This window comes from Polaromonas sp. (assembly GCF_029945925.1).
GTDB lineage: Bacteria > Pseudomonadota > Gammaproteobacteria > Burkholderiales > Burkholderiaceae_C > Polaromonas.
This window is the reverse complement of record NZ_JAQSDN010000019.1, coordinates 1-55,622: the sequence shown is the minus strand read 5'-3', so window position 1 is coordinate 55,622 and position 55,622 is coordinate 1. Positions and strand designations below refer to the sequence as shown.

Sequence of the window (55,622 nt, the reverse complement as noted above, 5' to 3'; positions counted from 1 at the left end):
CACTTTGGCCGGGGCGGGCATTTTTGTGCATGGCCAGCGCGTGCAGCGGGATGTCGGGGCGGCTCCAGGCGTCGGGCGCGGGCGACAGGTCGTCGGTGTTGATCTCGCCGGCCACCTTGAACACGGTCAGCATGATGGACTCAGGCACTTCCGGGCGGCTGGTGAACCACTCGGCGTCGGCCCAGCTCTGCAACACGGCCTTGGCGTATTTGTTGCCCTTGTCGGCTTTTTCCTTGACATCGTGGAACTGGTCGAACATCAGCAAGGTGTTTTTCAGGCCGCTGGCGGCCTGGGTGGCGACACTTTCTTCAGCGTCGTCGAGCAAATCGATCATCGGGCTGATGTTGTAGCCGCCCAGCATGGTGCCCAGCAACTGCGTGGCTTTTTCACGCGAGATCAGGGAACATTTCTCGGTGCCATGCGCCACGGCGGCCAGGTAGCTGGCCTTGACTTTGGCCGCGTCATCGACACCGGCCGGCACGCGGTGCGTGATCAGTTCGACCAGGAAGGCCTCTTCGCCCTTGGGTGGGTTTTTCAGCAGCTCGATGACTTCGCCCGTCTGTTTGGCAGACAGGGGCAACGGCGGAATGCCGAGTGTGGCCCGCTCGGCCACGTGGTTGCGGTAGGTTGTTATGAACTCGGGCATCATGGTTTTCTTCTCCTGTACTCAAAAATTTGCAAAGTCAAAGTGGTGCGCGCCTGGCGGGGTACTCGCCTTGTGTTATTCGGCTTTGGCCGGCGCCTGTGCGGGTTGAGCAGAACCCGTGCCAGCCAGTGCGGTAGCCGGCTTGTCTGCGGGCAGGGGATCCAGAATGCTCACCGGAGGGTTTTTCTTCATCTCGTCGGCAAAAGCTGCCTGCAACGGGCTCATGCATTCATCGGCCAGACGCTGGCCCAGCTTCTGGCTCATCAGCATGGACTTGTTGCCCAACTGCAGCCACATCGCGCCGGCACGGCCATCTTCCAGGCGTATGGCGCCGGTGCGGCTTCCCACCGGGTGCATGTAAAACTTCGTGGTTTTTGTCTGGACCAGGAAAAAACCCGGGCGTTTCGTGCTTGGCGTGACGGTAACCGAGGCACCCAGTTCGCAAGGTATGGCACCCACATGCACCCGCTTGGCGAGCTCCAAGTCTTCGGGGGTCAGGGTAACGCTGGGGTCGTCATCGATGGGCGTCATTTCTTCCACCACCTTGGCGGCAGAGCGTTTGATGGGCGCGCGTTTGGCGGCCTGGACAGGCTGGGAGGACCCAGACAGCGCGGACTTCGGTGCAGCTTTGGCAGGTGCAGCCTTCGCAGGTGCGGTCTGGGCCAGCAGCATGGCAGGAGCGGCAAGTGCCATGGCGGTGAGAACAATGAGTTTCATGAGGGTTCCTGGGAAAACGGATGAGGATGAGCAAATCGGTCTAATGAAGCGCAGCGGAAAAATAGACCTGCGCCTCTTGCGCGAGCACACGGCCGGTCTGGTGCGCGCGTTCGAGCACCTGCCAGAAATAGCGGTAACTGGCGCGGTCGTGCAACTGACCTTCAAAACTGATGGGCGCCCAATCGGCACGGGCGGCCGCAGCTATTATTTTTGTAGCATTTTCAATCTCGCCTTCGCTGGGCGCGAAAGCCTCCAGGATGGGGCGGATCTGGCCCGGGTGGATGCTCCACATCCGGGTATAGCCGAACTCAAGGGCGGCTTTTTGCGCAGCCGCCTTCATGGCTGCAGTGTCACTGAATTCGGTGACAACACAGTGCGAGGGGACTTTGCCGTAGGCGTGGCAGGCTGAAGCGATCTCGAGCTTGGCACGCACCACCAGCGGATGCGTGAACTGGCCCTGGCTGCTCATGCCCCCGGCAGGAATGGCGCCACCGTGGCTGGAAACAAAGTCCATCAGGCCAAAGCTGAGCGACTGCACACGCGGATGGGCCGCAATGTCAAAAGCACGGTGCACCGCCGCGGGCGATTCCAGCAGCACATGGACCGGCAGCTCGAGCCGCGAGGCCGCGGCCAGGGCAGCCACCACACGTTCAACGTCAGCGACCGATTCGACCTTGGGCACCATGAGGTGGCAGAGCCTGCCGCCGACCTGGCCGGCAATCGTGGCAATGTCCGCCTCAAACGCCGGATGGTCCACCGCATGAACCCGCACCGCCACACGCGCCGCGTCACCGGCCTGCGCGACCAGCGCGCAAACCAGCGCCGCGTGGTCGGCCTCGCCGCCGACGGGCGCGCCGTCCTCGCAGTCCAGCGTCACGTCGAACACGCAGGTGCCGAACTCCTCGGTCATCTCCGCCTGCAGTTGCAGGCTTTTGCGCATCCGCGCCTCGACGCCGCTGTAATGGTCACAGACCGGCAGGAAAGCTGCCGCGGCCTGTGCCCCCAGAAGAACGTCGCGAGGATGTTGGCGCGCCCCCACGCTTGTCACTTCGTGTGCCTTCGGCGGTACGCTGCCCCTTTCCTCGCTGCCAGGGGCTGTGCTTGCTTGGGGCGGCCCTGCGCGGCGCACGACGCTCATCGAATCAGAGCAGGTGGGCGACGCCAGCCTGTTCACCCTGCAACTCTTCCAGGGTCTTGTTGATGCGTTCCTGGCTGAAAGCGTCGATCTCCAGGCCCTCGACCAGCTTGTATTCGCCGCCTTCGCAGGTGACGGGAAAGCCGAACATGGTGTCCTTGGGAATGCCGTACTGGCCGTCCGACGGAATGCCCATGGTGACCCATTTGCCCTTGGTGCCCAGCGCCCAGTCGCGCATGTGGTCGATGGCGGCGTTGGCAGCCGAAGCCGCCGACGACGAACCGCGCGCCTCGATGATGGCGGCGCCGCGCTTGCCGACGGTGGGCAGGAACACGTTGGCGTTCCACTCCTGGTCGTTGATCATCTTGGCGACGCTTTCGCCATTGATGGTGGCAAACCGGTAGTCAGCGTACATGGTGGGCGAGTGGTTGCCCCAGACGGTGAGTTTTTCGATGTCGGCCACGGCCTTGCCGGTTTTGGCAGCGAGCTGGCTGGCAGCGCGGTTGTGGTCCAGGCGCAGCATGGCGGTGAAGTTCTTGCGTGGCAGGTCAGGCGCGCTTTTCATCGCGATGTAGGCATTGGTGTTGGCCGGGTTGCCGACCACCAGCACCTTGACGTTGCGGCTGGCCACAGCGTTCAGTGCCTTGCCCTGGGCCGTGAAGATGGCGCCATTGACGGCCAGCAGTTCGGCACGCTCCATGCCCGGGCCGCGCGGACGCGAACCGACCAGCAGCGCGTAGTCGGCATCCTTGAAGGCCTTCATCGGATCGTCGTAGGCTTCCATGCCGACCAGCAGCGGGAAGGCGCAATCGTCGAGCTCCATCATCACGCCCTTGAGTGCCTTTTGCGGGCCTTCCACGGGCACTTCCAGCAGCTGCAGAATCACCGGCTGGTCCTTGCCCAGCATTTCACCGGAAGCGATGCGGAACAGCAGTGCGTAACCGATTTGACCAGCGGCCCCTGTAACGGCAACACGGACGGGTTTTTTGCTCATGATGGAGAACTCCAGGAAGGTTGTAAATCGGTTGAAGGGGTAACAATGAAGTGTTTTGCGCAGCCCGAGGTGCCCCGGACGCATGTGAAATACATCACACGGGGCAAAGCATTGCGATCGACTCAGCCAAAGATTTTACGCTGGAAAACCCGGGGGCGTCAATTTGTCTTATGTCTTATATAAGATATCATTGCAGGCATTCACCCCCCAAGCCATGGCCGCCATTCCCACCCCTTCTCCCGACGATTTTGCTGGTGCCACGCCGGCCTTCAGCCCGCTGTACCAGCAGATCAAGGGCCTGATCCTGCAAAGCCTGCAATCGGGCGAGTGGAAGCCGGGCGAAGCCATCCCCTCCGAGATGGACCTGGCCGCCCGCTACCGCGTGAGCCAGGGCACGGTGCGCAAGGCGATTGACGAACTGGCGGCCGACAACCTGGTGGTGCGGCGCCAAGGCAAGGGCACGTTTGTGGCCACGCATGCCGAACAGCATGTGCAGTTCCGTTTCCTCAAACTCGTGCCCGACAGCGGCACACCGGGCAGCGAAGGCCCGGCCCAGCGCGACATCATCGACTGCCGGCGCGTGCGCGCCAGCGCCGACATCGCCCGCGCGCTGGCGCTGCGCTCTGGTGACGCCGTGCTGCAGGCACGCCGCGTGCTGAGTTTTGCCGGGACACCGACGATTCTGGAAGACCTCTGGTTGCCGGCCGCCCCGTTCAAGGGCCTGACCACCGAGCGGCTGGCCGACTACCACGGCCCGATGTACGCGCTGTTCGAGACCGAGTTCAATGTGCGCATGGTTCGCGCGGAAGAAAAAATACGCGCCGAGGCCGCCACCGATGGGCGCGAGCTGCTCCTGAAAGTAGAACAGGGCACGCCGCTGCTGAGCGTGGAGCGCATCGCCTACACCTACAACGACGTGCCGATGGAATTGCGGCGCGGTTACTACCGCACCGACACCCACTACTACCGCAACAGCCTGAGCTGAAAGCAGCCATGGGTTTCAAGGGCAACAAGTCATCGCTGCCGTCCAAGACCTGCCTGGCCTGCGGCCGTGAAATGAGCTGGCGCAAAAGCTGGGCAAAAAACTGGGACGAGGTGAAATACTGCTCCCAGGCCTGCCGCGCGAACAAGCCAGTCACGGGCAAGCCGGCCGCAGTAGCCGACAAAACATAGACCGTATTGCACTGCGGGGCATTGATGCCCCCCGGTTTGGGGACAATCGCGGCAATGCGCCCTGCTTCCTGCCGCCATCTCATCCTGATCCTGGGCGACCAGCTCGACGAAGACTCTGCGGCCTTTGACGGTCTTGACCCGGCGCAGGACGTCGTGCTGATGATCGAAGCACGGGAAGAGTCCACCCATGTCTGGTCACACAAGGCGCGCACGGTACTGTTCCTGTCGGCCATGCGCCACTTTGCAAACACGCTCCGGCAGCGCGGATGGCGCGTGGCCTATCGCGCGCTGGATGCGCAAGGCGACACCACCCTGGCCGACGGGCTGATTGCAGCTTGCGCCGACCATCAACCTGAGCGCGTTGTTGGCGTGGAGCCGGGCGACATGCGGGTTCGCCAGTCCATCGAAAATGCTCTTGAATCCATAGCAAACTCTCAAGACAGCGCAAGGGAAAACCAGCAAAAACTCATCATTGAATGGCGGGCGGACCGTCATTTCCTTTGCACCCTGCCGCAGTTCCACCGCTGGGCCGGCCAGTCGGCCAGCCTGCGCATGGAGTTTTTCTACCGCATGATGCGCCAGCAGTACCAGGTGCTGATGGACGACGGAAAGCCGGCAGGCGGGCAATGGAACTACGACGCCGACAACCGCAAGGGGTTTGGCAGGACCGGCCCCCAGCATGTTCCCCGGCCCCTGGTCTTCGAACCGGACAGCATCACCCGGGGGGTGATCGCGCTGGTGGAGCAGCAGTTTGCTGCGCATCCGGGGGATCTGCAACGCTTCAACTGGCCGGTGACGCGCGAACAGGCGCTCGTGGCCCTGAACGATTTCATCAACCACCGCCTGCCTCACTTCGGCACCCACCAGGACGCGATGTGGACCGGGCTGGACTTTGGCTGGCACGCGCTGCTGTCGAGTTCGCTGAACCTCAAGCTGCTCAACCCGCTGGAAGTCGTTCACGCCGCGGAACAGGCTTACCGGTCGCGTGGCCTGGACCTGGCCAGCGTGGAAGGTTTCATCCGCCAGGTGCTGGGCTGGCGCGAATTCATCCGCGGCGTGTATTTCCTGGACATGCCTGGCCTCAAGACTGCCAACCACTTCGGCCACGACCGGCCCCTGCCCGCGTGGTACTGGACCGGCGAGACCCGAATGAACTGCATGCGCCAGTGCATCAGCCAGACGCTCGCCAACGGCTACTCGCACCATATCCAGCGCCTGATGGTCACCGGCATGTTTGGCGTGACGGCGCAGATCCATCCACAGCAGCTGTGCGACTGGTACCTGGCCGTCTATGTAGACGCGGTGGAATGGGTGGAACTGCCGAACACGGCAGGCATGGCGCTGTTTGCCAACGGCGGGCGTTTTACCTCCAAACCTTATGTGGCCAGCGGCGCCTATATCAAACGCATGAGTAACTACTGCAGCGGCTGCAGTTACGAGCCTGGAACACGATTCGGCCCCGGGGCCTGCCCGATGACCACGCTGTACTGGAACTTTCTTGACCAACACGAAGCTGCGTTTGCGGGCAACCCGCGTACGACGCTGATGGTCAAGCACCTGCAGCGCATGACACCAGACGACAGGCAAGGTGTGCGCTTGCAGGCACTGGAAATGCTGGACAACCTGGACAACCTGTAACTTTCGCGTCAGCTTGCAGCCGATGCAGGCCGATCAATGCGACTTGCAGGCATTTAATCCCCGGTTTGTCCGACAAAAAGCGGCAGCCATCGCCGCACCCGGTCAAATCGTTGCTGCGTTGCAATAGAATCCGGATGTTTTGAATTGTTATTTACCCTGACTTTTTGCCGGGGTAGTTACCAGGCAGTTACCAGTCCTCCCACGAAAGCCCAACAATGACAGAGCTGGCATCCAAACAGCGTGCGAAGCGGCCCGAGTTCCGCAACATCAACGCTTTTAAAGACCTGACGACCTACCGCATGACACCGGCGGCCTGGGTGTCCATCCTCCACCGCGCCAGCGGCGCCATCATGTTCATCCTGATGCCCTTCATCATCTGGATGTTCGACACCTCGATTTCTTCCGAAATCTCCTTCGAGAAGTTCAAGGCGGCCTTCAACATCGGCATGCTGGGTTTGCCCGGCTTCATCTGGAAGCTGGTGGCCCTGGCCCTGATCTGGGCCTACCTGCACCACTTCATCGCCGGCCTGCGCCACCTCTACATGGACGCCACCCACCGGCTCAGCAACGAATTCGGCAAAAGCACCGCACTGGTCACGCTGGCACTGAGCATCGCGCTGACGCTGGTGCTGGGCGCCAAGCTGTTCGGCCTCTACTGATCCAAGGAGCAACCCATGTCTGTGAACTACGGCTCCAAACGCCTCGTTGTCGGCGCGCATTACGGCACACGTGACTGGCTGGCCCAGCGCGTCACCGCGGCCCTGATGGCCCTTTTTACCGTCCTGCTGCTGGCCCAGGTGATCTTCACCAAGGGTCCGGTCGGTTATGACCGCTGGGCCGGCATTTTCGCGTCGCAGTGGATGAAGGTGCTGACCTTTGTCGTGATCCTCGCGCTGCTCTACCACGTGTGGGTCGGCATGCGCGACATCTGGATGGACTACGTCAAGCCGGTGTGGCTCAAGCTGTCCCTGGACGTGTTCACGATCGTGTGGCTGGTGGCCTGCGCCGGCTGGGGCATCCAGGTCCTGTGGCGCCTTTGAGCCCCGGAACCGAGCCTCCACTTTTGACGACCGACTTAAAAAAAAGCAATCATGACTGCATCCTCCAAGCTTCCCAAACGCAAATTTGACGTGGTGATCGTCGGGGCCGGCGGCTCCGGCATGCGCGCCTCGCTGCAGCTGGCGCGTGCCGGCCTGAACGTGGCCGTGCTCTCCAAGGTGTTCCCGACGCGCTCGCACACGGTGGCGGCCCAGGGCGGCATCGGTGCCTCGCTCGGCAACATGTCCGAAGACAACTGGCACTACCATTTCTACGACACCGTCAAGGGCTCCGACTGGCTCGGCGACCAGGATGCGATCGAGTACATGTGCCGCGAAGCGCCCAAGGTCGTGTATGACCTTGAGCACATGGGCATGCCGTTTGACCGCAACCCCGACGGCACGATTTACCAGCGCCCTTTCGGCGGCCACACCGCCAACTACGGTGAAAAGCCGGTGCAGCGCGCCTGCGCCGCGGCTGACCGCACCGGCCACGCCATGCTGCACACGCTGTACCAGCAGAACGTCAAGGAAAAAACCAGCTTCTTCGTCGAATGGCTGGCGATGGACCTGATCCGTGATGCCGCCGGCGATGTGGTGGGCGTGACGGCCATCGAGATGGAAACCGGCGACGTGCATATCTTCGAAGCCAAGACCACGCTGCTGGCCACCGGCGGCGCCGGCCGCATTTTTGCGGCATCGACCAATGCCTTCATCAACACCGGCGACGGCCTGGGCATGGCGGCGCGCGCCGGCATCCCGCTTGAAGACATGGAGTTCTGGCAGTTCCACCCGACCGGCGTGCATGGCGCCGGCGTGTTGCTGACCGAAGGCTGCCGCGGCGAAGGCGCCATTTTGCGCAACAGCAACGGCGAGCGCTTCATGGAGCGTTATGCACCGGCCTACAAGGACCTGGCACCACGCGACTACGTCTCGCGCTGCATGGACCAGGAAATCAAGGAAGGCCGCGGCTGCGGTCCGAACAAGGACTACATCAACCTCGACATGACCCACCTGGGCGCCGAGACCATCATGAAGCGCTTGCCCTCGGTTTTCGAGATCGGCCACAACTTTGCCAACGTGGACATCACCAAGGAACCGATTCCCGTGGTGCCCACCATCCACTACCAGATGGGCGGCATTCCGACCAACATCCACGGCCAGGTGGTCACGCAGGACGCCGGCAACAAGAGCCAGGTTGTCAACGGCCTGTACGCGGTCGGTGAATGCGCCTGCGTCAGCGTGCACGGCGCCAACCGCCTGGGCACCAACTCGCTGCTGGACCTGCTGGTGTTCGGCCGCGCCGCCGGCAACCACATCGTCGAGTTCAACAAGACCACCAGCCACAAGAGCCTGCCTGCCGATGCCGCCGACGCCACGCTGGCGCGCATCGCCCGCCTGGACAACGCGACGGACGGCGAATACGCCCAGGACGTGGCCAACGACATCCGCGCCGCCATGCAGCAACACGCCGGTGTGTTCCGCACCCAGGCCATCATGGACGCCGGTGTCGCCAAGATCGCCGAACTGCGCAAGCGCGTGAGCAACATCGGCCTGAAAGACAAATCGAAGATCTTCAACACCGCGCGCATCGAGGCGCTGGAAGTCGAGAACCTGATCGAGGCGGCCCAGGCCACCATCGTCTCGGCCGCCGCCCGCCACGAAAGCCGCGGCGCGCATTCGGTCGATGACTATGGCGACACGCCGGAACACCCGAACGGCCGCAACGACACCGACTGGCACAAGCACACCCTGTGGTACAGCGAAGGCAGCCGCCTGGCCTACAAACCGGTGCAGATGAAGCCGCTGACGGTCGACTCCGTGCCGCTCACCGTGCGCAGCTTCTAAGCCCAAGCCAACAAGATCAGCGAGAACCTCCATGTCCAAACGTACTTTCCAGATTTACCGTTACGACCCCGACACCGACGCCAAGCCCTACATGCAGACCATCGAGGTCGAGCTCGACGGCAGCGAACGCATGTTGCTGGACGCGCTGATGAAACTCAAGGCGCAGGACCCGACCATTTCCTTCCGCCGCTCCTGCCGCGAAGGCGTGTGCGGCTCGGACGCGATGAACATCAACGGCAAGAACGGCCTGGCGTGCCTGACCAACATGCGCACCTTGCCCGGCACCATCGTGCTCAAGCCCCTGCCCGGCCTGCCGGTGGTGCGCGACCTGATCGTCGACATGACGGACTTCTTCAAGCAGTACAACTCGATCAAGCCCTACCTGATCAACGACAACGTGCCGCCCGAAAAAGAGCGCCTGCAAAGCCCCGAGGAACGCGACGAACTCAACGGCCTGTACGAGTGCATCCTGTGCGCGAGCTGCTCGACGTCCTGCCCCAGCTTCTGGTGGAACCCGGACAAGTTTGTCGGCCCGGCCGGCCTGCTGCAGGCCTACCGCTTCATTGCCGACAGCCGCGATGAAGCCACCGCCGACCGCCTGGACAACCTCGAAGACCCCTACCGCCTGTTCCGCTGCCACACCATCATGAACTGCGTCGATGTCTGCCCCAAGGGTCTGAACCCCAGCAAGGCCATCGGCAAGATCAAGGAAATGATGGTCCTGCGTTCTATCTAGAACCCAGGACCACGGGACGGCTTTGAGATGAATGGGATGGATGAACGACTCGACGAGCGGGCCCTGAGCAAGCTCAAATGGCGTTGCCGCCGGGGTTTGCTGGAAAACGACCTGCTGATCGAAAAGTTCTTCAGGCGTCATGAAGCTACCTTGACCGTCAGCCAGGCTCAAGGCCTGAATGATTTAATGGATCTGTCTGACAACGATTTGCTGGACCTTCTGCTAAAACGTCGGGAGCCCAGCCAGCTTTCTGAAGCGGACGCGCAGGTAAGTGCATCTACTTACGAGGCCATGCAGGTCTTAAACTTGATTCGCGCCGCAGCCACAGGCCCCGTGACTGACCCCTTTTGATTTGACAAGAAAGACGCAAGAAATGAAGCTAGCTGACAACAAAGCCACCCTGTCCTTCAGCAATGGCAGCCCCAGTGTTGACTTGCCGGTGTACCACGGCAGCGTGGGCCCCGACGTCGTGGACATCCGCAAGCTGTACGCACAGACCGGCATGTTCACCTACGATCCGGGCTTCCTGTCCACCGCGTCCTGCCAGTCGGCCATCACCTACATCGACGGCGACAAGGGTGAGCTGCTGTACCGCGGCTACCCGATCGAGCAGCTGGCCACCAACTGCGACTACATGGAGACCTGCCATCTGCTGCTTTACGGCGAACTGCCCAAGGCCGACCAGAAAAAGGAATTTGTCAGCCGTGTGACCAACCACACCATGGTCAACGAGCAGATGCAGTTTTTCCTGCGCGGATTCCGCCGTGACGCGCATCCGATGGCCATCATGACCGGCCTGGTCGGCGCCCTGTCGGCCTTCTACCATGACAGCACCGACATCACCAACCCCGAGCACCGCGAGATTGCGGCGATCCGCCTGATCGCCAAGATGCCGACCCTGGTCGCCATGGCTTACAAGTACACCATGGGCCAACCCTACATGTACCCCAAGAACAACCTGAGCTACGCCGGCAACTTCCTGCACATGATGTTTGCCACGCCGTGTGAGGAGTACGAGGTCAACCCGGTGCTCGAACGCGCGCTGGACCGCATCTTCATCCTGCACGCCGACCACGAGCAGAACGCCTCCACTTCCACCGTGCGCCTGTGCGGCTCGTCCGGCACCAACCCGTTTGCAGCCATTGCAGCCGGCGTGGCCTGCCTCTGGGGCCCGGCCCACGGCGGCGCCAACGAAGCGGCCCTCAACATGCTGGGCGACATCCAGAAAAACGGCGGCATCGAGAACATCGGCGAGTTCATCAAGCAGGTCAAGGACAAGAACTCCGGCGTCAAGCTGATGGGTTTTGGCCACCGCGTGTACAAGAACTACGACCCGCGCGCCAAGCTGATGCAGGAAACCTGCAAGGAAGTGCTCAAGGAGATGGGCCTGGAAAACGACCCGCTGTTCAAGCTGGCCATGGCGCTGGAAAAAATTGCCCTCGAAGACGAATACTTCGTCTCGCGCAAGCTCTACCCCAACGTCGACTTCTACTCCGGCATCGTGCAGCGCGCCATCGGCATCCCCGTGCCGCTGTTCACCGCGATCTTCGCGCTGGCCCGCACGGTCGGCTGGATCGCCCAGCTCAACGAGATGATCGGCGACCCCGAGTACAAGATCGGCCGTCCGCGCCAGCTGTTCAACGGCTCTGTCCAGCGCGACGTCAAGCCGCTCAACGCACGCTGATTCCCCTGCACGCCTGAATCCGGCCCGCCCGTGGCAACATGGGCGGGCTTTTTTGCGGCCCTGGCCGCTTGAGGAGTTCACCCTTGACGTTCATCCAGACTGCCGCTGAACTGCGTTCGGCCATCGCCCGTCCCACCGCACCCCGCGCCTGCGATTGCGCGCTGGGCGCCTGCGCCGGCTGGGAGAGCCTAGCCGAGTACCGCTGGGAAGCCGGGCAGATGACCTTGGTCGCCACCTTGCGCGACCCCGCCGTGGACGAACCCACCCTGGAAGAAAAACATCCCCAGGGCACGCGTTACGACTCGCCCGATGCCCCGGTGGCTGTCGGCTTTTTTCCCTACAACCGCTGCGAGGTCTGGCACTGCGGCCGCTGCGAGCGGCCCCTGCTGCGTTACACCGAGTTCGGCGGCTACAACGTGGACCCCCGGGTGCGGGCGCTCGATCCCGGCAGGATCATCGACTGAACGCTATCAATTCAGTAGCTGCTTGCGCCCGTCCCGTCTGGGCTGGAGGCCAAAAACACCGCAAAATTCCCCCCATGGGGGGCTAGGCAGGCCCCAGCCAGCGGGCAAGCCAGCCATCGCATTCCGCGATGACCAGGTCCGGATAAAGCGGTCAAAATAGGCATACATCGTGAACCACGATGACTTTGACCCCTTTTTGATGAGCAGCTCAGAACGCAACTTCGCCCGCCGCATGGACCTCACGTCGCTGCAATTGTTTGTGGCCGTGTGTGAGCTTGGCAGCATCGGCAAGGCGGCGGAGCGGGAATTCATTGCCGCGTCGGCTGTCAGCAAACGCCTCTCCGACCTCGAAGCCGCGCTCGACACGCCGCTGCTGTACCGCCACACACGCGGCGTGGACCTGACGCCGGCCGGCCAGAGCCTGCTGCACCATGCCCGTTCGGTGCTGTTCAGCCTCGAGAAAATGCAGGGCGAGCTCAGCGAATACGCGGCCGGCGTGCGCGGCCATGTGCGTGTGCATGCCAGCATCTCGGCCATCGTGCAGTTCCTGCCGGAAGACCTCGGCACCTTCATCAGCCAGCATCCGGAGGTCAAGATCGATCTTGAGGAGCACCTGAGCACGGAAGTCGTGCGTGCGGTGCAGGAGGGCGCGGCCGACCTCGGCATCTGCAACACCGCCGACGGCATTGGCAAGCTGCAGACCCTGCCCTACCGCCAGGACCGCCTCGTGATGATCGTGCCGCGCGGCCATGTGCTGGGCACGCGAGACAGCATCGCTTTTGCGGACAGCCTCGATTTCGACCACGTCGGCCTGCATTCGAACAGCTCGATCTACCTGGCGATGCGTGACGCCGCCGCCTCAGCCGGGCGCACGATCAAGCTGCGCATCCATGTGACGGGGCTGGACGCGATGTGCCGCATGATCCACAACGGCCTGGGCGTCGGCGTGATGCCGCAACGGGCGTTCGAGCTGATGCACGGCGTCGGCGAACTTGAATCGGTCGCGCTGACCGATGCCTGGGCGTCCCGCCAGATCGCCCTGGTGGCGCGCGATTTTTCCAGCCTGCCCGTCACCGCCCGCCTGCTGGTCGACCACCTCACTGCGCGTGCGGTCACCCCGGACGGCACCTCCCTCCCCCCTTAAAATCGACAGACCACGAAGGAAAACACCATGGGACGCACCCTCTACGACAAGATCTGGGACGAACACGTCGTCCACACCGAGGAAGACGGCACCGCCATCCTCTACATCGACCGGCACCTGGTGCACGAAGTGACCAGCCCGCAGGCGTTTGAAGGCCTGCGCGAGGCCGGCCGCAAGGTCTGGCGCATCAGCTCCATCGTCGCCACCGCCGACCACAACACGCCGACCACCGGCTGGGAGCTCGGCTACGACGGCATCACCGACCTGGTCAGCAAGGAGCAGATCACCACGCTGGACAGCAACATCGCCGAGTTCGGTGCGGCCGCCTACTTTCCCTTCCTGTCCAAGCGCCAGGGCATCGTGCATGTGATGGGGCCTGAGACCGGCGCCACCCTGCCCGGCATGACCGTGGTCTGCGGCGACTCGCACACCTCGACCCACGGCGCGTTTGGCGCACTGGCGCACGGTATTGGCACGAGCGAAGTCGAACATGTGATGGCCACGCAGACCCTGCTTGCCAAAAAAGCAAAAAACATGCTGGTGCGGGTGGACGGCATGCTGGCCCCGGGCCTGACCGGCAAGGACATCGTGCTGGCGATCATTGGAAAAATCGGTACCGCGGGCGGCACCGGCTACACCATTGAATTTGGGGGCCCGGCGATACGCGCCCTGAGCATGGAAGGCCGCATGACGGTCTGCAACATGGCCATCGAAGCCGGTGCTCGCGCCGGCCTGGTCGCGGTGGATGCCAAGACGATCGCCTACGTCAAGGGCAAGCCGCTCGCACCCACCGGCGTGGAGTGGGACCAAGCGGCGCAGTACTGGAGCACGCTGCAGTCCGATGCCGACGCCGTTTTCGACACCGTGGTGCAGCTCGATGCGAGCCAGATCCGGCCACAGGTCACCTGGGGCACCTCGCCCGAGATGGTGCTGTCGATCGACGACCGTGTGCCCGACCCCGACAAGGAAAAAGACGCGAACAAGCGCGACGCCATCGAACGCGCGTTGACCTACATGGGCCTGCAGCCCGGTAAGGCCATCAACGACATCCTGGTCGACAAGGTCTTCATCGGCTCCTGCACCAACAGCCGCATCGAGGACATGCGCGAAGCGGCAGCCATCCTCCAGAAAATCGGCAAGAAGGTGGCAGGCAACGTCAAGCTCGCGCTGGTCGTGCCCGGCTCCGGCCTGGTCAAGGAACAGGCCGAGCGTGAAGGCCTGGACAAGATTTTTGTTGCTGCGGGTTTTGAGTGGCGCGAGCCCGGCTGCTCCATGTGCCTGGCGATGAACGCCGACCGGCTCGAGCCGGGCGAGCGTTGCGCCTCCACCAGCAACCGCAACTTCGAAGGCCGGCAGGGCGCGGGCGGCCGCACCCACCTGGTCAGCCCGGCCATGGCGGCGGCCGCCGCGGTACACGGCCACTTCGTCGATATTCGCAAATTCTCCTGAGAGTCACATCATGCAGAAATTCACCGTACACAAGGGCCTGGTCGCCCCCATGGACCGCGAGAACGTCGACACCGACGCCATCATCCCCAAGCAGTTTCTCAAGTCCATCCGCAAGACCGGCTTCGGCCCCAACCTGTTTGACGCCTGGCGTTACCTGGACCCCGGCTTTCCCGGCCAGGACCCGGCGACGCGCAGGCCGAACCCGGACTTCGTGCTGAACCAGCCGCGTTACCAGGGCGCCTCCATCCTGCTGGCGCGCAAGAACTTCGGCTGCGGCTCTTCGCGCGAGCACGCGCCCTGGGCGCTGGACCAGTACGGCTTTCGCGCCATCATCGCGCCGAGTTACGCCGACATCTTTTTCAACAACAGCTTCAAGAACGGCCTGCTGCCGATCGTGCTCAGCGATGCGCAAGTGAGCCAGCTGTTCGACGAGGCGCTGGCCTTCCCCGGCTACCAGCTCACCATCGACCTCGAGCGCCAGGTGGTGATCAAGCCGCAGGGTGAAGAGCTTCCCTTCGAGGTGCAGGCCTTCAAGAAATTCTGCCTGCTCGGCGGTTACGACGACATCGGCCTGACCCTGCGCCAGAGCGACAAGATCAAGGCCTTTGAGGCCGAACGTCTGGCGACCAAGCCCTGGCTGGCGCATACCCTGATCGCCTGATTCCCCTGTTTTTATATAAAAAGTGCCTCCAGCCCTTATGGGACGGGCGCTAACAGCTATCAATCAAAGAGCAACCATGAAAATCGCAATTCTTCCCGGTGACGGCATCGGCACCGAAATCGTCGCCGAGGCCGTCAAGGTGCTGGGCGCACTGGACCTGACATTTGAAACCGAGACCGCACTGGTGGGCGGCGCAGCCTACGAAGCCCACGGCCACCCGCTGCCCGAAGCCACACTCAAACTGGCACAGGCCTCCGACGCCGTGTTGTTCGGCGCCGTCGGCGACTGGAAGTACGACAAGCTGGATCGCCCGCTGCGCCCCGAGCAGGCCATCCTGGGCCTGCGCAAGAGCATGGCCCTGTTCGCCAACTTCCGTCCCGCCATCTGTTACCCGCAGCTGGTGGACGCCTCCAGCCTGAAACGCGAGCTGGTGTCCGGCCTGGACATCCTGATCATCCGCGAGCTGACCGGCGACATCTACTTCGGCCAGCCGCGCGGACGGCGTACCGCCGTGGACGGCCACTTCCCCGGCAGCGAGGAAGCGTTCGACACCATGCGTTATTCGCGCCCGGAGATTGAACGCATCGCCCATGTCGCCTTCCAGGCGGCACGCAAGCGCGGCAGCCGCGTGACCAGCGTGGACAAGGCCAATGTGCTGGAAACCTTCCAGTTCTGGAAAGACATCGTCACTGAAGTCGGTTTGCAATACCCCGACGTGGCGCTGGACCATATGTATGTGGACAACGCCGCCATGCAGCTGGTCAAGGCGCCGAAGAAGTTTGACGTGGTGGTCACCGGCAACATGTTCGGCGACATCCTCTCCGACGCCGCAGCCATGCTGACCGGCAGCATCGGCATGTTGCCTTCGGCCAGCCTGAACACCAAAAACCAGGGCCTGTACGAACCCAGCCATGGCAGCGCGCCCGACATCGCCGGCCAGGGTGTGGCCAATCCGCTGGCAACGATTTTGAGCGCGGCCATGATGCTGCGTTTCAGCCTGAACCAGCCGGAAGCCGCCGCGCGTATCGAAAAAGCCGTGGACGCGGTGCTGACGCAAGGCCTGCGCACACCCGACATCTTCAGCGAAGGCACGACCAAGGTCAGCACCGTGCAGATGGGTGATGCCGTCGTCAAGGCGCTGAGCCAGTCCTGAAAACGCCACCGACGCTTCGGCGTTGGCTGGCAGCCACAGGCCAACCCGGCAAATGGCGCCCGAAGCGCCGGTCCGGCCAGCCGTGATTACAATAGCCCCATGCGTAAAAACCCCGCACTCACCCGCTTTATCGCCGCTTCGCGCGCGATCGGCGCTGCGCCGGTTTTTGCCCAGACCACCAAAACGACCACCATTAAAGGCTAGCAAGCCTGGTTCGTCGTGCCCTGCCGGCTCGATGAGCCGGGCCGAAAAGCTTCATTTTTGACTTTTTGAAGGGCGCATCATGAAACTCAAGGGCAATCTCACAGGACTCGTCGGCTGGCGCGGCATGGTCGGCTCGGTGCTGATCGACCGCATGCAGGCCGAAGGCGACTTCGACCTGATCGAGCCGGTCTTCTTTTCGACCTCGAACGCCGGCGGCAAAGCCCCGGCGCAGGCGAAGAACGAAACCACGCTGAAAGACGCGTTCGACATCGATGCCCTGAAGAAGTGTGATGTGATCATCACCGCCCAGGGCGGCGACTACACCTCCGAGGTGTATCCCAAGCTGCGCGCTGCCGGCTGGACCGGCCACTGGATCGACGCGGCCTCCACGCTGCGCATGAACGACGACGCCATCATCATCCTGGACCCGGTCAACCTGCCGGTGATCCAGAACGCGCTGGCCAAGGACGGCAAGAACTGGATTGGCGGCAACTGCACCGTCAGTTGCATGTTGATGGGTGTGGGCGCACTGTACAAGGCCGGCCTGGTCGAGTGGATGACCAGCATGACCTACCAGGCCGCCTCCGGCGGCGGCGCGCAGCACATGCGTGAGTTGCTGACCCAGTTCGGCACGCTCAACGGTGAAGTCCGGGCGCTGCTGGACGACCCCAAATCGGCCATTCTCGAAATCGACCGCCGGGTCCTGGCCAAACAGCAGTCCCTGGGCGCCGCCGAAACGGCCAATTTTGGCGTGCCGTTGGGCGGCAGCCTGATCCCCTGGATCGACAAGGACCTCGGCAATGGCATGAGCAAGGAAGAGTGGAAGGGCGGCGCCGAAACCAACAAGATCCTGGGCCAGGGCGCCAGCTTCGGCACCGCCGAAACCCCGGTGGATGGCTTCTGTGTGCGCGTCGGCGCCATGCGTTGCCACAGCCAGGCGCTGACTTTCAAGCTCAAGAAAGACGTGCCGCTGGCCGACATCGAAGCCATGATCGCCGCCGACAACGAGTGGGTCAAGGTTGTGCCCAACACGCGTGAAGCCAGCATCACCGACCTGACGCCGGTCGCCGTGACCGGCACCATGACGATTCCGGTTGGCCGCCTGCGCAAGCTGGCCATGGGGCCGGACTACCTGGGCGCCTTCACGGTTGGCGACCAGTTGTTGTGGGGTGCGGCAGAGCCGTTGCGCCGCATGCTGCGCATCCTGCTGCAGGCCTGAAATCTGGACGGGGTGGCTGATGATGCCCAGCCACCACCCGTAACCACTTGTGACAGCCCGTTGTCGTCAGGCAACATCTGGAAGATGTAAGGCGATGCTAACCCGGGGTGTCAAAACTTAAGTGCTGTCTTAGCTTGTCAGCCTAATGCCTTGATGTTAATGTTGTTTTGTCGAAAATTAGCGTTGAGGTTTTTGTGCGGACCAGCAGAATAAAATTTAATGCAACCCGGGCACCGGAGGCTCCAAACCCCATGAATCAACCCGTCCGTTGGCGCATGGGAGCCGTGGCGGCTGCCATGGCTGTTTTGGGCAGCATCGCCACTTTGCCGGCACATGCTCTGGGGCTCGGCCGGGTCATCGTCCAGTCCGCCTTGGGCGAACCCCTGCGGGCAGAAATCGAAATCGTCGAAATCAGCGCCGACGAAGCAGCCTCCCTGCGGGCCAGCGTCGCCAATGCCGATGCATTCAAGGCCGCCGGCCTGGAATACACGGCCGCCGTGGCCAATGTCCAGATCAGCCTGCAGCGCCGCACCGATGGCCGGTCTTTCCTGCGCCTGAGCAGCGACAGGCCCGTCAGCGAACCTTTTGTCGACCTGATTCTCGAAGCCCGCTGGGCATCCGGACGTATCGTGCGTGACTACACGATGCTGTTTGATCCACCGAATCTGCGCCAGGCCGCCGCGCCGGCCATGCCGACCCCGACCGCACCCGTCATTTCGCGGCCTGCCGCCCCGCCGCCCGTGGCCGCCTTGCCGGCTCCACCGCGGCCGGCCGTCGCGCCAGCACTGCCCCCCCCTCCCAGCCCGCCCCCTTTCAGGCCGGCCCCGGTGGCCAAGGCGCCCGCACCACAGCCAGCCCCCGCCGAACGGCCAGCCTCCGCGGATGGCCAGAAAATTGTTGTCAAACCTGGCGACACAGCCGGAAAAATTGCGGCGCAGGCCAAACCGGCCAGCGTGTCGCTGGACCAGATGCTGGTCGCGCTGCTGCGCAGCAACCCCGATGCCTTCATAGGCGGCAACGTCAACCGTCTCAAGTCCGGCGCGGTCCTGGAAGTCCCGACGGGCGACCAGGCGGAATACATCCCTGCCGGCGAGGCCACCCGGACCATTGTTGCTCAGAGCAAAGACTTCAACGAGTTCCGCCGCAAGCTGGCCGAAGGCGCCCCGACGACCCAGGTCGCCAGTGCAGACCGCAAGGCTGCAGGCCAGGTCCAGGCCAAGGTCGAGGACAAGGCACCAGCAGCCGCAACGCCTGACAAGCTGACCCTCTCCAAAGGTGCCGTCCAGAGCAAGGCAGCGGCCGAAGAAAAAATCGCGCAGGAACGTCAAGCCAAGGAAGCGGCCGACCGCGTGGCCGAACTGTCGAAAAATATCAGCGACCTGAACAAGCTGACCAGTGCGCCTGCAGCGCCAGCCGCTCCGGCGACTCCTGCCACGACCCCCGTGGCGCCCGCCACCAGCCCTGCAGCGCCAGGACTGGCCGTGGCAACACCGGCGGCCGCATCCGCTGCACCCGGCGTATTGCCTGCTGCAGCCCCCGCGGCGTCCGCCCCTGTCGCCGCCGCTGCGGCAAGTCCGGCCAGCGCGGCCGTGCCACCTGCAGCCACTGCCATCGACACCGCGCCGGTGATTGCCGCCGCCCCGGCAGCAAGCGCGCCGGCGCCGGTGAAAAAACCGGTCGTGATTCCTCCTCCGCCTCCGGAACCAAGCCTGATCGACGAACTGCTCGACAACCCGCTGATGCTGGCCGGCGGCGCTGCCCTGCTGGTGCTTCTGGCGGCCTTCGGTATTTACCGCTCCCGCCAGCGCAAAAATGCCGTCTCGGTTGACAGCTCCTTCCTCGAAAGCCGCTTGCAGCCCGATTCCTTCTTTGGCGCCAGCGGCGGCCAGCGCATAGACACCAACGAGGCCAACGTCACAGGCTCGTCGATGGTGTATTCACCGAGCCAGCTCGATGCCGCCGGCGATGTGGATCCGGTCGCTGAAGCCGACGTTTACCTGGCTTACGGGCGTGACCTGCAAGCCGAGGAAATCCTCAAGGAAGCCATCCGTGTGAGTCCCACACGTGTGGCCATCCATGCGAAGCTGATGGAGATTTATGCCAAACGCCGCGACGCCAAGGCTTTTGAAATGGTGGCGACCGAAGCATTCAACCTGACCCGGGGCCAGGGCGTTGAATGGGCGCACATGGCTGAAATGGGCCGTGAGCTGGACCCTGCCAACCCCATGTACCAACCTGGTGGACAACCCGTGCCTGCGGCCGCAAGCAGCAGCATGGTTGTTGCCGGCGCCAGCGCCGCAGGATTGGCCGCTGGACAGACCCTGGCCCAAGCCGCCAGCCCGGCGCCGGAGCCGGCGGCTGCGGCCGTGGATTTCGACCTGGATCTTGATTTTTCTCTGGGCGACGAACCTGCCGCACCAGTAGCCGTTGCGTCGCCGGCCCCAGCGGCGCGGGTCCAACCCGTCCTGGCCATGCCGGTTGCGGCGGCCCCACCCGCCGCCGACAACAGCCTGGACTTCAGTTCCGCAACGGTGGCCATGCCTGCTGCGGCACCGGCTCCAGCGAAAGCCGCTGCCCCCGTTGCCTCGCCCGCAGCAGGCAACAGCCTGGACTTCGCCACCGAACCGGCCACCCTGAGCACGGGTGCCGCAGATCTGGACACCTCTGGCGGCATGCTTGAGTTTGATATGGGCGCCCTGTCGCTCGATCTCGATGGCCCGACCACGGAAAGCCCAAAAATCACCGCAGCCACCGACCTCACGCCATCGGTGGACAGTGACGATCCGCTGGAAACCAAGTTTGCGCTGGCCGAAGAGTTCCGCGCGATTGGCGATGCCGATGGCGCCCGCTCGCTGGCCGAGGAAGTGCTGGCGCAATCGAGCGGCTCGCTCAAAAGCAAGGCCCAGGCCTTTCTTAACGCCCTGGCCTGACCCCTTGCACCTTTCCCCTGAGGGCTGCCCGTGAGGATCGCTCTGGGACTGAGCTACAGCGGCACCGCCTACGAGGGCTGGCAAAGCCAGCTCTCGGGCAACACGGTGCAGGACCGGCTGGAAAAGGCGCTGGGCAAGTTCGCCGCCCAGCCTTTGCGCACCCTGTGCGCCGGGCGTACCGACGCCGGGGTTCACGCCCTGATGCAGGTGGTTCACTTCGACACCCCCTTGCAGCGCGAGCTGCCCTCCTGGGTGCGCGGCACCAACGCTTTTTTGCCCCGCGACATCGCCGTGCAATGGGCGCGTGAGGTGCCCGCCGAGTTTCATTGCCGCGCCAGCGCGATCAGCCGTCGCTACGCCTACGTGCTGCTGGAATCGCCGGTGCGTCCCAGTGTCGAGGCCGGCCGCGTCGGCTGGGTCTACCGGCCGATGGACGCGGCAGCCATACGCGCAGCCATCACCCACCTGCTGGGTGAACACGACTTCAGCTCCTTCCGCGCGGCCCAGTGCCAGGCGAAATCGCCGGTCAAAACCATCAGCCGCATCGAGATTTCACAACGGGCGAACTACTGGCGCTTCGAGTTCGAAGCCAATGCCTTCCTGCACCACATGATCCGCAACATCATGGGCTGCCTGGTGGCGGTCGGCCAGGGCCAGCACCCTCCCGACTGGCTCGCCGAGGTGCTGGCCGCGCGCCGCCGGGACGTGGCCGCCCCCACGTTTTCGCCCGATGGCCTGTATTTCCTCGGTCCGCGTTATGAGGCGCACTACGGCCTGCCGGAGCGCACCGCGGCTTATGATTGGTTGCCATGACCATGCACAGGACTCGCATCAAGATCTGCGGCCTCACGCGCGAAGAGGACGTGGACGCCGCCGTGGCCGCAGGTGCGGATGCCGTCGGTTTTGTCATGTACGAAGCCAGCCCGCGTTATGTGAGTGCCGCACGCGCCGCCAAGCTGTCCAGCCGCCTGCCGCCTTTTGTCACCCCGGTGCTGCTTTTCGTCAATGAATCCGCTACAAAAATAATAGCTGCCTGCGCCCGTGTACCAACGGCTTTGCTGCAATTTCATGGTGATGAAACGCCGGAAGCCTGCCTGCGGGCCGGGCGGCCCTTCCTGCGCGCGGCACGCATCCCGCTGGATGAACTGTGGGCCCCCACGCTTTCCGCTGCGCGTGATACGCTGCCCCCCGAGGGGGCGCAATTCGCCTTGGGGCGGCCCGGCGGCGAATCCCCTATCGCACAACGGGCTTTTGATCTCGTAAAATACGCTGAAGACTTCAAGGCCGCCCAGGCCATCCTGCTCGACGCCCATGTCGACGGATTCGGGGGCGGCGGAAAAACATTCAATTGGTCACTTCTTCCTCCAAGCGTCAACGCTCACCTCGTTTTGTCTGGTGGACTCACACCTGCAAATGTGACCGATGGCATTTTGCAAGTGCGGCCGCGTTGTAAAACGCTGGCCGTCGATGTCAGTTCGGGCGTCGAGATTTCCGCACCCGGGGGCTCCACCCTCAAGGGAATCAAAAGCGCCGACAAGATCCATCAGTTCGTCGCAGCCGTTCGTGCCGCCGACGACTTACTTGCAAAAAACCATGTACACCTACCAGCAACCTGACACCACGGGCCACTTCGGGATTTACGGCGGCAGTTTTGTTTCCGAAACGCTGACCCACGCGATCAACGAACTCAAGGCCGCTTACGCGAAATACCAGCACGACCCGGCCTTCCTCGCGGAATTCCACTACGAGCTCAAGCATTTCGTCGGCCGCCCCTCCCCGATCTACCACGCCGCCCGTATGAGCCGCGAGCAGGGTGGCGCGCAGATCTACCTCAAACGCGAAGACCTGAACCACACCGGCGCGCACAAGATCAACAACACCATCGGCCAGGCCATGCTGGCCCGGCGCATGGGCAAGCCGCGCATCATCGCCGAAACCGGCGCCGGCCAGCACGGCGTGGCCACGGCCACCATCTGCGCGCGTTACGGCCTCGAATGTGTGGTCTACATGGGCAGCGAGGACGTCAAGCGCCAGAGCCCCAACGTCTACCGCATGAAACTGCTGGGCGCCACCGTGGTGCCGGTTGAATCCGGCAGCAAGACGCTGAAGGACGCGCTCAACGAAGCCATGCGCGACTGGGTCGCCAATGTCGACAACACCTTCTACATCATCGGCACGGTCGCCGGCCCGCACCCCTACCCGATGATGGTGCGCGATTTCCAGAGCGTGATCGGCGAGGAATGCCTGACCCAGATGCCGGAAATGACCAGCACAACTCGAAATGGTGGACAGCCCGACGCGGTGATTGCCTGCGTCGGCGGCGGCAGCAACGCCATGGGCATATTCCACCCCTATATTTCGCATGAGACAACACGCCTGATCGGCGTCGAGGCGGCCGGCGAAGGCATGGACAGCGGCAAACACTCGGCCTCGCTGCAACGCGGCAGCCCGGGCGTGCTGCATGGCAACCGCACCTATGTGCTGCAAAACGAGGACGGCCAGGTCACCGAGACCCACAGCATCAGCGCCGGCCTGGACTACCCCGGTGTCGGCCCTGAGCACGCCTTCCTGAAAGACATCGGCCGCGCCGAATATGTCGGCATCACCGATGCCGAAGCGCTCTCGGCCTTTCATTACCTGTGCCGCACGGAAGGCATCATTCCCGCGCTGGAGTCCAGCCACGCCGTGGCCTACGCCATGAAACTCGCCAAAACCATGCGCCCCGACCAGTCCATCCTGGTCAACCTCTCGGGTCGCGGCGACAAGGACATCGGCACCGTGGCGGACCTGTCGGGCGCGGATTTTTACGACCGGCCCTCGATGCGCGGCCACGCCGTCAAGGGAAGTGGAACACCATCATGAGCCGCATTGCTGCTACTTTTGCTGCGCTCAAGGCGCAAAACCGCAAGGCCCTGATTCCCTACGTCACGGGCGGCTTCCCCTATGCCGACATCACGCCAGATCTCATGCACGGCATGGTGGCCGGCGGCGCCGACGTGATCGAGCTCGGTGTGCCCTTTTCCGACCCGAGTGCCGACGGCCCGGTGATCCAGAAAGCCGGCGACCAGGCATTGGCGATGGGCATAGGCCTGGCGCAGGTGCTGGAGATGGTGCGTGTGTTCCGCCTGCAGGACGACAAAACGCCGGTGGTGCTGATGGGTTATGCCAACCCGATCGAAGCCTACGACCTCAAGCGCGGCAAGAACGCGTTTGTGCGCGATGCGGCTGCGGCCGGCGTGGACGGCGTGCTGGTGGTGGACTACCCGCCCGAAGAATGTGTGGCCTTTGCCGCCACCTTGCGCGCCCACGGCATGGACCTGATCTTCCTGCTGGCCCCGACCAGTACCGATGAACGCATGGCACAGATTGCCGGCGTAGCCAGCGGTTATGTCTACTACGTCTCGCTCAAGGGCGTGACCGGTGCCGGCACGCTGGACCTGGGCGCGGTCGAGGCCATGCTGCCACGCATACGCCAACACGTCAGCATCCCGGTGGGTGTGGGCTTCGGCATCCGCGACGCCGCGACTGCCAAAGCCATCGGCCGGGTCGCCGACGCGGTGGTCATCGGCAGCCGCATCATCCAGCTGATCACCGGCCAGCCGCGCGGGGAAGTGGTGCCCCTGGTGCGTGATTTCCTGGCCGGTGTCCGGCAGGCGCTGGACGCCCCGGCCGGGCCCGGAGACAGCGCATAATCCCCTTTCTTTTCCGGTTTTACCCCTGCGAGCGGCCTGCGCCGTCCGGGGGCACCACCCCACAAGGACATAAGGACCCATCATGTCTTGGCTAGAAAAACTCCTCCCGCCGAAAATCAGCCCGACCAACCCGACCGAGCGCCGCAGCGTGCCCGAAGGCCTGTGGGTCAAGTGCCCCAGCTGTGAAGCCGTGCTCTACAAGACCGATCTGGAAAAAAACCAGAACGTCTGCCCGCAGTGCAGCCACCACCATCGCATGGACGCGCGGGCCCGGCTGGACTCGTTTCTGGACCCCGAGGGCCGTTACGAGCTGGGGCAGGAAGTGCTGCCGGTGGACCCGCTGAAGTTCAAGGACAGCCGCAAATACCCCGAGCGCCTGAAAGAAGCGCTGGAGAACACCGGTGAGACCGACGCGCTGATCGTCATGGGCGGCGCGGTGCACAGCATCGGCGTGGTTGTGGCCTGCTTTGAATTCGACTTCATGGGCGGCAGCATGGGCAGCGTGGTCGGCGAGCGCTTCGTGCGCGGCGTGCATGCCGCGATCGAGCAGAAAGTCCCGTTCATCTGCTTTACCGCCACCGGTGGCGCGCGCATGCAGGAAGGCCTGCTGAGCCTCATGCAGATGGCCAAGACCAATGCCTCGCTGACCCGCCTGGCCAAAAAAGGGCTGCCCTACATCAGCGTGCTGACCGACCCGACCATGGGCGGCGTGAGCGCCGGTTTTGCGTTTGTCGGCGATATCGTGATTGCCGAGCCGAAAGCGCTGATCGGTTTTGCCGGCCCGCGTGTCATCGAGTCCACGGTGCGCGTGACCCTGCCGGAAGGCTTCCAGCGTGCCGAGTTCCTGCAGACCAAGGGTGCGGTCGACTTCATCTGCGACCGCCGCGAACTGCGCAAGACCGTGGCGAATTCACTGGCCATGCTGCTGCGCCAGCCGGCGGACGCCGTCGCCTGAGGCCACGGCGACCACGGGCGCCGGCCCAGCCGGCATTCACTCTCAAATTGATAGCTGCCCGCGCCCTTCCTGAAAGGGCCGGCGCCTGTTTTCATGCCTAAGAGCGCGCCCAACCGGTCCGGGCGCTGTCTGACCGCCGGCGAACCGCCTGGCAGGAATACCCCGGCGGCGCCAAAGCCCGCACATGGGGAAACAGGATCGTGGGAAGATAGTGCTTCATAGAAATTCCCCCGCCTGATCGATGTCTGACGTGCTCACCCTTACCTCGCTGCCGCTTTTCCCGCTGGGCACGGTGCTCTACCCCGGTGGCCTGTTGCCGCTGCGGATTTTCGAGGTGCGTTACCTCGACATGATCGGCAAATGCCACAAGACCGGTGCGCCCTTTGGCGTGGTGGCGCTGACCCGGGGCTCCGAAGTGCGCAAGCCCGAGGACGGGCCCAGCGGCGACGGTTTTGCCAGCGAGGCCTTTTACAACATCGGCACCCTGGCCACCATCACCAGCTTTTCAGTGCCGCAGCCGGGCCTGATGGTGATTCGCTGCACCGGCACCCAGCGTTTCGAGATTTCCAGCCGCGAGAAGCTCAAGCACGGCCTGTGGATCGCCGATGTGACGCGGCTGGACGACGACCAGGCCATCCCGGTTCCCGAAGACTTGCGCGGCACCGCCAATGCGCTGGGCAAGCTGATCCGCACCCTGCAGGAACGCGGCGTGCCGCCGGACCAGATGCCGCTGGAGCCGCCCTACCGGCTCGGCGACTGCGCCTGGGTGGCCAACCGCTGGTGCGAACTGCTGCCCATGCCGCTGGAACTCAAACAGCGACTGATGGAGCTGGACAACCCACTGGTCCGGCTCGAACTGGTCAGCGACATCCTCGAAAAAACCGGTATCGCGATGTAGGTTCGCGGTCGCCCCGGTGCGGGCGGCAACGCAGCCTAAAATCAGGGGTTTGGCACTTAGCCCGGTCCCGCCGGTTTTTCCGGCCCGCCGCCCTGTGCGGCCCGGCCTGCCCTCTTTCTTCGAGAACCTTTTTCATGTCCAACACCATCACCAGCCCCGCCGCCGTGCCCGCGCATGACGAGAACCAGCTCATGGCCGAGCGCCGCGAAAAGCTCAAGGTCCTGCGCCAGCACCAGGCCGACGGCAAGGGCGTGGCCTTCCCGAATGACGTCAAACCGGAACACCGGGCCGAAGCCCTGTTTGCGCAGTACGACGACAAGACCAAAGAAGAGCTGGTGCCGCTGGCCGTCAACGTCAGCGTGGCCGGCCGCATGATGCTCAAGCGCGTGATGGGCAAGGCCAGTTTTGCCACGCTGCAGGACGCGTCGTTCGGCCCGTCCGGCGGGCGCATCCAGGTGTACATCAACAACGAAGGCGTGGGTGAAGAGGTTCACAACGCCTTCAAGCACTGGGACTTGGGCGACATCGTGGCCGCGACCGGCACGCTGTTCAAAACCAAGACCGGCGAGCTCTCGATTCACGCCACCAGCATCCGCCTGATCACCAAAAGCCTGCGACCGCTGCCCGACAAGTTCCACGGCGTGGCCGACCAGGAGGTCAAATACCGCCAGCGTTATGTGGACCTGATCACCGACGAAGCCGCGCGCAAGCGTTTTGCCGCCCGCAGCAAGGCCGTCTCGGCCATGCGCAACTTCATGGTCGACAACGATTTTCTCGAAGTCGAAACACCCATGCTGCACCCGATTCCGGGCGGCGCCAATGCCAAGCCCTTTGTGACGCACCACAACGCGCTGGACCAGCAGATGTTTTTGCGCATTGCGCCCGAGCTGTACCTCAAACGCCTGATCGTCGGCGGCTTCGAGCGCGTGTTCGAGATCAACCGCAGCTTTCGCAACGAAGGCATCAGCGTGCGGCACAACCCCGAGTTCACGATGATGGAGTTCTACGCCGCTTGGTGGAACTACGAAGACCTGATGAGCTTCACCGAAGACCTGATCCGCCATGTCGCCACCCGGGTGACCGGCGGTACACAGCTGAGCTACCAGGGCCGGCCAGTGGACCTGGGCCAGCCGTTTGAACGCCTGACCATCCGCGAAGCCATCCTCAAACACACCGAGGCCGGCGCCCATGTGGACGACGCCGCCTGGCTGCTGGCCGCACTGAAGAAACTCGGCAAATTCAGCGCCAAGGACAGGCTCGATGCCCGCTCGCTGCCCAGCCTGCAGGTGACCTATTTTGAAGAGCTGGTTGAGGACAAACTCTGGCAGCCCACCTTCATCATGGAGCACCCGACCGAGATATCGCCGCTGGCCCGCGCCAACGATGCACGACCCGAGGTGACCGAGCGCTTTGAGCTCTACATCACCGGCCGCGAGTTCGGCAACGGCTTCAGCGAGCTCAACGACGCCGAAGACCAGGCCGCGCGTTTTCTCGCCCAGTCAGACGCCAAGGACGGCGGCGACGAAGAAGCCATGCATTACGACGCCGACTACGTGCGCGCCCTCGAATACGGCATGCCCCCCACCGGCGGCTGCGGCATCGGCATCGACCGCCTGATGATGCTGCTGACCGACAGCGCCAGCATCCGCGACGTCATTTTGTTTCCTGCGCTGCGGCACGAAGGCTGAGATTTGGGCTGGGCTGAACCGGCTCTCCGCGCCGAAACGGCCGTTGCCCACCTCTGCCTCCCCGTTTAACCATTGAATTCAACAGCTGCCGCAGGCAGGCCGCTGGGCTAGGCGATGTGTTACTGGCGATGTGTCTGGACGCTGAGTGCACGAGCCTGAATCTCAAAATGGTTGTCCCAGTAAGCGCTACGGCCCCGGATGAGCTGCCAGATGCTTGACGCGCCATACGCGAAGAAGAACAGCGGCCCCCAACGCCCGTACTGCTGAACATGAACACGCTCATGGGGACTGATAATTCGCAGCTCCTCACGCGTCACGGCAAGGATGACATGGCCGAAGACGATGCCGCGAAACGGAAGCTTGCGCGCCAGCTTGCCGCAACCCGCCTGGCTTTCGCGGTAAGTCACCTCCAGCGCTCCCGATGACCACTTGGCCCGACCGCCCGCCAGCAAGGGAATCCAGGCAAGCACGATACCGACGGCAGAGCAGGGCGAAGCCCATAGCAACCTCACGACCTCATGCCACTGTTTCATGACGGCGTCTGACGTCGGAGTTAACCGGCGCGCACCGGCATTGCGCTGAGGGGCGTACGCTCACCAGCACGCCTCGCGGCGCAATGCCGCTGCGTGTCCGTGTCGAACGACTTGTGAGACGTCATTTCTCTATCCGGACTGCGCGCGTCTAGCTTCACGCCTTTCCTTGGCGAGGCGCAATCTTTCGGGTTCAGAGTAGATTCGTTCGAGAAGGGCCGCCGAAAAATCAAGTAGATCAGAAGCATCTGCTTCTTTCAAGTTGCCCGCATGCGCGCCATCGTTTCCGTCGTCCTTGATGCAAGAAGACAAGTCGCGAAGCGGTTCGGGAAGCCTGCCGTTCTCGAACAACCACGGAAGGCGGATGCCCAGATCCCTACGCGTTTTCGCATTCAGACCTGGGGTTTCGTCCGCGGGCAACATCGATTTCGTAGCGAGGTCCACACAAAGTCGAAACATGGTGCCTGCCGCGTTGTAGCACCCGACGGCCAGACAAGTAGCGCCTTCTCGGAACACTGCCTCGATGTCCTTCGGAAGGAACTCCGGCGGCTCGATCGATGCGGAGTCCTTTAGGCTTATGTGTCCCTCCACTTCTACGTACTTGTTGAGAGCCTCCTCAACCTTCATTAGACCGACCTTGTGAACGTACTGGTAGTTTCCGTTGACACTCTCAGACAGAACGAAGATGGCCGACCGTTCGCAATGTCTACAGATTCCGAACGCTTCGTACCAGTTCTGCCACCCGTACTGAACGCGGTAGATCTTTGCGGCTTTCACATCGAAGGTGATATGCCGGGACCCACAGCGTGGACAGTTCGCGACCAACTCACTCATGCCAATTCCTTTGCGTTCCTTAGATCAGCTCGATGACGTCTAACTTTGATATATGCCGCAAAACTGCGGAATCACATGGCCACCAGTCAGATAACACCGGCGACTCTGGTTCAAAAAAGTGTTTGAAAGCATGGGTTTATCTCACTATACAACATCAAATCGACAGTTAACCCAAGCGATACGGGCGCCAGCAGCTATCAAACCGATAGCAACCACGCTCACCCAGACACTATAGCAACCCGGCCCCCGGCAGAAAAACCGGCGGCGGTTCGGGCGGCGGTGGCTCGATCTGCACCGGCTCGGCCTTTTCCACCGGCATGCGCAAGTCGTCCAGGTAGTCACGCGCAATGTTGACTGTACTTTTCACGCCCAGTGCGTCGAAGCGTTTGGCCAGCCACTCTTTGCCGCACGCCATGCCCAGGTCGCGTAGCGAATGAATCAGGCCCTTGTCAGTTGATGACTTGCTGGCGCTGGTGAATTTTTCGAGGGCCTGGCCGCCGTCGATGCGGTGCATCAGCACATCTTTGTAATGCGCGGGGTCCAGCTTGCCTTCAGCCAGCAGGCGCTTGACGAAATCGACCGCGCGCATCTCGGCAATCAGCGCGGCGTTGAAGGTGATCTCGGTCATGCGGTCCATGATCTCGCCGGGTTTTGTGGGCAGCTCGGCGCGCTGGATCGGGTTGATCTGCACCAGCACGATGTCGCGGCTTTCGCAGCGGTAGATCAGCGGATGAATCGCCGGGTTGCCCGAATAACCGCCGTCCCAGAAGTGGTCGCCGTCAATCTCCACCGCCTGAAACACCATGGGCAGGCAGGCCGACGCCATCACCGCGCTGGCGGTCAGCCGCTTGCCGCAAAACACCTCGGCCTTGCCGCTGCTCACGCGCGTGGCCACCACAAACACCTGGGGCGTGTCCGGGCCGGCAGCCGCCGCCAGGCGTTCAAAGTCCACCTGCTTTTCCAGGAAGTCTTTCAGCGGGTTGATGTCGAAAGGGTTGCGCTGGTAGGGCGAGAGCGCATTCGACCAGTAACGTGTCATGGCATCAGTCCACAGCTTGCTGGACCAGTTGCCGCCGCCCATCAGCCCGAACAGGATGCCGAACGGCGCCTGCTGTATCTTGCTGACCGAGTGCGAAAGCGAGGACGACAGCGCCCCCATGTCGACAATGCCGTTCCAGAAACTGTCCAGCGCTTCGCGTGCCGCGTCGTGCCGCGCAGCCCGGGGTTGGCCTTCAGATCGCGCAAAGCCGTGGGCCAGGGCCACGGCGTTCATGGCACCGGCGCTGGTGCCGCTGATGCCTTCAAAGTCGATGCGCCCGTCGTCCAGCAGGGCGTCGAGCACCCCCCAGGTGAAGGCGCCGTGCGAGCCGCCGCCCTGCAGCGCCAGGTTGATGCGCGGCGTCACGATTTCGGGCGCGTTAGCAGGGTCCGGGGCGGCGGGCAGGTTCATGCCACAAGCTTAGCAAGAATCGGACGCGGGACTAAAATCAGCCATTGCCTCCGCCCTCCGCCCGCCTCCCTCCTTCCCGCCCCCATGAACTACCTGACGGGTTACCCCGACACCCTGCAGAGCCAGGTGCGTGACCTCGTCGCGCAAGACCGCCTGGGCGCCATGCTGCTCAAAAAATACCGCTGCGCGCACGAGATACGCACCGACAAGGCGCTGTACGACTACGTGATGGACATCAAGAACAGCTTTCTGCGCAACGCCGACGCGTTGAGCAAGGTGGCGTTTGACAGCAAGCTGCAGGTGATTGCCCATGCACTGGGCACCCACACCACGGTGTCGCGGGTGCAGGGCAGCAAGCTCAAGTCCAAACGCGAGATCCGCGTGGCCAGCCTGTTCAAGGAGGTGCCCATCGAATTTTTGCGCATGATCACGGTGCACGAGCTGGCGCACCTGAAGGAAAAGGCGCATGACAAGGCGTTTTACCAGCTCTGCACCTACATGGAACCGCAGTATCACCAATACGAACTCGATTTGCGCCTGTACCTCACGCATGTCGATGCGGCAGGCAAGCTGAGCTGGCCAGCGGCATAGGGGGCTGCGCGGCAGAAGCTGAGGAAATCCTTTTTCCAGATCAAATCGGCCGCTTGCCCATAAGACACGGGCGCAAGCTGCTACATTATTTATAGCATTTCTGGGTGAGTACCCGCTATTTTCGGGAATCCATCTTGATAGACTGTAATCGAACGATTACAATATTTTGATGTTCTCGATCAAGCCTCTGCCCGAGTTCACGCAATGGCTGGACGGCCTGTCCGATGTGGCAGTGCGTGGGGTGGTGCTTGCGCGCATCAAACGTCTGGCGCTCGGCTTGGCCGGTGATGTAGCGCCAGTCGGCGAAGGCGTGTCGGAGTTGCGTATTCATGTAGGCGCAGGCTGGCGCGTGTATTTCGTACAGCGCGGGGCTCAAGTGATCGTTTTGCTGGCGGGCGGCTCCAAACGCACCCAAAAGACGGATATCAAGCGTGCCAGGGTTTTGGCTTCACGGCTGGATTGACTGAAGGAGAAAAATTCATGACTCAACGCATCAAAGTGGCTGACCTGCCCGAGTTCGACGCGGCACCGTATCTCGACAGCGAGGAGGCGATCGCCGCCTATCTGACGGACATTCTGGAGGCGAACGATCCAGCCTTGCTGGCGGCGGCTTTGGGCGACATCGCCCGCGCGCGCGGCATGGGCGAGATTGCCAAGGCATCCGGGCTCACCCGCGAAGCCTTGTACAAAGCGTTGCGGCCCGATGCGCAGCCGCGCTTCGACACCATCAGCCGCGTGTGTGCGGCCCTGGGGGTGCGTCTCGTGGCGCAAGCCGTCCATGTTTGATCGGGTGGGGAATCGTTGAATCTGCTCATCGCCGCAGCCTTTGCCAAGGCTGGCCCCTGTCCATAGGCAGAAAAGCTTTATAGCGGTCTTGGAATCTCTTCACTCGAATGCCAACTCAGGGAACCAGCCCGAGCGCGTGCATGTAGGCCGGGTGCAGCATCAACGCGTCCCAGGCGATGGCGGGCGTGGCGGGCAGCAGATCCAGACGGCGTCCCTCGCTGGCTTCGAGCGGCTCCCACTGCTGTCTGAGCTGGCCCTGCGTCAGCCCGTCGAGCAACTCGTCCACTTCCTGGCCCTCGCCCATCGACTGGTTGCACAGCAGCACCATGTCGCAGCCGGCGTTGAGCGCGGCCATCGCCGCTTCGGTGTAGCTGACCTGCTTGCCGTCGAGCAGGCGGGCACCGGCCATGCTGAGGTCGTCGCTGAAAATGGCGCCGCCAAAACCGAGCTGGCCGCGCAGGATGTAGGTCAGCCATTTTTCGGAAAAACCCGCCGGGCGCGCATCTACCTTGGGGTAGATCACATGGGCCGGCATCACGCTGGTCAGCGTGGTGTTGAGCCATTCATAAGGCGCGGCGTCGTCCGCCAGGATGGCCTTGAGGCTGCGCCTGTCGACCGGGATGTCGGTGTGCGAATCGGCTTTGACAAAACCGTGGCCTGGAAAATGTTTGCCGCAGTTGGCCATGCCGCTTTGCAGCAGGCCGTGCATCAGGCTTTTGGCCAGCAGGCCGACCACACGCGGATCGCGCGCAAAGGCGCGGTCACCGATGACGCCGCTTTCACCGTGGTCGAGGTCCAGCACCGGGGTGAAGCTGAAATCCACGCCGCAGGCGCGCAGCTCGGCACCCAGCACGTAGCCGCAGGCGGTGGCGGCATTGGTGGCAGCCATGGCGTCTTTCAGCCACAACTCACCCAATGCGCGCATGGGCGGCAGGTGGGTGAAGCCGTCGGTCTTGAAGCGCTGCACGCGGCCGCCTTCGTGGTCCACACAGATCAACAGGTCCTTGCGGATTTTCCTGATCTCGCTGCAAAGGGCCGTGAGCTGGGCGCGGTTGTCCCAGTTGCGGGCAAACAGGATGATGCCGCCCGTCAGCGGATGCTTGAGGCGGCGTTTGTCGGTTTTGCTCAGGCTCAGGCCGGCAATGTCGATGATCAGGGGGGCGTGTTGGCTCATGGTGGGGGTCTCTGATTTACTATGAATTTAATAGCTGCTCGCGCACGTGTAGCTTGGGCTATAACGGGTTTATCTCAACAACCACAAAACTGGCGGCGTAGTCGGTTTCGTCGGTCACGCTGACATGGGCGGTGAGGCCGCGCGCCTCGAACCATTCCTTGAGCGCGCCGTGCAGAACAATTTCGGGCTTGCCGCTGGCGGCCTTGGCGATTTCGCAGTGGCGCCAGGTCATGGGCAAACGCATACCCATGCCGACCGCCTTGCTGAACGCCTCCTTGGCGGAAAAGCGGGTAGCCAGGTAACGCAGGCCGCGCTCGGGCCAGCGAGCACTGCGGGCTTGCCAGGTGGCGAATTCGGCATCGCTGAGGATCTTCTGCGCAAAACGCTCGCCATGCCGTTCAAAGCTGGCGCGGACGCGGCGCACGTCGCAGATGTCGGTGCCAATGCCGTAAATCATCCGGCAAACGCGTTGTCAATGCAGCGCAGGTAAGCGGCGACCGTGGCGCTGTAACCCAGCTCCAGCGCGTCGGCAATCAGCGCGTGACCAATCGACACCTCGAGCACGCCGGGCACCGCCTGCAGGAACTCCGTGAGGTTGTCGCGGCTCAGGTCGTGGCCGGCATTAACTCCTAATTTGATAGCTGCCGCCGCCCGTCCTGCTAGGACAAACGGCTCCAAAGCCTTGTTTTTTCCAGGCGTGCCCCAGGCCCGCGCATAGGTCTCGGTGTACAGCTCCACCCGGTCGGCGCCGACGGCCTTGGCGGCCGCCATGGCTTCGGGCAGCGGGTCCATGAAGAGGCTGACCCGCACGCCCCGGTCATGGGCTTCTTCAATCAACGGTTTCAAACGCGCCGCATCCTGGGGGAAGCTCCAGCCATGGTCGCTCGTGAACTGGCTTTCACTGTCGGGCACAAAGGTGCACTGGTGCAGCGGCAAGCCGCGCGCCGACAGGTTGCGCACAAACTCCATCAGGTTCTGCAGCGGGTTGCCCTCGACATTGAACTCGCGGTCCGGCCAGTCCTTCATGAGCGCGGCCAGCTCATACACGTCATCGCTGCGGATATGCCGTTCGTCGGGCCGCGGATGCACGGTGATGCCCTGGGCGCCAGCTTCCAGGCACAACTCGGCGGCCCGCAGCACATCGGGGATGCCCAGGTGCCGGGTGTTGCGCAGCAAGGCGACCTTGTTGAGGTTGACCGACAAGGCGGTGCGGTGACGGGGAGCGGGGGCGTGTACAGGAGCCATGGTGGACATTGATCCGTTAGAAAGCCTGCAGATCGATCATCATCTGCCGGGTTTTGAAAACCTTCACATCGCAATGGTAGTGCAGCAGGGCGCGCAGCTGTGTTTTGAGCGCCGGCAAATGGTTCACACAGGCCTGCACCGTGTCGGTAAACGGTGCATCGTCCTTCAGCGTGTCCTGCAGGTCCAGCCACTGCCGGCCCTGCAGGCTGGCGCGGTCGTCGTCATGCGCCTCGCGCAGGCCGGCTTCGGCCACCAGCACATAAGGCGTCTGCAGCTCCAGCGGCGCCAGGGTGGCGGTCTGGGCGTCCAGCGCCGGCAACAGGCCGATGCCCTGCAACAGGCGCAACTCGAACGCCCGCAAGGCCACCTCCAGCGTATCGATGTTCTGGCTGGCCAGCAGTTGCACGGTGGCGGCATAGGCGTCGAACAGCACCGGGTGCGGGTCGTCGCGCGCCAGCAGGCGCATCAGCAACTCATTGAGGTAATAACCGGACAACAAGGCGTCCCCGGTCGGCATGACATGGCCGCCCTGCCACTCGGCGCTGCGCAGCATGCGGATCTCGGCGTCGCCGCCAAACGCAATGTGTAGCGGCTGCAGCGGCAGCAAAATGGGCCGGAAGTTCGAGCTAGGCTTCTTGGCGCCGCGCGCCACCAGCGCGATCCGGCCGTAGCTGCGGGTGAACACTTCCAGGATCAGGCTGGACTCGCTCCAGTCGTAGCGGTGCAGGACATAAGCCGGTTCGTCGGAAATACGCTTGGTCGCCACGTGCTCAACTCAGGCCTACACCACACACGGGACCCAAAATCAAGCAGGGGCCGCGGAACCGGCTCCGCCGGGCCGCAGGCGCAGCGGCCCCCTCGGGGGGCAGCGCAGTACGCGAAGCGACAAGCGTGGGGGCTCTACTCATAGCCGAAGGTTCTGACACGGGCCTCGTCGTCGGCCCAGCCGGAACGTACCTTGACCCAGATCTCCAGGAACACCTTGCCGCCGGTCAGGGCTTCGAGTTCGTGGCGGGCTTCGGTGCCGATGCGCTTGAGCTTTTCACCCTTCTCGCCAATGATCATGCCCTTGTGGCCGTCACGCTCGACGACGATGGTGGCGGCGATCCGGCGCAGTTCACCCTCCTGCTCGAACTTGTCGATGATCACCGTCGAGGTGTAGGGCAGCTCGTCGCCGGTCAGGCGGAACAGCTTTTCGCGGATGATCTCCGCCGCCATGAAACGCTCGCTGCGGTCGGTCAGTTCCTCGGCGCCGTACATCCAGGGCTGCGGGGGCAGGTATTTCTCGCAGATGCCGAACAGGCGCTCGACATCCTTGGCATTGTTGGCCGACATGGGCACGAATTCGGCAAAATTGTGCCGCTCCTGCATCTCCTTGAGCCAGGGCGCGATGTCCGCGCGGCGGTGGATCAGGTCAAACTTGTTAGCCAGCAGGATCGCCGGCGTGTTCGCCGGCAACAGCGACAGCACCTTCGCGTCGGCCTGGTTGAACTGCCCCGCCTCGACGACAAACACAATCAGGTCCACGTCGTTGACGGCGCCAACCACCGTTTTATTGAGTGAGCGGTTCAGGGCATTGCCGTGCCGGGTCTGGAAACCGGGGGTATCGACAAACACATACTGGGTGGCGCCCAGCGTGCGCATGCCGGTGATGCGGTGCCGCGTGGTCTGCGCCTTGCGCGAGGTGATGCTGATTTTCTGCCCCACCAGCGCGTTGAGCAGGGTCGATTTGCCCACATTGGGCTTGCCCACGATGGCGATCAGGCCGCAGCGCTGACCTTCGGCCGGCGGGGCGTTGTTGGCCTGCGAAGTCATGGCTTTGGCCAACATGGCTTCCAGGGCGGCGTCCTGCGCGGGCACGATGGCCTCTGCGGGTTCAACAGCAGGCGCAGCCTTGGCTTTGGTACTTCCGGCAGGTGCTGCCGGGCGTGCCGGCTTGGAGGGGGTCTTTTTTGCGGGGGTCATGGGGGTCGCCTGTTGGCGGCTGCGCTTGCAGCGCCGGTTTCAAATCAATGGAGCGTTTTTACATAAGCCAGCATCGCGGCGGCCGCTGCCTGCTCGCCGGCACGCCGCGAGCCGCCAATGCCGCGTTCGGCACGGCCAAATTCGCTGATTTCACATTCCACGTCAAAGGTCTGCTTGTGGGCTGCGCCCAGCGTTCCAACCACGCGGTAGATCGGCAGGTTCATTTTGCGGCCCTGCAGCCATTCCTGCAACTCCGTCTTCGGGTCTTTGCCGATGGCCTGCATCGTCGGGTTGATTTCGACGTCCTGGAACAGCCGGCGCACCAGGCGGTCGGCCTTGTCGAAACCGGCGTCCAGAAACACCGCGCCAATCACCGCCTCCAGTGCATCGGCCAGAATCGACGGCCGTTTTTGTCCGCCCGACTTGGCTTCGCCCTCGCCGAGGCGTATCAACAGCGGCAGGCCGAGCTGCACCGCCAGCTTGTGCAGGGTGTCCTGCTTGACCAGGTTGGCGCGCACCCGCGACAAATCGCCCTCGGGCAACTCGCTCAGCCGCTCGTAGAGCAGACCGGCCACCGCGAGGTTGAGCACAGAGTCGCCCAAAAACTCGACGCGCTCGTTGTGGTCGGCCGAAAAACTGCGATGGGTCAGGGCCTGCTGCAGCAGGCGCGGATTGGAAAATTCGTGCTCCAGACGCGTTTGCAGCGCCTGCAGGTCAGGGCTCAGGGAAGGACTGGCACGCACTTATTTGGAACGGCCGGTGTATTTGAGCAGCAGGTAAGCCGGCCCGCCAATGTGGATTTCCCGGTTGTAGGCAAAACTGACGGTCACCTTGTCGCCCTCTTTGCCAACTTCGAGGTCCTTGCCGCCGATCGACTTGATGTCATCAATGGCGGCCGCCTTGTCGAAAATCGCCCGCACTTCGGGCACCGTGCTGCCCTCGGCAGCCTTGCTGGCCGCCTTGGTGATGGCCTGGAACTCGACCAGCGTGGGAAACACCTGGGCGGCAATCACGCCCGCGAAAGCCAGTACGCCACCCACGAACAGGATGCCGATGAACGAAATGCCACGTTGCCGATTTTTCATCATGTGTTTCCCCAGCTTTTGTTAGTTGCGCCCCCTGCCCCGTTCTGCCCCTGCCCTGCCGGCAGGGCCAGCCCGGCTCCTGCCTCAGTCCACCTTGCCGATGCGTTTGAGGTTACCAAAATTCATCCAGACAAAAAAGGCCTTGCCGACGATGTTGGCCTCGGGCACAAAGCCCCAGTAACGCGAATCGAGCGAATTGTCGCGGTTGTCGCCCATCATGAAATAGTGCCCCTGCGGCACCTGGCAAACCACGCCCTCGCTACTGTAACGGCAATTTTGCCGATAGGGAAAGTTGGCGGCACCGGCAATAAAGGCCGGCCGGTCCTCGTCATTGAGCACGCGGTAGGGCCTGTTGCCGCTGGTTTCCTGGAACTGCTTGGCATAACGCAGGGCGTCTTCGTCAAAGAAATCGGGCAGCGCCACCTTGGTCACAGGCTTGCCGTTGATGGTGATTTTTTTGTTCAGGTAGGCCACTTCGTCGCCGGGCACGCCGACCACCCGCTTGATGTAGTCCAGGCTGGGCTGGGGCGGGTAACGGAACACCATCACATCGCCGCGCTGCGGACTGTTGTTGTCAACGATTTTGAGGTTGATGACCGGAAGCCGCACGCCGTAATGGAATTTGTTGACGAGGATCAGGTCGCCCACCAGCATGGTCGGAATCATGGAGCCCGACGGAATTTTGAAAGGCTCGAACAGGAAAGAGCGCAGCAGAAACACGACGACGATGACCGGGAAAAGCCCGGCGGTCCAGTCCAGCCACCAGGGCTGCATGATGACCCTGGCCCGGGCTTCCTCGATGTTGCCGTCCACCTGGCTGATGCCTCTGGCGGCCAGCTCGCTGCGGCGTCGGGCCGCCTCCTGCTCGATGATTTCGGCCGCCTTGCGGCGCTGGGGCCAGAAGTAAAACTTCTCGGCCAGCCAGTAAAGGCCCGTCACCACGGTCGCCAGAAACAGCAGCAGGGAGAAGTTGCCTTCCACCATGCCCATGTACCAGGCGCCGCCGTAACCGGCAAACAGGATCAGCACCAGCGCGGTGAGCGTACTCATGAACCCCAGCATTATTCTTCTACCTGCAGGATGGCCAGGAAGGCCTCCTGGGGGACTTCCACCGAACCGATTTGTTTCATGCGTTTTTTACCCGCTTTTTGTTTTTCAAGAAGCTTTTTCTTGCGTGAAATGTCGCCACCGTAACACTTGGCAATCACGTTCTTGCGCAGCGCCTTGATTGTCTCACGCGCAATGATGTTGGCCCCGATGGCCGCCTGGATCGCGACGTCGAACTGCTGGCGGGAAATGATCTCGCGCATCTTGGCCACCACCGCCCGGCCGCGGTAGGCCGACTGGCTGCGGTGAACGATGATGGACAGCGCATCAACCTTCTCGCCGTTGAGCAGGATGTCGACCTTGACCACGTCCGACGCCCGGAACTCCTTGAACTCGTAATCCATGGACGCGTAGCCGCGCGAGACGGACTTGAGCTTGTCGAAGAAGTCCAGCACGATCTCGCCCAGCGGCATTTCGTAGGTCAGCATGACCTGCTTGCCGTGGTAGGCCATATTGAGCTGCACGCCGCGCTTGAGGTTGGCCAGCGTCATGACGGCGCCCACGTACTCCTGCGGCATGTACAGGTGCACGGTGACGATGGGCTCGCGGATCTCGTTGACCCTGCCGGCATCGGGAATTTTCGACGGATTCTCGACCATGATGATCTCGCCGTCGGCCTTGAGCACCTGGTAGACCACGCTGGGCGCGGTCGTGATCAGGTCCTGGTCGAACTCCCGTTCGAGCCGCTCCTGCACGATCTCCATGTGCAGCAGGCCCAGAAAGCCGCAACGAAAACCAAAACCCAGCGCCTGGCTGACTTCGGGCTCGTAGTGCAGGGACGCATCATTGAGCTTGAGCTTTTCCAGCGCGTCGCGCAACGAGTCGTACTCGCTGGCTTCGGTCGGGTACAGGCCGGCAAACACCTGCGGCTGGATCTCCTTGAAACCGGGCAAGGCCTCGGTGGCGGTCGCGGCCGCCCCGCCGGTGCCCGGCCTGATCAGCGTCACCGTGTCGCCGACCCGTGCCGCCTGCAGTTCCTTGATGCCGGCGATGATGAAGCCGACCTCGCCGGCTTCCAGCGCGGGACGCGGCTCGGTATGCGGCGTGAAGACCCCCAGCTGGTCGGCGTTGTAAGTGGCCTCGCTGGCCATCAGCTTGATGCGCTCGCCCTTGACCAGCCGGCCGTCCACCACACGCACCAGCATCACGACACCCACATAGGCGTCGTACCAGCTGTCGACAATCATCGCGCGCAGCGGCCCGTCGGGATTGCCCTGCGGCGGCGGGATGCGGGCAATCACCGCCTCCAGAATTTCGTCGATGCCCATGCCGGTCTTGGCGCTGCAGGGAATCGCGTCCGTGGCATCGATGCCGATCACGTCCTCGATTTCCTGCTTGGCGTTTTCCGGATCTGCATTCGGCAAATCCATTTTGTTGAGCACCGGCACCACCGTCACGCCAAGCTCGAGTGCGGTGTAGCAGTTGGCCACGGTTTGCGCTTCCACACCCTGGCTCGCATCGACCACCAGCAACGCACCTTCGCACGCCGACAGCGAACGACTCACTTCATACGAGAAGTCGACGTGGCCGGGCGTGTCGATCAGATTGAGGTTGTAAACCTGGCCGTCGAGGGCCTTGTATTTGAGCGCGGCGGTCTGCGCCTTGATGGTTATCCCACGCTCCTTTTCCAGATCCATGGAGTCGAGCACCTGCGCGCTCATCTCGCGATCCTGCAATCCGCCGCAACGCTGGATGATGCGATCGGCCAGCGTGGATTTGCCGTGATCAATGTGCGCAATGATCGAAAAGTTTCTGATGTGATTCATCAAAGGGAACGCCTAAGTGCTTGAAAGTATTGCGAAGAGCCCGCGGTCAATTCGCGAAAGCCATAAAAAAGGGCGCGTCACTTGTGACGCGCCCTGAACCAACAATCTATGGCAACTGCGATAGTTGGAAGCTTCATTGTAGGCAAAAAGCCGACCACGCATAGCCTCGAAATTGCCAAATTTTTCTCGTTGCAGAGCAGCAACATGAATCTTATACACAAGTTATTCACAATTTTAACCGGGAACCTATGGACAACATGTGGGTGATCTGTGGATCAACAGTGAATCGTGCCAGTTCATGCCACGGAGCGGAATTTTGAACGCTTGATATATCGGAATGTTCCGGAATAGCGCGTCCATTCTATCAAAATCGATTAATAGCCAAACTTGAAGTTAGCAGACACAAACATTCTTCGAATCCCTGGACAGGGAAAAAATATTTTTTGGGCTTGCCCGCGAAGTGTCATTTCAGGCAAAACCCCCACCCCGGTCAGGGTATGGGGGCTGCCAGGACAGGCTTCTGCGCGGCCGCCGGGCATCGTTGCCCACCCTCGCAGCCCTTAACGCAAGGGACGGATCAGCGCAAACTGCGCCACGTCGCCGCGCCGGAACAGCACGTTGATCACCTTGCTCTTGTCGGTCTTGGCCAGCACTGCTTCAAAGTCCTTGACGCTGGTGACCTCCGTGTTGGCAATCGCCAGAATCACATCGCCCTCACGCAAGCCGGCACGCGCGGCGGCGCCCTCACTTGCATCCACCTTGACGCCGCCCTTGAGCTTGAGTTCCTTCTTCAGGGCCTCGGGCAACTCGCTGACCACCAGCCCGATCACCTGCGCCGGTCCGGCCACCGGCGGCTTGCTCTCGGGCGCCTGGGCCTTGCGCACCGGCTTTTCTGCCTCGACCTCGGCAATCGTCACGTTGAGGTCCCGGGTGCTGCCGCGCCTGAAGACGGTGATCGTCGTTTTGGTCCCGGGCTTCACGTTGCCCACCAGGCGCGGCAGGTCCGTTGCCCGGTCAATCACCTTGCCCTCGAATCGGGTGATGATGTCGCCCGCTTCGATCCCGGCTTTTTCCGCAGGCGATCCGGCTTCGACGCCGCGCACCAGTGCACCTTGCGGCTTGCCCAGTCCGATCGACTCTGCGACATCCTTGCTGACCTGGTCGATCTGCACGCCGATGCGACCGCGCGTCACCCGTCCGTTGGTGCGCAACTGGTCGGCCACGCGGGTGGCCTCGTCAATCGGAATGGCAAAGGAGATGCCCTGGAAACCGCCCGAGCGCGAGTAGATCTGGCTGTTGATCCCCACCACCTCGCCGCGCATGTTGATCAGTGGTCCGCCCGAGTTGCCCGGATTAATCGCCACATCGGTCTGGATGAAAGGCAGGTAGTCGCCTGTGTCACGCTGCTTGGCGCTGACAATGCCGGCGGTCACCGTGTTCTCAAGGCCAAAAGGCGAACCGATCGCCATGACCCACTCGCCGACTTTCAGGCGGCTGATGTCGCCGATTTTCACGGCCGGCAAGCCCGCGGCCTCGATTTTGACCAGGGCCACATCGGTGCGTTTGTCGGTACCGATGATCTTCGCCTTGAACTCGCGCTTGTCCGTCAGCGTCACCAGCACCTCGTCGGCGCCTTCGACGACATGGGCATTGGTCATGACCAGCCCGTCCGTGCTGAGGATGAATCCCGAACCCACCCCGCGCGGCTGCTCTTCGTCGGGCTGGCCACGGTCCGGCCTGGGCGTGCGCGGCATGTTGGGCGGGACCGGAATGCCGAAGCGCCGGAAAAACTCCAGCATCTGCTCGTCGGCGCTGCCGGCTGCGCCGGCCTTGACTTTTTCAACGGTCCGGATGTTGACGACCGAAGGACCGACCGCTTCCACCAGATCCGTGAAGTCCGGCAGGGTCCTGACTTGCGCCATCACCGGCTGCACAGGCATCACGGCCAGGACGGTGCCCAACGCCAGCGTACCGGCGACGAGGCAGGAGCGACCTTGTTTCCAGTTCAATATATGCATCATCAGCCTTTGAAAAAATTGTCGGAAAAAAAGAGACCACCGCGTGTTGAATCAGGTGCCGGCCGGCCCGCGACAACAGGCAGGGGCACGGACGACATGGGGGCGCTATTTCCTGCGTTCAAGACCATTGGCAAACAGGCTCAGGGTGGCCATGGGCACCTCGCCCATCACCGTCAGCCAGTAGGCGTCGACACGCCGGGTCAGCGACTGCGTGGCACCCAGGGACACCTTGGCTTCCCGGGTGTGCCGTTGGGCATCAAACGACTCGACAAAAAGCGATACCGACGCCAGGCCGTCCGAAAAAACCCATTGCATGGGATCGCTGCCCGACTGCCCCGCGAGCGGGCGCTTGTAGCAACTCATGGACTGAAAGCCCGGCACCGGCGTTTTCATCACCCAGCCTTCGGCGCTGGCCGTGGTCTTGACCAGTCCCGGCTTCTCGACCCGGTAGCCGTCGACCTTGGCCATCATCTGCGCCAGCTTGTCAATCCTGACCGGCGCATCGAGCTGCAACTCCGAAAAAGCCGCCTGCTCCAGCACCTTGCCATCGGCATCGAGCGTCTGCAGCTTGACGACCATGCCCTTCTTCTGTTCGGCCCAGACGCGATAGCCGAAGCGCATCGTGTCGCGGGGAATCAGGGCGACGATGTCGGCCTCCACCCCTGCCACCCGTTCGCTGCCCTCCTGCCGGGCCTTGTAGAAATCGGCGATATGGCTGTCGGTGGACTTGAGCAGCTGGGGGAAAAGACCCAGTGACTCCTGCCTTTCAGAACGCACCACCTTCTGGTCGGGCATGAAGGTCACGACCTGGTCGTTGTGGCGAAAAACAGTGCGCGGGGCCCCGGTCAGGGTCTCGACCTTTTCCATCTGCTGGGTTCCGTCGCAGACATGCCAGATCTTCGCGCTGGACATGACGCCGCCGGAGGACACCACAAAGGTACCCACGTAAGACCGGTTTCTGGAGGCTTCGTGCATGCGCATCAACCACTCGTTGATGCTCCTGGGCTCCGCAGCCTGGCCCGGTGCGGTTGTTGCTGCCGGTACCGGGGCCTGGGCTGCTACGTAATTTGCAGCGGTCAGCGCACACACAGCAAGGGCCAGCGGGCGAAAATAGCTGAAGCTCATGAGGTGAACCGGTCGGACCTTGCCTGCAGCGGCCACGTCAGCGACGCTCGCCCAAGGGCGACTCGAAGGTGGCGTTTCGCAGGAAACCCGAGGGCATCTGCAGGGCCGAGGCGCCGCCGAGTTGCCTGTGCGCAGCCAGCAGCTCCTGCGTCCTCGCATCGCGCACCAGGGTGCCCTGCTCGGACACCACCAGCACCTGCTGCGCGGCAGGCTCCGAGCGGGCCAGTTGCGGCACCGCCGATGGCGACAGCAGGCCGGCGCCGGCATTCCAGGCAATCGCCGCCACGGCAGCGACAGACGCAAAACCCGCCACCAGCTTCCAGGGAAAGCTGGCGTCGTTCGCGGCTTCGCCTCCGGTCCACGCGGCCGGCGCGTGGCGTACTTCCGGCAGGGCCGGCGCAGCAACGAGGACCGGCTCCTGGCTCAGGCGCACCCGCAGGCGCGCAACAAAGGCCGTATCCGCGGCGTGCGGGATCAGTTCCGGCGAGCGCAACACATCGCCAATCAGGTGGTAGGTGTTCCAGCTGTCGAGCGCCTGGGCATCGGCCTCGCAGGCCGCCAGCGCACGGGCAAAGTCCCCGCTCGCCAGCTGGCCGTCAGCCAGGGCGGAGATCAACTCACTGTGTTGCGTCATCGGTTTCATGGTGTCCATGGGCAGCTTGGGTCTGCCGGTTTCAATCGTTTACTCTGGCTTGCATCGACTCGTCGGTACTTCTTAACAAAACAAACTACCAGCGCTTGCCGGACTGGTTTTCCAGCAAGGGCTTGATCCTTGCGGAAATCGCTTCCCGGGCCCTGAAGATCCGCGAACGCACGGTGCCGATCGGGCAGTTCATGACTTCCGAAATTTCTTCATAACTGAGCCCTTCAATTTCCCGCAGCGTGATGGCCTGGCGCAACTCCTCGGGCAAAGCCTCCATGGCGGCGTTGACCATTTGCGCGATTTCCTTGCCGGCAAGCACGGCCTCGGGCGTTTCCGAACTGATTAGTTCGTTTTCCAGCGGGGAAGTTTCATCGCTTTCATCGCTTTGGCCGGATTTGAAGGAATTCTCCGACACCGTGGGGTCGCGCTTGAGTTCCATCAAGGCCTTTTTGGCGGTATTGACGGCGATGCGGTAAAGCCAGGTGTAGAACTGGGCCTCGCCCCTGAACTGGGCCAGCGCACGGTAGGCACGAATGAAGGTTTCCTGGGCAATGTCCTCGACCAGGTCCACATCACGCACCATGCGCCCGATCAGGCGCTGGATGCGGCGCTGGTACTTGATGACCAGCAATTCAAAGGCCTTCTGGTCCCCCGCCACCGTGCGCTCGACCAGCATGGCATCGCTGTCGCTTGGCGCGGCCGGCTCCTGCGGGGACTCGTCGGTGCTCATGAACCGGAGCGCGGCAAAGGAAGCTGCGCCGGAAAATCTGACATGGCCACAGGAGGGCTGGCGTCCCATGGCACCAGGTCCGGAGACGGCCTGTGCTGAGAGTAAACGGCACGGCGCAAATCCAGCCAGCGCTCGGGCTGGGTCGAATGGCCAGCCCAGAGCCACAGGGTCGCGTGGTCCTGGTTCTCCAGTCGCAGCAGCATGGTGCGCTGAAGATCGAGTGCGACCGTCAGATCACGCACGGGTGTGCCCGACTGGTAACCCTGGCTTTCCCAGCGCCAGTCCTTCCCGTCCCAGCGCAGCTGGCCGACCGGTGAATGAAGCCATGCCCATCCGGCTGCAACCCCGGCAGCCAGCACCGCGGCCAGAGCCGTCCACAAGCGCCAGTCCGCAGCGGGCGCAGCGCGCCACCACAGGGCCAGCACGCCGGCCCCGGCGAGCCAGAGGCCCAGCACGGCAACGCCCTGGAAATGCGAACGCCCCAGCGGGTAAGTAACCGGCGGGGCGTTATGCATGGTCAGGGTGCGAAGTGATGGGAATCAGGTGCGGCTGGGCGTGTGGGATGGGGAAAGGCCTCAGGCCCGCTTGAACACCAGGGTCCCGTTGGTACCGCCAAAACCGAAGTTGTTTTTGACGGCGACCTCGATGTTGGCGTCACGGGCCGTGTTCGCGCAGTAGTCCAGATCGCACTCAGGATCCTGGTTGAAGATATTGATGGTCGGCGGAATCTTCTGGTGGTGCAGCGCCAGCACGGTAAACACCGACTCGATGCCACCGGCGCCACCGAGCAGGTGCCCGGTCATGGACTTGGTCGAACTGACCACCAGGTTTCTGGCATGGTCGCCAAACGCGGCCTTGATGGCATTCGTCTCGTTCAGGTCCCCCAGCGGTGTCGAGGTGCCGTGCGCATTGAGGTACTGCACGTCGCCGGCATTGACGCCAGCGTCCTTGAGCGCCATGTCCATGGAACGGCGCGGGCCATTCACGTCGGGCGTGGTCATGTGATAAGCGTCACCGCTCATGCCGAAACCGATCACCTCGGCGTAAATCTTCGCGCCACGCGCCTTGGCGTGTTCGTACTCTTCGAGCACCACCACACCACTGCCCTCGCCGAGCACAAAGCCGTCCCGGTCCTTGTCCCAGGGGCGCGACGCCGTCTTCGGGTCTTCGTTGCGGGTCGACAGGGCACGGGCTGCGGCAAAACCGCCCACGCCCAGAGGCGACACCGTCGCTTCAGCACCGCCGGCCACCATGACGTCGCAATCACCATGCTCGATCATGCGTGCCGACAGGCCGATCGCATGCAGGCCGGTGGTACAGGCCGTCACGACGGCAATGTTGGGGCCCTTGAAGCCAAACTTGATCGACACATGCCCGGAGATCATGTTGATGATCGAGGCCGGCACAAAAAACGGGGAAATCCGGCGCGGGCCACGGTTTGTCAGCTCGGTGTGCGTCTGCTCGATCATCGGCAAGCCGCCAATGCCCGAGCCGATGTTGCAGCCGATGCGTGTCGCCAGCTCCTCGCCGAGCGCATCGCCCGTGGGCAAGCCGCTGTCGGCCACCGCCTGGCAGGCCGCGGCCAGACCCAGGTGAATGAACCGGTCCATGTGCCGGGCTTCTTTTTCAGGGATGTAATCCGTGATGTCGAAGCCCTTGACCTCACCTGCAAATTTGCAGGCGAAGCCGCTTGCATCAAACTGCGTGATCAGGTCAATGCCGGGCGTCCCGGCAAGTACGTTGGCCCAGGAGTCGGCCACGGTGTTACCCACCGGGCTGACACAACCCAGACCTGTCACAACGACGCGACGACGGCTCATGCGCAAATCCTGAAGAAAGTCCCGAAAGACCGGAGGCCTTTCGAGCGAGCTGAAAAAAGACCGGAGTCTTTAGGCTTTTTGATGGGTGTTCGCGTAGTCAATCGCGTTCTGAACGGTGGTGATCTTCTCGGCATCTTCGTCGGGGATCTCGATGCCAAACTCGTCTTCCAGAGCCATGACCAGTTCTACGGTGTCAAGCGAGTCAGCGCCCAGATCGGCCACAAAGGCTTTTTCGCTGGTGACCTGGCCTTCTTCCACGCCAAGTTGTTCGGCAATGATTTTCTTAACACGTGCTTCGATATCGCTCATAGTTCCCTCTGAGGGTTGTGAATTAATCCGTGATTTTAGCGTTGTTGGGGTTGATTCCCCAACCCGCCAGCCGGACGGATAAAACCCGGCTTGTGGTCCGGTGCCTGCAGGCTGCATGCGTCCCCATTATTCATGATCCTGGTGACGCAGGGCAGATCGGCAGCCGCCGGATGATTTACATGTACATCCCGCCGTTGACGTGAAGCTCCTGCCCGGTGATGTAACCCGCCTGCGGGCTCGCCACAAAGGCCACGGCGTGCGCAATGTCCTGCGGCTTGCCCAGGTGCCCCAGCGGGATCTGGCCCAGCAGCGCCTTCTGTTGTTCCTCGGGCAAACCTGCGGTCATGTCGGTTTCGATAAAGCCTGGCGCGACGCAGTTGACAGTGATGTTGCGGCTGCCGAGTTCCCGCGCAAGCGCACGGGTCATCCCGGCCACGCCGGCCTTGGCCGCCGCGTAGTTGGCCTGGCCGGCGTTGCCGGAAGCGCCCACCACCGAGGTGATGCTGATGATGCGGCCATAACGCTGCTTCATCATGGTGCGCATCACGGCGCGGCTCATGCGAAACACCGCCTTGAGGTTGGTGTCCAGCACCGCGTCCCAGTCTTCATCCTTGAGGCGCATGGCCAGCATGTCGCGCGTGATGCCGGCATTGTTGACCAGCACCTGCAGCCCGCCATGCTCCTTGACGATGGCATCGATCAGCGCCTCGGCGGCCGCCACGTCGTTCACGTTGAGGTTGCGGCCTGCGCAACCGGGAAAAGCGGCCAGCGCATGGCTGATTTTGGCGGCGCCCTCGTCGGTGGTGGCCGTGCCAATCACTTTCAGGCCGCGCTGCGCCAGTTCCAGCGCAATCGCCGCGCCGATGCCGCGGGAAGCGCCAGTGACCAAGGCTACCTGACCTTCAAATTTGACGTCGCTCATACCAGTGCCTCCTTCGCCTGAACCAGGCTGTCCGGATCAAACAGGGCCACGCCCGTCATGTCCGCATCGATACGTTTGACCATGCCGGCGAGCACCTTGCCGGGGCCGCATTCGACCACGGTGGTGATGCCGCGCGCCTTGATGGCCCGGACACATTCGACCCAGCGCACCGGGCCGAAGGCCTGCTCGTAGAGGGCCGCGCGAATGCGGTCGGGATCGCTCTCGACTGCGACCGCAATGTTGTTGATCACCGGGATCTGCGGCGCCGCGAAGGCCGTGGCCGCCAGTTTTTCCCTGAGCCTGTCCGCCGCGGGCTTCATCAGGCTGGAGTGAAACGGTGCCGACACCGGCAACGGCAGGGCCCGCTTGGCGCCGTTGGCCTTGAGGACCTCGCAGGCTTTTTCCACGGCCGCCTTGCTCCCGGCGATCACGGTCTGCATCGGGTCGTTGAAGTTGACGGCCTCCACCACTTCCGCGGTGTTCAGGCCAAAGCTGCGAACGGCTTCAGCGCAACCTTCAATCACACGGGACGCTTCCATGCCCAGAATGGCAGCCATCGCACCGATGCCCACCGGCACCGCCTCCTGCATGGCCTGCGCGCGAAAGCGCACCAGCGGCGCAGCCTGCGCCAGGCTCAGCACACCGGAAGCCACCAGCGCGGAATATTCACCGAGCGAATGCCCGGCGACCACCGCCGGCGCGGCGCCGGTCTCGGCCATCCAGGCCCGGTATGCCGCCACACCAGCCACCAGCATCACGGGTTGCGTGTTGGTGGTCAGGCCCAGCGCCTCTTTGGGGCCCTGGCTGATCAGTTGGGCCAGGTCCTCGCCCAGCGCATCCGAGGCCTCCCGCAACGCCTCCCGCACGGCCGGATGGTCGCCCCAGGCGTCGAGCATGCCGACGGCCTGCGAACCCTGTCCGGGAAAAACAAAAGCAAAAGGTTTCATAAAAATATCATGAAAACAGCTTCCCGCCCCGATGGAGCGGGCGCAAGCTGCTATAGATTCAGGAGTACCGCACCCCAGGTGAAGCCGCCGCCCACCCCTTCGAGCAGCAGCGTCTCCCCTTTTTTGATCTTGCCGCTGCGCACCGCCACGTCGAGCGCCAGCGGAATGGAGGCGGCGGAGGTGTTGCCATGCTGGTCCACCGTGACGATCACCTTGTCCATGGACATCTTGAGCCTCTTCGCGGTGCCCTGCATGATGCGGATGTTGGCCTGGTGAGGAACCAGCCAGTCAATGTCGCTCTCCTGCAGGCCGGCCTTGGCCAGGGTCGCACGCGCCGCATCTTCGAGAACACCGACCGCGAGTTTGAAAACGGCCTGCCCGTCCATCTTGAGCAGCGGATCACCCAGCACCTTGCCGCCGGCCACGGTGCCCGGCACACACAAAATGCCGACGTGTTTGCCGTCGGCGTGCAGGTCACTGGCCAGGATGCCGGGCGTCTCGGACGCCTCGAGCACCACGGCGCCGGCGCCGTCGCCAAACAGCACGCAGGTGGTGCGGTCCGAAAAATCGAGAATGCGCGAAAACACCTCGGCGCCAATGACCAGCGCCTTGCTGGCAGAACCGGTCTTGATCATGGCATCGGCGATGGTCAGCGCATACACAAAGCCGCTGCAGACCGCCTGCACGTCAAACGCCGGGCAGCCGGCGATGCCGAGCTTGTTCTGCAGGATGCAGGCTGCCGAAGGAAACACCATGTCGGGCGTCGACGTGGCCACGATGATCAGGTCGATATCGCCGGGCTGAAGACCGGCGGCCTGCAGGGCGTTTTTGGCGGCTTCCACCCCCAAGTCGCTGCTGCAGACACCGGGATCGGCAAAGTGTCGGGCACGGATGCCGGTGCGTTCGACAATCCAGTCGTCGGAGGTTTCAACCCCCTGCGCCGCCAGTTCGGTGGCCAGCTCGGCATTGCTCAGACGGCGCGGCGGCAGGTAGCTGCCGGTGCCTGTGATACGTGAATAAGGGCTCATGAATAACTTAGTGTGCGGCGCCGAAGGCGGCCAATTCAGCCTGCGCCGGAACGACTGGGGGTTCCGCCGGCGGCGCGCCGGCCGTGGCCAGCAGCGGCGCCGCGTGAGCAATGCGTTCCCTCACCCGGTCCAGCAAATTGTTGCGAGCTGCATCATAAGCCCGATTCAATGCCCTCTCGAAGGCAAACGCATCGGCCGAACCGTGGCTCTTGAACACCAGCCCACGCAGCCCCAGCAGCGCTGCGCCGTTGTAACGCCTGTGGTCAACCCTGTTTTTAAATGCAGATAACACCGGATAAGCAACGATAGCTGCAATTTTGGTGAAAATATTGCGTGAAAATTCAGCCTTGATGAAGTCGCCAATCATGCTGGCGAGGCCTTCGCTGGCCTTGAGCGCTACGTTGCCAACAAAACCGTCGCAGACCACGATGTCCACCACACCCTTGAAAATGTCGTTGCCCTCGACATTGCCGTAAAAATTAAGATCGCCACTTTTGGAGGCAGATCGAAGCAGTTCGCCCGCTTTTTTAATGGTTTCGCTGCCTTTTATCGCCTCTTCGCCGATATTGAGCAGGCCCACGCTGGGGTTGGATTTGTCGGTGATGGCCGCGACCAGGGCAGAACCCATGACGGCAAACTGGAACAGGTGGTCTTGCGTGCAGTCAACATTGGCCCCGAGGTCCAGCACGGTGGTGGCGCCGCCTTTGGCGTTGGGGATTTGCCCGGCAATCGCGGGGCGGTCAATGCCGTCCAGCGTCTTGAGGATGTAGCGCGAAATAGCCATCAGCGCGCCGGTGTTGCCGGCCGAGACGGCGGCCTGTGCGGCGCCGTCCTTGACCTGCGCAATCGCCACCCGCATGGACGAGTCTTTCTTGCGCCGCAGAGCGACTTCGATCGGATCGTCCATGGTCACCACCTCGGTGGCAGCAAGCACCTGGCAGCGCGCATGGGCCTGAAGACGGGAAAACAGCGGGTGAGCCGCCAGCACGGCAGGCTGACCTACCAGCAAAATGGCCGCTTCGGGGTGGCTGTCCAGGAAGGACAGGCTGGCCGGCACGGTGACCTGCGGGCCGACATCACCACCCATGGCGTCGACAGCTATCCTGATCATGGCAGGACCGGTGCAGTCAGAAAATGGGAATTCAACAAAACAAAGGCCCGCAGGATGAGTGCGGGCCAGTCGTTAAAGCGCGAAATTACGCTTCGGATTTTGTTTTCAGCACCTTGCGGCCACGGTAAAAACCGGTGGGGCTGATGTGATGACGCAGGTGTGTCTCACCGGTGGTGGACTCGACAGCAATGCCCGGAACGGTCAAAGCGTTGTGCGCGCGGTGCATGCCGCGCTTGGAAGGTGATTTTTTGTTCTGCTGGACGGCCATGATCCGCTCCTGAGGGGGTATAGGGTGGGTAAATTACGCACAAAACCCGTGAGCGGGTCTTGGCGCCAAGCCTTTGATTATAGCGCGATACGGCCGGGTTTTTCCAGTTGGCACCACAAGGCAGGTGCCATCCCCTCGAAAACCCTGTTCAGCAACCGCCTTGAACAGCCCCCTGCACAGTGCCGGCGGGCTCTGCCCCACAGCGCAATTTCTGGCGATTTCCGGGCTATTTTTTCTTTTTCAGCTGCGCCAGCGCGGCAAAGGGGTGGGGTTTGGCCTCTTCCTGCTGTGCCAGCTCGCCCTCGCCTGCACTGAACACCGGCGCCACCGGACAGGTCTCGTGCATGGGCACCAGCGGCAAGGCCATCAGCAGCTCGTCTTCGACCACGGCCAGCAGGTCGAATTGCGGCGCCATCACCAGCAAGTCTTCTTCCGACTGGTCGTCCTCGGCCATGGCAATGTCTTCATCGGCCACAAAGCGGTACCACTGGTCCACGTCCAGCGCGGTGGGCACCGCACCCATGCAACGCTGGCAGGTAAGCGGCAGCGTCGCACTGGCCTGCAGGTGCAGCCAGACGTCGCCCTCGGCACCGGCGTGCGGCCGCAGCTCGGCCCGCGCCTCCCAGTTAACAGCCAAATCGGGCGCCAGCCCATGTATCTCCTGCGCCAGGCGCTCCATATTTGATAGTGGCGTGCTCTCGACGAGCGGTTTGCCCTCTTGGGCAAAAGCCTGCATGTTGAGCCGGCGGGCGTGAAGATGTCTGGACATGGCAGCAGTGTAAGAGAATCGACGCATGAACCCTGCACCTTCTCCCGATACCCGCAACGGCGCCCACCCCCCAACAGCGCGCCGCCTGATCCTGGGCTCGACCTCGCCCTACCGCCGTGAACTGCTGCAACGCCTGCAAATACCCTTTGAAGTGGCCTCCCCCGCGGTCGACGAAACCCCGCTGCCCGGCGAAGCCCCGGCGGCCCTGGCCCGGCGGCTGGCCCTGGCCAAGGCGCGTGCCGTGGCCGCGGCTTTTCCCGATGCGGTGGTGATCGGCTCCGACCAGGTCGCCGACCTCAACGGCCAGGCCCTCGGCAAGCCCGGCAACCATGCCAATGCGGTCGCCCAGCTTCGCCTGATGCGCGGCCGGAGCGTGGTGTTCCAGACCGCCGTGGCTGTGGTCTGCCTGCAAAGCGGGTTTGAGCAGACCGACCTGGCAGCGGTGAAGGTGCAGTTTCGCGCGCTTGGCGATGAGGACATCGAGAACTACCTGCAGGCCGAGCAGCCTTACGACTGCGCCGGCAGCGCCAAAAGCGAAGGTCTGGGCATCACCCTGCTGGACGCCATCGAGAACGACGACCCGACCGCACTGGTCGGCCTGCCCCTGATACGCACCTGCCGGATGATCCAGGCCGCCGGCATCCCGCTGCTGCCGGCGCGCAGGGAAAAACCATGACCGCCCCCCCCAAAGGCCGGCTTTACCTGGTGCCCGCGCCGCTGGATTTCGGCTGTGACGTGCAGGCCCCGCTCCAGGACGTGATGCCCCTGGGCACGCTGCAGGTGGCCGCGACCCTGTCCAGCTGGATCTGCGAAAACGCCAAAAGCACCCGCGCCTACCTCAAGCGGGTGGGCGAGGTGGTGCCGCTGCAGCAGCCGGTGCAGGCGCAGCAGATCCAGGAACTGCCGCGCGAGGTGCATAAAAAAGGCGACCACGGCGGCAACTTCGACGCCCGGCCGCTGCTGGCGGCTGCGCTGGCCGGCCGGGACATCGGCCTGGTCAGCGAAGCCGGCATGCCGGCGATTGCCGACCCGGGCTCGTCTGTTGTGCGCGCCGCGCACGACCTGGGCCTGCAGGTGCTGCCGCTGGTGGGACCGATGTCGCTGATGCTGGCGCTCGCTGCCAGCGGGTTGAACGGCCAGAATTTTGCGTTTGTCGGCTACCTGCCGCAGGACGGCGGCGAACGCAGCCAGCGCATCCGGGAACTCGAATCGCTGGCGCTGAAAACCGGCCAGACGCAGATCTTCATTGAAACACCCTACCGCAACACCGCGCTGCTGCAGGCGCTGCTGCAGACGCTGCAACACAACACGCGGCTGGCCCTGAGCTGCGGTCTGAGCCTGCCGGGCGGCTGGTCGCGCAGCGCGTCGGTCAGCACGTGGAAACGCGACAAGCCCGCTGCACCGCTGGCCCTGCCCACGGTGTTCTGCATAGGCCGTTAAACCCGCGTCTCAACAAAAAAGCCCGCAGCGAGCGGGCTTTTTTTACTTTTTAAACGGATGCACCGTTTTAGCGAATCGCAGGAACCGTCTTCAGCGTGCGGATCGCGCCGTCCCCGATGGCGGCGCCGAATTTCTTGGCCAGGCGTTCGGCGACATTTTCGCGGCGCGTGTAGTCGATGATTTCTTCGGTCTTGACGATTTCGCGGGCTACATAGTCGAGCGAGCCCAGCTGGTCCGCCAGGCCCAGTTCTATGGCCTGCTGGCCGGTCCAGAACAGGCCGCTGAACATCTCCGGTGTTTCCTTCAGGCGTTGGCCACGGCCGTTTTTGACGACCGTGATGAACTGCTGGTGAATCTGGTCCAGCATGGCCTGGGCATACACGCGCTGCTTGTCGGTCTGCGGGCTGAACGGGTCCAGGAAACCCTTGTTTTCGCCGGCCGTCATGAGGCGGCGCTCCACGCCGAGTTTGTCCATCAGGCCGGTGAAACCAAAGCCGTCCATCAGCACGCCGATGCTGCCGACGATGCTGGCCTTGTCGACAAAAATCCTGTCGGCCGAGGCAGCGACGTAATACGCCGCCGAGGCGCAGGTTTCGCCGACCACGGCATAGACGGGCTTCTTGTGTTTTGCCTTGAGGCGCACGATCTCGTCGTTCATCATGCCGGCCTGCACCGGGCTGCCGCCGGGTGAATTGATCAGCAGCACCACCGCCTGGGCGCCCTCGTCTTCAAACGCCGCGCGCAGCGCGGCATTGACGAACTCGGCGCTCGCGTCGGCCCCGTCGGCGATCTCACCCTTGATTTCCACCACCGCGGTGTGCGGCGCGCTGACGCTGGTGGCGGTGCTGCGGTGCATGACAAACCACACCAGGAACACAAAAAAGGCCAGCCAGGACAGGCGCACAAAGGTCTTCCAGCGGCGCGTGGCCTTCTGCTCGTTGAGGGAAGCAAACGCCAGCTTCTCGAGCGTCGCACGCTCCCAGCCCGGCTCGGCGCTCAGGGACTTGCTGGTTGCTACGTTTTCAGGAGCTGTCTGCGCTCGTGTTTGCTGGGCTGAAGGCCTGTTTGGATCGAAATCCGGGTTCTCGGACGGATCGGTGCGGTTTGAATCATTCATACGGGTAGTTTAGAACTCCAATGTTTTAAGTTTGTAGGACGTGTGCCAGAAAACAAGGCCTTCGCCTTCTGAAATGTCAATTTTGACCAGCCCGCCCTGGCAGGGGCCGCCGCTGCATTCGCCGGTGTCGGGCCGGTAGGCTGCGCCGTGGCTGGCGCACAGCAGCCACTGGCCGCTGTCGTCGAACACCCGGTTGGGCTGCCAGTCCAGTTCCATTGCCACATGGCTGCAGCGGTTCAGGTAGGCGTGGGGCCGCCCCTCAAAGCGGACGGCAAAGGCACGGCAGGTCTGGCCCGCGTAGTTCACGTCGAAGGGAACCGCCTCGCCACCCTCCAGCAGTTCACCGGTGCGGCACAGCGGGATCAGGGTCAGATCCGGGTCAGGCATGGCGGGCGGATCATGCGTTGCGGGCCAGCCAGTCCTGCAGGTCTTGCACGGAATGGGCCACAAAACGTGGCTGGAGGGCGTGAAAGGCCGCACTTTCGTGCGCGCCGTAACTGACCCCGACGCTGGCGCAGCCGGCGTTGAGCGCCATCTGCAGGTCGTGTGTGGTGTCGCCAATCATCAGCGTGCGCTCCGGGCGCACGCCAAACTCGTCCATCAGTTCATGCAGCATGCGCGGGTGCGGTTTGCCGGCGGTTTCATCGGCGGTGCGCGAGCCGTCGAACCGGCCCTTGAGCTCGACGGCCTGCAGCGCTTCATCGAGGCCGTGTCGGCTCTTGCCGGTGGCCACGCTCAAGAGGTGGCCGCGCGCCCTGAGCGCGGCCAGCAGCGGCA

Annotated in this window: 60 protein-coding genes (1 of these 60 running past the window's edge); 28 read left to right on the top strand and 32 right to left on the bottom strand. The window is 63.1% G+C overall.

All coding sequences use genetic code 11. The features are described 5' to 3' along the window. The 4 genes from PSV40_RS05180 to PSV40_RS05165 form a co-directional block, all read right to left on the bottom strand. Window positions 1–649: the 5' portion of a bifunctional aconitate hydratase 2/2-methylisocitrate dehydratase gene (locus PSV40_RS05180; protein WP_300535062.1), read on the bottom strand. 1,979 nt of this gene lie to the left of the window's left edge; only the first 649 of its 2,628 coding nucleotides appear in the window; the start codon lies at window positions 647–649; the stop codon falls past the left edge of the window. 72 nt (window positions 650–721) lie between these two features. Continuing rightward, complete coding sequence (locus PSV40_RS05175; protein ID WP_300535059.1) at window positions 722–1,363, bottom strand: hypothetical protein; 642 nt, start codon at window positions 1,361–1,363, stop codon at window positions 722–724. 40 nt (window positions 1,364–1,403) lie between these two features. Further along, window positions 1,404–2,411, bottom strand: a complete 1,008-nt coding sequence (locus PSV40_RS05170; protein WP_366914955.1) for an aldolase/citrate lyase family protein — start codon at window positions 2,409–2,411, stop codon at window positions 1,404–1,406. Between the two features lie 94 nt (window positions 2,412–2,505). Further along, entirely contained in the window at window positions 2,506–3,492 is a 987-nt protein-coding gene (locus PSV40_RS05165) for a malate dehydrogenase (protein ID WP_300535056.1), read from the bottom strand. A 214-nt stretch (window positions 3,493–3,706) separates the two neighbouring features. Between PSV40_RS05165 and PSV40_RS05160 the strand changes: the two genes are divergently transcribed. The 23 genes from PSV40_RS05160 to lysS all read left to right on the top strand — a co-directional run bounded on the left by PSV40_RS05160 (window position 3,707) and on the right by lysS (window position 28,065). After that, on the top strand, window positions 3,707–4,477 hold the full coding sequence (locus tag PSV40_RS05160) for a GntR family transcriptional regulator (RefSeq protein ID WP_300535070.1): 771 nt from the start codon (window positions 3,707–3,709) through the stop codon (window positions 4,475–4,477). Between the two features lie 8 nt (window positions 4,478–4,485). Beyond that, entirely contained in the window at window positions 4,486–4,665 is a 180-nt protein-coding gene (locus PSV40_RS05155) for a DUF2256 domain-containing protein (RefSeq protein ID WP_300535053.1), read from the top strand. 54 nt (window positions 4,666–4,719) lie between these two features. Beyond that, on the top strand, window positions 4,720–6,303 hold the full coding sequence (locus PSV40_RS05150; protein ID WP_300535050.1) for a cryptochrome/photolyase family protein: 1,584 nt from the start codon (window positions 4,720–4,722) through the stop codon (window positions 6,301–6,303). Window positions 6,304–6,518: 215 nt separating this feature from the next. Continuing rightward, window positions 6,519–6,962 (top strand): succinate dehydrogenase, cytochrome b556 subunit, encoded by a 444-nt coding sequence (sdhC, locus tag PSV40_RS05145; RefSeq protein ID WP_293593615.1) that lies wholly within the window; start codon window positions 6,519–6,521, stop codon window positions 6,960–6,962. 15 nt (window positions 6,963–6,977) lie between these two features. Beyond that, window positions 6,978–7,343 carry a succinate dehydrogenase, hydrophobic membrane anchor protein gene (gene sdhD / locus PSV40_RS05140; RefSeq protein WP_300535047.1) on the top strand — a complete coding sequence of 122 codons (366 nt, stop codon included), beginning with the start codon at window positions 6,978–6,980 and terminating at the stop codon, window positions 7,341–7,343. A 51-nt stretch (window positions 7,344–7,394) separates the two neighbouring features. Further along, window positions 7,395–9,188 carry a succinate dehydrogenase flavoprotein subunit gene (gene sdhA / locus PSV40_RS05135; protein WP_300535045.1) on the top strand — a complete coding sequence of 598 codons (1,794 nt, stop codon included), beginning with the start codon at window positions 7,395–7,397 and terminating at the stop codon, window positions 9,186–9,188. Window positions 9,189–9,219: 31 nt separating this feature from the next. Next, window positions 9,220–9,924: a succinate dehydrogenase iron-sulfur subunit gene (locus tag PSV40_RS05130; RefSeq protein ID WP_300535043.1), complete on the top strand. Its 705-nt coding sequence runs from the start codon at window positions 9,220–9,222 to the stop codon at window positions 9,922–9,924. A 36-nt stretch (window positions 9,925–9,960) separates the two neighbouring features. Beyond that, window positions 9,961–10,275 (top strand): succinate dehydrogenase assembly factor 2, encoded by a 315-nt coding sequence (locus PSV40_RS05125; RefSeq protein WP_300535040.1) that lies wholly within the window; start codon window positions 9,961–9,963, stop codon window positions 10,273–10,275. A 22-nt stretch (window positions 10,276–10,297) separates the two neighbouring features. Then, a complete protein-coding gene (gene gltA, locus PSV40_RS05120; RefSeq protein ID WP_300535038.1) occupies window positions 10,298–11,608 on the top strand; it encodes a citrate synthase in 1,311 nt (436 codons plus the stop codon). Window positions 11,609–11,691: 83 nt separating this feature from the next. Then, entirely contained in the window at window positions 11,692–12,072 is a 381-nt protein-coding gene (locus tag PSV40_RS05115) for a hypothetical protein (protein WP_300535035.1), read from the top strand. Between the two features lie 199 nt (window positions 12,073–12,271). Next, window positions 12,272–13,216: a LysR family transcriptional regulator gene (locus tag PSV40_RS05110; RefSeq protein WP_300535032.1), complete on the top strand. Its 945-nt coding sequence runs from the start codon at window positions 12,272–12,274 to the stop codon at window positions 13,214–13,216. A gap of 27 nt (window positions 13,217–13,243) precedes the next feature. After that, on the top strand, window positions 13,244–14,665 hold the full coding sequence (gene leuC, locus PSV40_RS05105; RefSeq protein WP_300535029.1) for a 3-isopropylmalate dehydratase large subunit: 1,422 nt from the start codon (window positions 13,244–13,246) through the stop codon (window positions 14,663–14,665). A gap of 10 nt (window positions 14,666–14,675) precedes the next feature. Continuing rightward, window positions 14,676–15,326, top strand: a complete 651-nt coding sequence (leuD, locus tag PSV40_RS05100; protein ID WP_300535026.1) for a 3-isopropylmalate dehydratase small subunit — start codon at window positions 14,676–14,678, stop codon at window positions 15,324–15,326. A 76-nt stretch (window positions 15,327–15,402) separates the two neighbouring features. Continuing rightward, window positions 15,403–16,479 carry a 3-isopropylmalate dehydrogenase gene (gene leuB / locus PSV40_RS05095; RefSeq protein WP_300535023.1) on the top strand — a complete coding sequence of 359 codons (1,077 nt, stop codon included), beginning with the start codon at window positions 15,403–15,405 and terminating at the stop codon, window positions 16,477–16,479. Window positions 16,480–16,762: 283 nt separating this feature from the next. Then, window positions 16,763–17,902: an aspartate-semialdehyde dehydrogenase gene (asd, locus tag PSV40_RS05090; RefSeq protein ID WP_300535020.1), complete on the top strand. Its 1,140-nt coding sequence runs from the start codon at window positions 16,763–16,765 to the stop codon at window positions 17,900–17,902. A 251-nt stretch (window positions 17,903–18,153) separates the two neighbouring features. Next, window positions 18,154–20,832 (top strand): FimV/HubP family polar landmark protein, encoded by a 2,679-nt coding sequence (locus PSV40_RS05085; RefSeq protein ID WP_300535017.1) that lies wholly within the window; start codon window positions 18,154–18,156, stop codon window positions 20,830–20,832. 30 nt (window positions 20,833–20,862) lie between these two features. Beyond that, a complete protein-coding gene (gene truA / locus PSV40_RS05080; protein ID WP_300535014.1) occupies window positions 20,863–21,645 on the top strand; it encodes a tRNA pseudouridine(38-40) synthase TruA in 783 nt (260 codons plus the stop codon). Window positions 21,646–21,647: 2 nt separating this feature from the next. Further along, complete coding sequence (locus tag PSV40_RS05075) at window positions 21,648–22,448, top strand: phosphoribosylanthranilate isomerase (RefSeq protein WP_300535067.1); 801 nt, start codon at window positions 21,648–21,650, stop codon at window positions 22,446–22,448. Then, a complete protein-coding gene (gene trpB / locus PSV40_RS05070; protein ID WP_300535011.1) occupies window positions 22,426–23,694 on the top strand; it encodes a tryptophan synthase subunit beta in 1,269 nt (422 codons plus the stop codon). Before PSV40_RS05075 ends, trpB begins: the two co-directional genes overlap by 23 nt. Beyond that, window positions 23,691–24,524 carry a tryptophan synthase subunit alpha gene (gene trpA / locus PSV40_RS05065; RefSeq protein WP_300535008.1) on the top strand — a complete coding sequence of 278 codons (834 nt, stop codon included), beginning with the start codon at window positions 23,691–23,693 and terminating at the stop codon, window positions 24,522–24,524. Before trpB ends, trpA begins: the two co-directional genes overlap by 4 nt. 82 nt (window positions 24,525–24,606) lie before the next feature. Beyond that, window positions 24,607–25,479 (top strand): acetyl-CoA carboxylase, carboxyltransferase subunit beta, encoded by an 873-nt coding sequence (gene accD, locus PSV40_RS05060; RefSeq protein WP_096669400.1) that lies wholly within the window; start codon window positions 24,607–24,609, stop codon window positions 25,477–25,479. A 241-nt stretch (window positions 25,480–25,720) separates the two neighbouring features. After that, complete coding sequence (locus tag PSV40_RS05055) at window positions 25,721–26,377, top strand: LON peptidase substrate-binding domain-containing protein (RefSeq protein WP_300535005.1); 657 nt, start codon at window positions 25,721–25,723, stop codon at window positions 26,375–26,377. Window positions 26,378–26,511: 134 nt separating this feature from the next. After that, complete coding sequence (lysS, locus tag PSV40_RS05050; protein ID WP_300535002.1) at window positions 26,512–28,065, top strand: lysine--tRNA ligase; 1,554 nt, start codon at window positions 26,512–26,514, stop codon at window positions 28,063–28,065. A gap of 119 nt (window positions 28,066–28,184) precedes the next feature. Here the strand turns inward: lysS and PSV40_RS05045 are convergent, their stop codons facing one another. From PSV40_RS05045 to PSV40_RS05035, 3 genes are all read right to left on the bottom strand, one after another. Next, complete coding sequence (locus PSV40_RS05045; protein WP_300535000.1) at window positions 28,185–28,598, bottom strand: signal peptide prediction; 414 nt, start codon at window positions 28,596–28,598, stop codon at window positions 28,185–28,187. Between the two features lie 129 nt (window positions 28,599–28,727). Further along, window positions 28,728–29,429 (bottom strand): DUF4145 domain-containing protein, encoded by a 702-nt coding sequence (locus tag PSV40_RS05040; protein WP_300534997.1) that lies wholly within the window; start codon window positions 29,427–29,429, stop codon window positions 28,728–28,730. A gap of 229 nt (window positions 29,430–29,658) precedes the next feature. Further along, a complete protein-coding gene (locus PSV40_RS05035; protein ID WP_300534995.1) occupies window positions 29,659–30,879 on the bottom strand; it encodes a patatin-like phospholipase family protein in 1,221 nt (406 codons plus the stop codon). Window positions 30,880–30,963: 84 nt separating this feature from the next. Here PSV40_RS05035 and PSV40_RS05030 point away from each other — a divergent pair, with 84 nt between their 5' ends. The 3 genes from PSV40_RS05030 to PSV40_RS05020 all read left to right on the top strand — a co-directional run bounded on the left by PSV40_RS05030 (window position 30,964) and on the right by PSV40_RS05020 (window position 32,256). Continuing rightward, entirely contained in the window at window positions 30,964–31,470 is a 507-nt protein-coding gene (locus tag PSV40_RS05030) for a YgjP-like metallopeptidase domain-containing protein (RefSeq protein ID WP_300534992.1), read from the top strand. A gap of 169 nt (window positions 31,471–31,639) precedes the next feature. Further along, complete coding sequence (locus tag PSV40_RS05025; RefSeq protein WP_300534990.1) at window positions 31,640–31,933, top strand: type II toxin-antitoxin system RelE/ParE family toxin; 294 nt, start codon at window positions 31,640–31,642, stop codon at window positions 31,931–31,933. A 17-nt stretch (window positions 31,934–31,950) separates the two neighbouring features. Further along, a complete protein-coding gene (locus PSV40_RS05020) occupies window positions 31,951–32,256 on the top strand; it encodes an addiction module antidote protein (RefSeq protein WP_300534988.1) in 306 nt (101 codons plus the stop codon). A gap of 115 nt (window positions 32,257–32,371) precedes the next feature. On the opposite strand, the gene nagZ is transcribed toward PSV40_RS05020, so the two are convergent. The 22 genes from nagZ to PSV40_RS04910 form a co-directional block, all read right to left on the bottom strand. Beyond that, entirely contained in the window at window positions 32,372–33,430 is a 1,059-nt protein-coding gene (nagZ, locus tag PSV40_RS05015) for a beta-N-acetylhexosaminidase (protein WP_300534985.1), read from the bottom strand. 58 nt (window positions 33,431–33,488) lie between these two features. Continuing rightward, the gene (acpS, locus tag PSV40_RS05010; RefSeq protein ID WP_300534983.1) at window positions 33,489–33,887 is read right to left on the bottom strand and encodes a holo-ACP synthase; all 399 of its coding nucleotides are present in this window, start codon (window positions 33,885–33,887) and stop codon (window positions 33,489–33,491) included. Continuing rightward, complete coding sequence (locus PSV40_RS05005; RefSeq protein ID WP_300534980.1) at window positions 33,884–34,675, bottom strand: pyridoxine 5'-phosphate synthase; 792 nt, start codon at window positions 34,673–34,675, stop codon at window positions 33,884–33,886. The genes acpS and PSV40_RS05005 overlap by 4 nt, the downstream gene beginning before the upstream one ends. 16 nt (window positions 34,676–34,691) lie before the next feature. Next, window positions 34,692–35,441: a DNA repair protein RecO gene (recO, locus tag PSV40_RS05000; protein ID WP_300534979.1), complete on the bottom strand. Its 750-nt coding sequence runs from the start codon at window positions 35,439–35,441 to the stop codon at window positions 34,692–34,694. Window positions 35,442–35,575: 134 nt separating this feature from the next. After that, the gene (gene era, locus PSV40_RS04995; protein WP_300535065.1) at window positions 35,576–36,505 is read right to left on the bottom strand and encodes a GTPase Era; all 930 of its coding nucleotides are present in this window, start codon (window positions 36,503–36,505) and stop codon (window positions 35,576–35,578) included. Between the two features lie 179 nt (window positions 36,506–36,684). Next, complete coding sequence (gene rnc / locus PSV40_RS04990) at window positions 36,685–37,383, bottom strand: ribonuclease III (protein ID WP_300534976.1); 699 nt, start codon at window positions 37,381–37,383, stop codon at window positions 36,685–36,687. Next, window positions 37,384–37,725 carry a DUF4845 domain-containing protein gene (locus PSV40_RS04985; protein WP_300534973.1) on the bottom strand — a complete coding sequence of 114 codons (342 nt, stop codon included), beginning with the start codon at window positions 37,723–37,725 and terminating at the stop codon, window positions 37,384–37,386. It lies immediately after the preceding gene. Between the two features lie 84 nt (window positions 37,726–37,809). Next, entirely contained in the window at window positions 37,810–38,787 is a 978-nt protein-coding gene (gene lepB / locus PSV40_RS04980; protein ID WP_300534970.1) for a signal peptidase I, read from the bottom strand. Continuing rightward, window positions 38,787–40,598 (bottom strand): translation elongation factor 4, encoded by a 1,812-nt coding sequence (lepA, locus tag PSV40_RS04975; protein WP_300534968.1) that lies wholly within the window; start codon window positions 40,596–40,598, stop codon window positions 38,787–38,789. The genes lepB and lepA overlap by 1 nt, the downstream gene beginning before the upstream one ends. A 560-nt stretch (window positions 40,599–41,158) precedes the next feature. Further along, a complete protein-coding gene (locus PSV40_RS04970; protein WP_300534966.1) occupies window positions 41,159–42,619 on the bottom strand; it encodes a DegQ family serine endoprotease in 1,461 nt (486 codons plus the stop codon). A 102-nt stretch (window positions 42,620–42,721) separates the two neighbouring features. Beyond that, window positions 42,722–43,741, bottom strand: a complete 1,020-nt coding sequence (locus tag PSV40_RS04965; RefSeq protein ID WP_300534963.1) for a MucB/RseB C-terminal domain-containing protein — start codon at window positions 43,739–43,741, stop codon at window positions 42,722–42,724. 37 nt (window positions 43,742–43,778) lie between these two features. Then, window positions 43,779–44,393, bottom strand: a complete 615-nt coding sequence (locus PSV40_RS04960; protein WP_300534961.1) for a sigma-E factor negative regulatory protein — start codon at window positions 44,391–44,393, stop codon at window positions 43,779–43,781. A gap of 76 nt (window positions 44,394–44,469) precedes the next feature. Next, window positions 44,470–45,114, bottom strand: coding sequence for an RNA polymerase sigma factor RpoE (gene rpoE / locus PSV40_RS04955; RefSeq protein WP_300534958.1), 645 nt, complete (start codon window positions 45,112–45,114; stop codon window positions 44,470–44,472). Beyond that, window positions 45,111–45,629, bottom strand: a complete 519-nt coding sequence (locus tag PSV40_RS04950) for a hypothetical protein (protein WP_300534956.1) — start codon at window positions 45,627–45,629, stop codon at window positions 45,111–45,113. Before PSV40_RS04950 ends, rpoE begins: the two co-directional genes overlap by 4 nt. 60 nt (window positions 45,630–45,689) lie before the next feature. Further along, a complete protein-coding gene (gene fabF, locus PSV40_RS04945) occupies window positions 45,690–46,934 on the bottom strand; it encodes a beta-ketoacyl-ACP synthase II (RefSeq protein ID WP_300534953.1) in 1,245 nt (414 codons plus the stop codon). 69 nt (window positions 46,935–47,003) lie between these two features. Next, window positions 47,004–47,243: an acyl carrier protein gene (gene acpP, locus PSV40_RS04940; RefSeq protein WP_011484542.1), complete on the bottom strand. Its 240-nt coding sequence runs from the start codon at window positions 47,241–47,243 to the stop codon at window positions 47,004–47,006. A 175-nt stretch (window positions 47,244–47,418) separates the two neighbouring features. Beyond that, entirely contained in the window at window positions 47,419–48,165 is a 747-nt protein-coding gene (fabG, locus tag PSV40_RS04935) for a 3-oxoacyl-ACP reductase FabG (RefSeq protein WP_300534951.1), read from the bottom strand. Beyond that, window positions 48,162–49,112, bottom strand: coding sequence for an ACP S-malonyltransferase (fabD, locus tag PSV40_RS04930; RefSeq protein WP_300534948.1), 951 nt, complete (start codon window positions 49,110–49,112; stop codon window positions 48,162–48,164). Before fabD ends, fabG begins: the two co-directional genes overlap by 4 nt. Window positions 49,113–49,162: 50 nt before the next feature. Then, the gene (locus PSV40_RS04925; RefSeq protein ID WP_300534945.1) at window positions 49,163–50,140 is read right to left on the bottom strand and encodes a beta-ketoacyl-ACP synthase III; all 978 of its coding nucleotides are present in this window, start codon (window positions 50,138–50,140) and stop codon (window positions 49,163–49,165) included. 7 nt (window positions 50,141–50,147) lie between these two features. Next, window positions 50,148–51,251 carry a phosphate acyltransferase PlsX gene (gene plsX / locus PSV40_RS04920; RefSeq protein ID WP_300534942.1) on the bottom strand — a complete coding sequence of 368 codons (1,104 nt, stop codon included), beginning with the start codon at window positions 51,249–51,251 and terminating at the stop codon, window positions 50,148–50,150. Between the two features lie 85 nt (window positions 51,252–51,336). Then, complete coding sequence (gene rpmF / locus PSV40_RS04915; RefSeq protein WP_096669354.1) at window positions 51,337–51,519, bottom strand: 50S ribosomal protein L32; 183 nt, start codon at window positions 51,517–51,519, stop codon at window positions 51,337–51,339. A gap of 226 nt (window positions 51,520–51,745) precedes the next feature. Continuing rightward, on the bottom strand, window positions 51,746–52,288 hold the full coding sequence (locus tag PSV40_RS04910) for a YceD family protein (RefSeq protein WP_300534939.1): 543 nt from the start codon (window positions 52,286–52,288) through the stop codon (window positions 51,746–51,748). 25 nt (window positions 52,289–52,313) lie between these two features. Here PSV40_RS04910 and PSV40_RS04905 point away from each other — a divergent pair, with 25 nt between their 5' ends. Together PSV40_RS04905 and PSV40_RS04900 are read left to right on the top strand one after the other, a co-directional pair. Beyond that, window positions 52,314–52,964: a Maf family nucleotide pyrophosphatase gene (locus PSV40_RS04905; RefSeq protein ID WP_300534937.1), complete on the top strand. Its 651-nt coding sequence runs from the start codon at window positions 52,314–52,316 to the stop codon at window positions 52,962–52,964. Then, on the top strand, window positions 52,961–53,728 hold the full coding sequence (locus PSV40_RS04900; RefSeq protein ID WP_300534935.1) for an SAM-dependent methyltransferase: 768 nt from the start codon (window positions 52,961–52,963) through the stop codon (window positions 53,726–53,728). Before PSV40_RS04905 ends, PSV40_RS04900 begins: the two co-directional genes overlap by 4 nt. A 67-nt stretch (window positions 53,729–53,795) precedes the next feature. Here the strand turns inward: PSV40_RS04900 and PSV40_RS04895 are convergent, their stop codons facing one another. The 3 genes from PSV40_RS04895 to PSV40_RS04885 form a co-directional block, all read right to left on the bottom strand. Next, window positions 53,796–54,845 (bottom strand): S49 family peptidase, encoded by a 1,050-nt coding sequence (locus PSV40_RS04895; RefSeq protein ID WP_300534932.1) that lies wholly within the window; start codon window positions 54,843–54,845, stop codon window positions 53,796–53,798. A gap of 9 nt (window positions 54,846–54,854) precedes the next feature. Beyond that, entirely contained in the window at window positions 54,855–55,232 is a 378-nt protein-coding gene (locus PSV40_RS04890; protein WP_096699375.1) for a Rieske 2Fe-2S domain-containing protein, read from the bottom strand. 10 nt (window positions 55,233–55,242) lie between these two features. Beyond that, window positions 55,243–55,622, bottom strand: a 380-nt coding sequence (locus tag PSV40_RS04885; RefSeq protein WP_300534929.1) for an HAD-IA family hydrolase, incomplete at its 5' end; no start/stop codon positions are given.

Bases quoted from the DNA above. Each gene is read 5' to 3' on its own strand.
- PSV40_RS05110 (WP_300535032.1), top strand. From the start codon at position 12,272: ATGAGCAGCTCAGAACGCAACTTCGCCCGCCGCATGGACCTCACGTCG.
- PSV40_RS05165 (WP_300535056.1), bottom strand. From the start codon at position 3,492: ATGAGCAAAAAACCCGTCCGTGTTGCCGTTACAGGGGCCGCTGGTCAA.
- PSV40_RS04910 (WP_300534939.1), bottom strand. From the start codon at position 52,288: ATGTCCAGACATCTTCACGCCCGCCGGCTCAACATGCAGGCTTTTGCC.
- PSV40_RS05020 (WP_300534988.1), top strand. From the start codon at position 31,951: ATGACTCAACGCATCAAAGTGGCTGACCTGCCCGAGTTCGACGCGGCA.
- lysS (WP_300535002.1), top strand. From the start codon at position 26,512: ATGTCCAACACCATCACCAGCCCCGCCGCCGTGCCCGCGCATGACGAG.
- PSV40_RS04960 (WP_300534961.1), bottom strand. From the start codon at position 44,393: ATGGACACCATGAAACCGATGACGCAACACAGTGAGTTGATCTCCGCC.
- PSV40_RS04905 (WP_300534937.1), top strand. From the start codon at position 52,314: ATGAACCCTGCACCTTCTCCCGATACCCGCAACGGCGCCCACCCCCCA.
- PSV40_RS05160 (WP_300535070.1), top strand. From the start codon at position 3,707: ATGGCCGCCATTCCCACCCCTTCTCCCGACGATTTTGCTGGTGCCACG.
- acpP (WP_011484542.1), bottom strand. From the start codon at position 47,243: ATGAGCGATATCGAAGCACGTGTTAAGAAAATCATTGCCGAACAACTT.
- PSV40_RS04950 (WP_300534956.1), bottom strand. From the start codon at position 45,629: ATGCATAACGCCCCGCCGGTTACTTACCCGCTGGGGCGTTCGCATTTC.
- rpoE (WP_300534958.1), bottom strand. From the start codon at position 45,114: ATGAGCACCGACGAGTCCCCGCAGGAGCCGGCCGCGCCAAGCGACAGC.
- PSV40_RS05130 (WP_300535043.1), top strand. From the start codon at position 9,220: ATGTCCAAACGTACTTTCCAGATTTACCGTTACGACCCCGACACCGAC.
- leuC (WP_300535029.1), top strand. From the start codon at position 13,244: ATGGGACGCACCCTCTACGACAAGATCTGGGACGAACACGTCGTCCAC.
- PSV40_RS04985 (WP_300534973.1), bottom strand. From the start codon at position 37,725: ATGAAAAATCGGCAACGTGGCATTTCGTTCATCGGCATCCTGTTCGTG.
- sdhC (WP_293593615.1), top strand. From the start codon at position 6,519: ATGACAGAGCTGGCATCCAAACAGCGTGCGAAGCGGCCCGAGTTCCGC.
- PSV40_RS05150 (WP_300535050.1), top strand. From the start codon at position 4,720: ATGCGCCCTGCTTCCTGCCGCCATCTCATCCTGATCCTGGGCGACCAG.
- PSV40_RS05025 (WP_300534990.1), top strand. From the start codon at position 31,640: ATGTTCTCGATCAAGCCTCTGCCCGAGTTCACGCAATGGCTGGACGGC.
- PSV40_RS05085 (WP_300535017.1), top strand. From the start codon at position 18,154: ATGAATCAACCCGTCCGTTGGCGCATGGGAGCCGTGGCGGCTGCCATG.
- nagZ (WP_300534985.1), bottom strand. From the start codon at position 33,430: ATGAGCCAACACGCCCCCCTGATCATCGACATTGCCGGCCTGAGCCTG.
- PSV40_RS04970 (WP_300534966.1), bottom strand. From the start codon at position 42,619: ATGATGCATATATTGAACTGGAAACAAGGTCGCTCCTGCCTCGTCGCC.
- lepB (WP_300534970.1), bottom strand. From the start codon at position 38,787: ATGCTGGGGTTCATGAGTACGCTCACCGCGCTGGTGCTGATCCTGTTT.
- PSV40_RS04900 (WP_300534935.1), top strand. From the start codon at position 52,961: ATGACCGCCCCCCCCAAAGGCCGGCTTTACCTGGTGCCCGCGCCGCTG.
- PSV40_RS05075 (WP_300535067.1), top strand. From the start codon at position 21,648: ATGCACAGGACTCGCATCAAGATCTGCGGCCTCACGCGCGAAGAGGAC.
- asd (WP_300535020.1), top strand. From the start codon at position 16,763: ATGAAACTCAAGGGCAATCTCACAGGACTCGTCGGCTGGCGCGGCATG.
- plsX (WP_300534942.1), bottom strand. From the start codon at position 51,251: ATGATCAGGATAGCTGTCGACGCCATGGGTGGTGATGTCGGCCCGCAG.
- leuB (WP_300535023.1), top strand. From the start codon at position 15,403: ATGAAAATCGCAATTCTTCCCGGTGACGGCATCGGCACCGAAATCGTC.
- PSV40_RS05005 (WP_300534980.1), bottom strand. From the start codon at position 34,675: ATGGCTCCTGTACACGCCCCCGCTCCCCGTCACCGCACCGCCTTGTCG.
- PSV40_RS04895 (WP_300534932.1), bottom strand. From the start codon at position 54,845: ATGAATGATTCAAACCGCACCGATCCGTCCGAGAACCCGGATTTCGAT.
- PSV40_RS04890 (WP_096699375.1), bottom strand. From the start codon at position 55,232: ATGCCTGACCCGGATCTGACCCTGATCCCGCTGTGCCGCACCGGTGAA.
- PSV40_RS05045 (WP_300535000.1), bottom strand. From the start codon at position 28,598: ATGAAACAGTGGCATGAGGTCGTGAGGTTGCTATGGGCTTCGCCCTGC.
- acpS (WP_300534983.1), bottom strand. From the start codon at position 33,887: ATGATTTACGGCATTGGCACCGACATCTGCGACGTGCGCCGCGTCCGC.
- PSV40_RS05155 (WP_300535053.1), top strand. From the start codon at position 4,486: ATGGGTTTCAAGGGCAACAAGTCATCGCTGCCGTCCAAGACCTGCCTG.
- PSV40_RS05055 (WP_300535005.1), top strand. From the start codon at position 25,721: ATGTCTGACGTGCTCACCCTTACCTCGCTGCCGCTTTTCCCGCTGGGC.
- fabF (WP_300534953.1), bottom strand. From the start codon at position 46,934: ATGAGCCGTCGTCGCGTCGTTGTGACAGGTCTGGGTTGTGTCAGCCCG.
- fabG (WP_300534951.1), bottom strand. From the start codon at position 48,165: ATGAGCGACGTCAAATTTGAAGGTCAGGTAGCCTTGGTCACTGGCGCT.
- accD (WP_096669400.1), top strand. From the start codon at position 24,607: ATGTCTTGGCTAGAAAAACTCCTCCCGCCGAAAATCAGCCCGACCAAC.
- fabD (WP_300534948.1), bottom strand. From the start codon at position 49,112: ATGAAACCTTTTGCTTTTGTTTTTCCCGGACAGGGTTCGCAGGCCGTC.
- trpB (WP_300535011.1), top strand. From the start codon at position 22,426: ATGTACACCTACCAGCAACCTGACACCACGGGCCACTTCGGGATTTAC.
- era (WP_300535065.1), bottom strand. From the start codon at position 36,505: ATGTTGGCCAAAGCCATGACTTCGCAGGCCAACAACGCCCCGCCGGCC.
- PSV40_RS05040 (WP_300534997.1), bottom strand. From the start codon at position 29,429: ATGAGTGAGTTGGTCGCGAACTGTCCACGCTGTGGGTCCCGGCATATC.
- trpA (WP_300535008.1), top strand. From the start codon at position 23,691: ATGAGCCGCATTGCTGCTACTTTTGCTGCGCTCAAGGCGCAAAACCGC.
- gltA (WP_300535038.1), top strand. From the start codon at position 10,298: ATGAAGCTAGCTGACAACAAAGCCACCCTGTCCTTCAGCAATGGCAGC.
- PSV40_RS04925 (WP_300534945.1), bottom strand. From the start codon at position 50,140: ATGAGCCCTTATTCACGTATCACAGGCACCGGCAGCTACCTGCCGCCG.
- sdhD (WP_300535047.1), top strand. From the start codon at position 6,978: ATGTCTGTGAACTACGGCTCCAAACGCCTCGTTGTCGGCGCGCATTAC.
- PSV40_RS05035 (WP_300534995.1), bottom strand. From the start codon at position 30,879: ATGAACCTGCCCGCCGCCCCGGACCCTGCTAACGCGCCCGAAATCGTG.
- rpmF (WP_096669354.1), bottom strand. From the start codon at position 51,519: ATGGCCGTCCAGCAGAACAAAAAATCACCTTCCAAGCGCGGCATGCAC.
- PSV40_RS04965 (WP_300534963.1), bottom strand. From the start codon at position 43,741: ATGAGCTTCAGCTATTTTCGCCCGCTGGCCCTTGCTGTGTGTGCGCTG.
- PSV40_RS05030 (WP_300534992.1), top strand. From the start codon at position 30,964: ATGAACTACCTGACGGGTTACCCCGACACCCTGCAGAGCCAGGTGCGT.
- leuD (WP_300535026.1), top strand. From the start codon at position 14,676: ATGCAGAAATTCACCGTACACAAGGGCCTGGTCGCCCCCATGGACCGC.
- sdhA (WP_300535045.1), top strand. From the start codon at position 7,395: ATGACTGCATCCTCCAAGCTTCCCAAACGCAAATTTGACGTGGTGATC.
- lepA (WP_300534968.1), bottom strand. From the start codon at position 40,598: ATGAATCACATCAGAAACTTTTCGATCATTGCGCACATTGATCACGGC.
- PSV40_RS05175 (WP_300535059.1), bottom strand. From the start codon at position 1,363: ATGAAACTCATTGTTCTCACCGCCATGGCACTTGCCGCTCCTGCCATG.
- PSV40_RS05125 (WP_300535040.1), top strand. From the start codon at position 9,961: ATGGATGAACGACTCGACGAGCGGGCCCTGAGCAAGCTCAAATGGCGT.